Genomic DNA, 55,159 nt, shown 5'->3' with positions numbered 1-55,159 from the left:
GCTGAAGAAGGACGAGGAGGAGGACGAGGCGGCCAGGGCCCCCGCCGACCAGAGCTTCCTGAAGGTGGCGGGGGCGGGCTTCATGCTGATCCTGGTCGCCGAGTTCGGCGACCTCACGCAGATCATGACCGCGAACCTGGCGGCGCGCTACGACGACTGGCTGTCGGTCGGGGTCGGCGCGGTACTGGCGCTGTGGGCGGTGGCGGCGATCGGGATCGTGGGCGGGCGGACGCTGATGCGGTACGTACCGCTGAAGCTGATCACGAAGGTGGCGGCGGGGGTGATGCTGGTGCTGGCGGGGTTCAGCGGCTACGAGGCGATCAGGGGGTGACCCGGGCGTCGGCAGCGGCCGGGCGCGTTCCACGGCGGGCCGGAACGGGTCGGCTCGTAGAAGCCGCCCCGCGGCGCGCCCGCGCGCGCCGGCCCGCGCCCCGCACCGGCCCGCCTCCCCGCCTACGCGAGCGCCAGCCGCAGCGCGCCGCCGCCCAGCGCCCGGACCCGTACCCCCGCCAGCGTCTCCACGTGCACGTCCGTCCCCTCCCCCGCCGCCCGCGGCCCGACGCCCACGACCCGCATCCCGGCCGCGCGGGCCGCGGCGATGCCCGCCGCCGCGTCCTCGAAGACGACGCAGTCGGCGGGCGCGAAGCCGAGGTCGGCGGCACCCTTGAGGAACCCCTCCGGGTCGGGCTTGCTGGCGCTCACGCACTCGGCGGTGATGGAGATCGCCGGCACCGGCAGCCCGGCGGCGGCCATGCGGGCCTGCGACAGCGCGCGGTCGGCGGACGTGACGAGCGCGTGCGGCAGCCCGGCGAGGCCGGCCAGGAACTCCGGCGCGCCGGGCACGGGCACGATGCCGTCCGTGTCGGCGGTCTCCCAGGCGAGCAAGCGGGCGTTGTCCGCGAGGTTCTGCTCGACGGGGCGCTCGGGGAAGAGGTGCGCGATGGTGGCGTACGCCTGCCGCCCGTGGGCGTGGCGCAGGATCTCGTCGGCGTCCTTGCCGTTCTCGGTGGCCCAGCGGCGCCAGACGCGCTCGACGACGGCGTCGGAGTTGAGGAGGGTGCCGTCCATGTCGAGGAGCAGTGCCTTGAAGGCACCTATGTCCGTGGGCCTGCCCATACGTAACCCCCAGGGGTCGAGAAGCGCGCGATTGCCGTTTGTTTCCACACGATACAAAACCGCGCGCGCCACGCCAAGCGCTATTTCCGGAGCCAGAGCCCGGCCAGGTGCGCGTGCAGGACGTCGTGCGCCTCGGCCGGGGCGAGGTGGCCGACGAGGACGTGGGCGGTGAGGCCGTCGGCGAGGGCGAGGAGGGTACGCGCCGCGCGCCGCGGGTCGAGAGGCTCGGGCCGCGGGGCGCCCCCGTCGGGTTCGGCGGATTCGGCGCCCGCGACGGGTGCGGCGCCCGCGGCGCCCCCGCCGGTCTCGGCCACTTCGGCGACGAGGCGGGCGAACACCTCCTCCAGCGCCGCGTAGTTCGCCCGCAGCGTCCCGGCGAGCGCCTCACTGACCGCCGCCTGCGCGACGAAGGCCAGCCAGACCCGCGCCTCCGCGCGGTGCTCCTCCCCGAGCAGCGCCACCTCGGCGGCCGCGTACCCCAGGGCGGTGCCCGCCGACTGGGCCGGGCTGCGGACGAGCCGGGCCCGTACGCGCTCGCCGATCCGCTCGCCCACGTATCCGAGCGCGAACACGAGCATCTCTTCCTTCGTACGGAAGCACCGCTGCACCGCCCCCATGGACACCTCCGCGCGAGCGGCGACGTCACGCAAGGTCACGCCCTCCAGCCCGCGTTCGTCGGCGAGTCGGCAGACGGCCTCGGCGATAGTGCGGCGCCGGCTCACGTGATCCACCTGCCTGGGCATGCCTCCGGTCGACCTCCTTATTCGATGCGCGCGTATCGGTTCCAGGGTACGGTGACCGTTCCGATGCAGGCGCATCGGAACATGCCCGGGGAAGGGAAAGCCATGCGGGACGACGACGCCCTGTGGAAAATGCCGGCCACCGCCCAGGCGGCGGCCGTACGTGCCGGGCACGTCTCGGCCGTCGAACTGGTCGACAGCCACCTCGACCGCATCTCTGAGGTCAACCCGCAGGTGAACGCGGTCACCCAACTCCTGGCGGAACGCGCCCGCGAGGCCGCGGCGCAAACGGACCGCCGGCGCGCCGCCGGTGCGGCGCTGGGCCCGCTCGCGGGCGTGCCGTTCACGGTGAAGGAGAGCACCCCCGTCGAAGGGGTACCGACCACGTTCGGCGTCGAGCGCTTCCGCGAGCTGGTGGCGGCGGCCGACGCGCCGCCGGTGGCGCGGCTGCGCGCGGCCGGTGCGATCCCGCTCGGGCACAGCAACATCCCCACCCTGATCCTGGCCGGGATGCACACCCGCAGCGAACTCTTCGGCGACACCGTCAACCCGTGGGACAGCTCACGCACCCCCGGCGGCTCCAGCGGCGGCGACGCGGTCGCCGTGGCCACGGGCATGGCGGCGCTGGGACTCGGCAACGACTCCGGGGGATCGGTGCGTATCCCCGCCCAGTTCTGCGGGGTGGCCGGGCTGAAGCCGTCCACCGGCCGCTTCCCGGCCGACCACCGCGTCCTCGGCCCCGACGACCCCGGTCCGGCGTCCCAGATGCTCGTCACCGACGGCCCGCTCGCCCGGACCGTGGGCGACCTGCGGCTGGCGTACGAGGCGCTGGCCGGCACCGACCCGCGCGACCCGCGGGCGGTACCGGTGCCCGCGTACGGCGACGCGCTCCCCGGGCCGGTGCCGGTCGCCGTCGTGGCGGACCCGGGCGGGCACGGCGTCCACCCCGCCGTCCGCGCGGCCGTCGCGACCGCGGCCGACGCGCTGCGCGACGCGGGGTACGACGTGCGGGACGTACCGGACGTGCCGCGGCTGGACGAGACACTGGCGGCGTACGGGCGGCTGACCGTGACCGAGTTCGCCCCGACCTGGCCGGCGGTGCGCACGCTGCTCGGCGAGGGAGGGGACCGCTACCTGGCGATGGCGATGGAGAAGACCCCGCCGGCGAGCGCGGACGAGTTGGTGAAGCTGATGGGCACGTGGATGTCGCTGCGCCGCGCGTGGGCCGAATTCCTCGACGCGTACCCGCTGTTGCTCGGCCCGTCGTTCAGCGAACCCCCGGTCGAACCGGGGTTGGAGTCGCGCGACCGCGCGGGCCGGGACCGGGTCGCGTCGGCGATGCGGCTGTGCAGCGCGACCAGCTTCGTGGGGGTGCCCGCCGTGGCCGTACCGACGGGGGTCACGGACGGGCTGCCCGCGGGGGTGCAGGTCGTCGGGCGGGCGTTCCGGGAGGACCTGTGCCTGGACGCGGCGCAGGCGATCGAGGACCGGCTCGGGGTGCTCACGCCCGTCGCCCCGGGGGCGGCCGGCGGAAAACCGCTTCCGGCTCCGCCCCCGGATCGCGTTACGTATACGGATGCCTGAACCACCAAAGGAACGGACACCATGAACACGGCCTCCCCCGAGCACACCGCGGACCCCGCAGACCAACCGCCCTCCTGCCGCGACCTCGTCGGCCTCCTCGCCCAGCCCGACCGGCGCGCCGCCTACGCGGCCCTCGCCCTCGGCGCGATGTCGGTGGCGGAGGTCGCCGAACGGGCGGGCCTCCGGCCCCCGGCCGCCGCCGCGGCGCTGCAGAAGCTGACGGCCGGCCGGATCGCCGCCTTCGACGGCACGACGCGCACGTACACCCTGCGCGACGACACGTTCCGCCGCGCGGTCCAGGCCGAGGTCAGACTCTCCGGCCGGGGCGACGCCGGCGACGGGGCCGGTTCGTACTTCCGCCGCGGCCGGCTGACGTCGATCCCGGGCGACGCGGCGGTACGGGGCCGGGTGCTGGCGGTGGTGACGGATTCGTTCGAGCGGGGTGTGACGTACCCGGAGGCCAAGGTCAACGCGATCTGCGGGGAATGGCTCGACGACTGGGTGAGCCTGCGCCGCGCCCTGGTGGACGAGGGCCTGCTGCGCAGGAACGGGTCCGGCACCGCGTACCAGCGCGCGTGACGGCGACGTGGCCCGGCACGAGGGGCCCCGGTGCCGCGCCCGCCCTACCCCCGAGGTAATCGCCCCGGCCCGGCCGCATGGGCGAGGATGCTGATCCCGCCGCGTCGGCGTGACGCGGACCAGAACGGAAGGGGCGGCGGTCGTGAGCACGCGCGCTGTGGTGGAGGAACTGCTGCACAGGATCGGGGCCGGAGACCCCGAGCACATCGCCGAACTCTATGCCGAACAGGGCGATTGGAAGCTGGACTGGCCGGAGGCCGAACACGGCCGCCCCGCCACTCCGTGGATCCGGCACCGGTCCACCCGGGCCGACGCCGCCGCCCACTACCGCGAGATCGCCGAGCACCATGTGCCGGAAGAGGTGGCGACCGAGGTGGAGCGCATCCTCGTCGACGGGAACGACGCGGTCGTGCTCGGGGAGATCCGCCAGACCGCCCGGTCCACCGGACGCGCGTACCGCGCCCGGTTCGCTCTCCACCTCACCGTCGAAGACGGCCTCGTCACCCGGCACCATGTCTACGAGGACAGTCTCGCCGTGGCCCAGGCTTTCGAGCCGGCGCACCGGTGACGTCCCGGCGGGGTCAGTCCTCGTCGGAGCGGTCCAGCGGGGTGAGCAGGACGAGCGGGATCTGGCGGTCGGTCTTCCGCGCGTACTCCTCGTAGAGCGGGAAGATGCCCACCATCTGGTCCCAGAGGGGCGCGCGTTCGGCCGCGGACGCGACCCGCGCGCGTGCGGTGAACCGCCGGGTGCCGGCCTGCACCCCGACGGCGGGCTCCGCGACGAGGTTCGTGAACCACGACGGGTCCACGTCGGCGCCGCCCTTGGAGGCGACGACGACGTACGCGTCGCCCGAGGTCCCGTAGATCAGGCAGGTGCGGCGAGGCGTACCGGTCCGGCGCCCGGTGGTGGCGAGGACGAGGGTCCGTACGCCGTCGCGCTCGTGCCCTTCGGTGCCGCCCGAGGCGAGGTACGTACGGGCGTGCTCGGCGACCCAGTCCCACTGCGAGTCGGTGGCGCGGTCGAGGTCTGCGGCGGTGGCCATGGCGGCGGTCCTTCCGGTACGTGAGGCGGCCCCGTTGACCGCATCCGCCCCGGGGACGGAGCCGCCGCGCCGTCCTCGACATCCGGGCCCGGACTTTTTCCCACGAGCCGCCGGCCCGGGCCCCGCCCCGGGCGGCCCTCAGCCTGCGGGCGGGATCAGCACCACCGCCGCCGCGCCGAGGTCGAGCGTCTGCTCGCCGTTGACAATCCGCAGCCAGTGTCCCAGCAGCGGGTCCGCGACCAGCCACACCGGGACCGGCGCCTGGGCCGCGAGGCCGGTGACCGCCAAGCGCCGTCTGTGCTCACGTGGCGCCGTCCGCGAGCGCGCCGTGCAGGAGGATCTCCACAAGCTCCCGGGTGGTCAGCTCCGGCTCGTCCTTCAGGAACGAGCCGGAGCTGACCAGGAACCCGAAGAAGAGGCTCGCGATCTGCTCCGGCGGCCGGCGCAGGGCGGCCCTGTCGGGCTCCAGCAGGTCCACGACGGCCGCGAGGGTGCGGTCCGTCGACCCGTCGCGGCCTGCGCCGCTCACCGTGCCGGGTTGGTACCCGGCGGCGAGCAGGGGGCCGGCGATCGCGACCATCCGGGCCTGGTTCGACTGGAGCACCTCGACCGCCTCCGCGAGCCGGTCGGCCAGCGGCAGGGAGGTGTCGATCGCACCGAATCCGCGATTCACGTGCTCGGGCGAGAGCGTCTCGGCCAGGCAGCCTTGCAGCAGTTCGTCCTTGTCGGCGAAGACCTGGAAGATCGTGTCCTCGCCGATGCCCGCGGCGCGGGCGATCTTCGCGGTGGTCACCGCGGCGCCGTCCTCGGCGATCAGCGGGATCGCGGCCTGGATGATCACCGCGCGCCGCTCCTCCGGCGACATGCCGGGGGCGCGGTGGGGGTCGGTCTGGTTCTCCCTGGGTGCCGTCATGACCCCGAGCGTACGGAGTGAGGACTCACTCCGTACCCCGGTTCCCGTACGCGGCTATGCCCCGGCCCCCTCCCGTACGCGCGCGGCACGCGCACGGTCGGCGAGGATGAACGGGACCGCGCACGCCGCCAGCACGGCTCCGATCAGGCAGACCGCGGTGAAGCTCGCTTCCCGGGTCAGCGCGCGAACGCATCCACCTGCGCACCATCGGCCGGCGGTAAGCCGGACCGCTCCCCGTCACGGGCCGACGAAGGTCACCGTCTCCGCCAGGTCCGCCCGGCCCGTATGCAGCGGTGGCACGCCCGCCCTCTCGTATCCGACCGACACACCGCAGAACAGAACGCGCCCGTCACCGGCCCCGACCGCCTCGGCGACGGTCTTGCGGTACGTCGTCCACATCACCTGCGGGCAGCTGTGCAGCCCTTCCGCGCGTAGCAGCAGCATGACCGTCTGCAGGTACATCCCCGCGTCCCCCCACTGTCCCGGTCCCATCACGCGGTCGAGGTAGCAGAAGAGGACGACCGGTGCCCCGAACGCCTCCGCGTTCAGCGTGGATATCTTCCTGGGCCGCTCGGGGTCGTCGCGCTCGATTCCCAGCGCCGCGTAGCGCTGGGCCGCCGCGGCGGTGAAGCGGTCGAGATACGGCGGGGCCATGTCGGCCGGGTACATCGGGTACTCCCGCTCGTCGCCCGGGTCTCCGGCGCGTGCCCTGGCCGTCGCGCGCTTCTTCAGCTCGGCCAGGGGGGCGCCGGTAACGACGTACAGATGCCACGGCTGGAGGTTCCCGCTCGACGGGGCGCGCGTGGCCGCGGACAGCACTCGTTCGAGAGTCCGCACGGGTACGGGCTTGTCACTGAATGCCCGTACGGCCCGGCGGCTCTCCACGGCCTCGTACACGTCCATGTCTTCCTCGACCTCTCGCCCGCCGGCCGGCCTCAGGGTTCCTTCGTCATCGACTCCAGCTTGCGGCGCGTCGCCGGCCCGTAGACCGCCCGTTCGTCGCTCGTGATGTCGTTGTCCCACTGGAAGCGGGCGACCTCTTCGCCGAGGAAGAAGTCGTACTCCCCATCGGTGTCTTTCAGGCCGTTGTAGTCGGCCTGGATGAGCCGCTTCTGCAGCTCGACGACCTCGCGGCCGGTGTCGCCGTCGCGCAGGGTGGGCGGCCGGGCGGGCTCGTCCCGCCCGCCGGGGGTGGTGCCGGAGGTGGGGTCGTCCTCTTCGGTGGGGTCGGCGGCGGGTGGGGCGGCGGTGACCTGACCGGCTTCGCTGCGCCGGGTGGACTCCGCCCCCGGGTCGCCGGCCCCGGTGCGGGGGCGGTCGGAAGAGTTCGCGCTCGGCTCCGCGTCGTCCTCGCCGGAGGCGGAGGCGGACGGGGCGTCGCTGCGTGTGTCCTCGGGGCCCGGCTCCTTGTCACCGCCGGTGGGTACGGCGGAGATGATGTCCGGCTTCGGTACGGCGCGGTCGCCGCCCCCGTCGTCCGAGAACAGCCCGGAGCCGAGGAGCCCGACGCTCAGCGCGGCCACGACGCCGCCGACCGTGAGCACGAGGGTCACCCGGCGGCGCCGGCGCGCGGCGCGGCGCCCGCGGGGGTGGTGCGGGCGGTTCGGGCGGTTCGGGTCACGGAGGTCTTCCGCGTCGTACGGGCCGCCCGGGGCGGCGCGGTCGTCGGCGAAGAGGCCCAGGTCGGCGTCCGCGGGCCCCTCGGGTGCCGCGCCGACGGGCAGCGTGCCCATGGGCCGCGTGTCCGTGGCCAGCGTGTCCGTGCCGCCGGGGGGCACCGGCGGGCCCTGGCCCTCGGTCCGCGGCGGCGGTGCGCTCCCGTACGGCACCGGCAGCCCGTACCCCGCCTCGTCACGCGGCTCCCCCGGCCCCGCCCCCGCCCCCGGCGCCTTCATGACGTACGGCCGCACCAGCCGCCTCTCCCGCCCCGGCGCCCCACCCCCACCCGCACCCGCCGCCGCACCGCCTTCCGCGTCGCAGGCACAGCCCTGCCCGCCCTGCTCCTGGAGCGGCTCACCGCACGTGCGGCATGCGCGAGGTATCACCGTGCTCCCCCTCCTGTGGGATGCAGGCGATTATGCAGACCCCGCGGAACCCTGCACACCGCACCCCGGCCACATTCCGGCCCGAGCGGACCGCCCCGGCGGGCTGTATCGGCGTATCCGGGCGACTATGAGGCAAACGAGCACCGCCAGCATCACCAGAATCATCAGCACCACGAGCATCACCGGCGGCCCACAGCCATCCGAGGGGAGCCGCGCATGTCCCAGGGCGCCAGCGCCCCGCCCGCGGCCGAGGTGCCCGGCGAGGGCCTCCCCCGCCGCACCGTGCTGCTGTCCATGGCGGCGCTGCTCTCCGGCATGCTCCTCGCCGCCCTCGACCAGACCATCGTCGCCACCGCCCTGCCCACCATCGTCAGCGACCTCGGCGGCATGGAGCACCTGTCCTGGGTGGTCACGGCGTACCTCCTCGCCGCCACCGCCGGCACCCCGCTGTGGGGCAAGCTGGGCGACCAGTACGGCCGGAAGAAGCTCTTCCAGACCGCGATCGTCATCTTCCTCGCCGGCTCCGCGCTCTGCGGCCTCGCGCAGGACATGGGCCAGCTCATCGGCTTCCGCGCCCTGCAGGGCGTGGGCGGCGGCGGGCTCATGTCGCTGGCCATGGCGATCGTCGGCGACATCGTCCCGCCGCGTGAACGCGGCCGCTACCAGGGCCTGTTCGGCGCGGTCTTCGGCGCCACCAGCGTCCTCGGCCCGCTCCTCGGCGGCATCTTCACCGAGCACCTCAGCTGGCGCTGGGTGTTCTACATCAACCTCCCCATCGGCCTCGCCGCGCTCGTCGTCATCGCCGTCGTGCTGCACCTCCCGCGCCGCGCCACCAGACACCGCATCGACTACCTCGGCACCGCCCTCATCGCCTCCGTCGCCATCTGCCTCGTCGGCGTCACCTCCCTCGGCGGCACGACCTGGGCGTGGGACTCCTGGCAGGTCACCGCCACCGGGCTGCTCGCGGTCGCGCTGCTCGCCGCGTTCGTGCGGGTGGAGCGGCGCGCGACGGAGCCCGTCATCCCGCTGAAGCTCTTCGGCATCCGCACGTTCACGCTCTGCTCGGTGATCGGGTTCGTCGTCGGCTTCGCGATGTTCGGCGCGATGACGTACCTGCCGACCTTCCTCCAGGTCGTACGCGGCGTGTCCCCGACCACCTCCGGCCTGCACATGCTGCCGATGGTCGCCGGCATGCTCATCGCCTCCACCGGCTCCGGCCAGCTCATCAGCCGCACCGGCCGCTGGAAGGTCTTCCCGGTACTGGGCACCGCCGTCACCACCGTCGGCCTGCTCCTCCTGCACCAGCTGCACGCGGACACGGGCAACTGGGAGCTGAGCGCCTACTTCTTCGTCTTCGGCTTCGGCCTCGGCCTGGTCATGCAGGTGCTCGTGCTCGCCGTGCAGAACGCCGTCTCGTACCGCGACCTGGGCGTCGCCACCTCCGGCGCCACCTTCTTCCGCTCCATCGGCGCCTCGTTCGGCGTCGCCCTCTTCGGCACGGTCTTCACCGGCCGGCTGCGCCACAAGCTGGAGTCCGCGCTGAGCGGCGTGTCGCTGCCGCCGGGCCTGAGCCTCGACACGCTGGAGTCCGACCCGCGCTCGATCGCCCGCCTGCCGGCCTCGCTGCGGCCGGAGGTGGTGGACGCGTACGCGACGTCGATCACGGACGTCTTCCGCTACGCCGCGCCCGTCGCGCTGCTCGCGTTCGTCGTCGCGCTGTTCCTGCGCGAGGACCCGCTGCGCGGGACCGTCACCGTGCCGGACGGCAGCGAGACGGTGGCCACCCACCCGGTGGAGCGCTCGCCCCGCGACGAGGTGTGCCGCGCGCTGAGCGCGCTCAGCACCCGGGAGGGGCGGCGGGAGTTGTACGCGGACATCACCCGGCGGGCCGGCCTCGACCTGCGGCCGGCGTCGAGCTGGCTGCTGCTGCGCATCGACCGCTACGGGTCGGTGGAGCCGGTGGAGCCGGTGGATCTGGCGGAGCGCACGGGGCTGCCGCTGCGGGTGGTCTCGGCGGCGGCGCGGGAGCTGGAGGAGCGGCGGCTCGCGCGGCGGGAGGGGATACCGCTGGTCTGTACGGAGGAGGGGGCGCGGCTCGCGGCGCGGCTGGGGGCGGCGCGGCGGGCGGCGCTGGCGGAGCTGCTGGGCGACTGGTGGACGGCGGACCGGCCGACGGACCTGACGGAGCTGGTGGAGCAGCTGTCGGCGGAGCTGTGCGGGTCGGACGCCGAGGCGCCGGACGGCGGGGCGGTGGAGAAGGGCCCGCCCGGCTACGGACCCGGGCCGGCGTCCGGTCCCGGGCCGCCGTCCGGTCCCGGGCCGGGGCGCGCGTAACCGTTCCCGTGTGACGGCAGGTGAGCGGTTGCTCAGGAGTGATGCAGGTTACATCTGGTCCCCTGTGCGATTTCCCCGATGCGCCGGGCGTACGCTGTGATCCGCCCGGCGCTCTCGTCCGTGGCAGAAGACCACCGGACGACCACCGGACGCCGGATGACCACCGGATGCCTGCCGGGAGACGACGGGGAACAGGGGAACAGTGGAGTTTGTGGGGTCGCTGAGCGGTACCCCGTGGATGTACGCGATCGTTGCCACCTCGGTCCTCCTCGACGTCTTCCTGCCGCTGCTGCCCAGCGGCGCGCTGGTGATAATGGCCGCCACCGCCGCGGCCGGCACCACCACCGCGGCAGACGCCGTACGCAACGGCGCCGCGCTGCCCGCCGCCGACCACCTCGCCGAGCTGCTGGCCCTGATGCTCTGCGCCGCGACCGCCTCCGTACTCGGCGACATGCTCGCGTTCCGGCTGGCCAGCAGAGGCCGCGACAAGTTCGCCAACTCCCGCTACCTGGCCCGCGCGCAGGAGCGCCTCGGCCACCACCTCAGCGGCCGGCGCGGCGGCGGGATCGTCGTCCTGGCCCGGTTCGCGCCCGCGGGGCGCAGCCTGGTGAGCCTGGGCGCGGGCGCGATGCACCGGCGGGTACGGGAGTTCCTGCCGTGGTCCGCGCTCGCCGGGCTGCTGTGGGCCGCGTACGGCGTGACGCTGGGGTACTTCGGCAGCCGCTGGCTGGGCGCGGGGTGGCTGGCGACGGGCGTCTCGGTGCTGGCGCTCTTCGCCGCCGGGCTCGGCGCCGCGTTCCTGGTCCGCAGGCCGCGCCCGCAACCGACGTCCTCCGACTGACCGCCTCCCGGCCCGCATCCGTGTCGTGGGCCCGGGGTCAGGGGTAAGGCGTCAGGAGGTCACGAGGTCAGCCGCGCAGGTACTCCTCCACCTCGTCCGCGACCGCCCGGCTGTAGCGCTCCAGCCCCGGCGACTTGGCCGGGCACGGCCGCCCACCCTCCGGGGTGGGCGCGAGGCAGAAGTGCAACGGGTCGTCGTCGAGGTGCAGTCGGGCGGTGTCCCCGGGGCCGGTGCAGAGTCCGGCGGTGCGCCGCTCGTGGTCGTTGCACGGCAGGTACTGCGTCCACCGCCCGTCGCCGTCGCGCAACTCGCGCCCGCCGTCGGCCAGCAGGTCCCCGGAGGCCGCGGCCTGCCGCTCGTACAGCTCGTTGACCCGGTCGATCCGCTCCGGGTGCAGCGCGTCGGGCGGCTGCTGCACCCACACGATCCGGGGCCGCGGCACGTCCGCCTCCCGCGCGGCGTCGGCGATCTGCCGGGTGAGGGCACGGAGGTCCGCGGCGTAGCGCTCGTAGTACGCGGACGTCCCCCACTCGACGCCCTCCATGCAGGGCGTGTAGCCCCAGGTGTTGCCCCAGAACTGCAGCACGACCACGCCCGGTTCGCGCTCCCTGACCAGGGCCGCGGCCTTGTTCTCGGCCTTCACGAGCGAGCGCCCGGGGCGGCCCTGGAGGTAGTCGCAGACGGTCACGCCGGCGACCGGCTCGCTCGTGTACGCGTCGACGCGGGCGGAGCGCTCCAGCCGGCCGCCGAGGACGTCCTGCGCCTCCATGGCGAGGGAGTCGCCGAGGTAGAGCACCTCCTGCGGCTCCGGCGGGGCGGAGTCGGACGAGGCGGGCCCGGAGCGGCCCGGGGCCTGGTTCCGTACGGCGTCGTCCACGGAGCCGCCGCCGCCGTCGTCGGACCGCGACACCGCGCCCCAGCCGACGGCCACGGCCACCAGCAGCACGGCGAGCACGGGCGCCGCCCAGCGCTTCGTGTCCATCGGGTCCTCCGGTCCTCCGGTGGTAACTGGCCAGTAGGGTAGGGAGTCGACCGCCCCCGGGTCGAGTCCCCGCGGCACCTTCCTCCAGCCCGTTGCCCGGGCTACACCGAACCGTTTCCGGGGCTCCAGATGTCGCCGTAGCGCCCGGCCACCTCGTCGTACGCCGCCTCCTTCCCCGCCGCTCCGGCCCTCGGCCGGGCCGGGCAGTCCAGTGGGGTGCGAGTGGCCCCGGACCCAGGTGGCGGCGGGGTCGTAGCGTACGCGTCCCGTCGTACGTTACGGAGGCCCCCGTGCACCCTGTCCTCGCCGCCGACCTCGACCGCTTCGACCAGCTCCTCGACGCCGCCCGCGCCCGCGCCGCCGCCGCCCTCCGCGGGCTCGCCGAGCGCCCGGTCGCCGCCCCCGTGCCGCGCGCCCGCGGCCCGTACGAACCGCTGCCCGAGCGCGGTGCCGGCGGTGCCGCCGCGCTCGCGCGCTTCGGCGAGCGCTGGGAGCCGGGCCTCTCGGGCAGCGCGGGACCGCGCTACCTCGGGTTCGTGACCGGCGGCGCGACGCCCGCGGCGGTGGCGGGCGACTGGCTGGTCGGCGCGTACGACCAGAACGTGGTCTCCGCCGCCGACTCCGCGGCCACCGGCCTGGAGCGGGAGACGGTCGGCTGGCTGCGCGAGCTGTTCGGGCTGGGGCCGGAGCACGCGGGCGCGTTCGTGTCCGGGGCCACCATGTCGAACGTCGTGGGCCTCGCCGTGGCCCGGGAGTGGCTGGGCGAACAGCTCGGCGTCTCCGTCGCGGACGCCGGGGCCGGGGTGCTGGGCGAGGTCACGGTGCTGTCGGGCGCGGCGCACTCCAGCGTCGCCAAGGCGCTGTCGCTCCTCGGGCTCGGCCGCGGCGCGCTGCGCGAAGTGCCGCTGCTCCCCGGGCGGGAGGCCGTGGACGTCGACGGGCTGGCCGCCGCGCTGGCGGCGCTGGGCGGCCGGCCGGCGATCGTCGTGGCGAACAGCGGGACGGTCAACTCCGTCGACTTCGACGACCTGCGCGCCATCGCCGCGCTGCGCGAGCGGTTCCCGTTCTGGCTGCACGTGGACGCCGCGTTCGGCGCCTTCGCGGCGCTGTCGCCCTCGTACGCGCACCTGGTGGCCGGGCTGGACGCGGCCGACTCGGTCTGCGTGGACCTGCACAAGTGGCTCAACGTCCCGTACGACGCGGCGGTGCAGTTCACCCGGCGGCGCGACCTTCAGGTACGGGTCTTCCGCAACGCCGCCGCCTACCTGACGCCGCCGGGCGGCGCCGACCCCGACTTCGTCCACCTGACGCCGGAGAACTCGCGCCGGCTGCGCGCCCTGCCCGCGTGGCTGACGCTGGCGGCGTACGGGCGGGAGGGGCACCGGGAGGTGGTGGAGCGCAACGCCGCGCTGGCGCGGCGGTTCGGGGAGCGGGTGGAGAGCGCGGCGGCGGAGGGGCTGCGGCTGCTGGCGCCGGTGCGGCTGAACGTCGTGTGCTTCACGCTGGCGGAGCCGCCGACGGAGTCGCTGACGGAGTCGCCGACGGAGGAGCGGGTGGCGGCGGTGGCGGAGGCAGCCGCCGCGGGCGGGGAGGTGGTCGTCACGCCGACGGTGTACGGGGGGACGCACGGGCTGCGGGCGGCGTTCAGCAACTGGCGGACGGGGCCGGGGGATGTGGACCGGGCGGTGGACGCGCTGGTGGCGGCGGCGCGGGGGGCGGGGGCGTAGGGGCCGGCGGCGGGGCCCGGTGGTGGGGGCGTCCGCCCGGCAGGCCGTCTCGCCGGCGCCGTCCGCCCGGCTCGTCCCCCGGCCGGGGGCCCGGCCCGCGAGTCCGCCCGGCAGGTCCGCCCGGCAGGTCCGTCCGGCAGGTCCGTCCGGCAGGTCCGTCCGGCAGGTCCGTCCCGCGGGCCCGGCAGGTCCGTCCCGCGGGCCCGGCGGGTCCGTCCCGCGGGTCCACCCGGCGGGCCCGACCCGCGAGTCCGTCCCGATCGCCTCAGCCCGCCGCCAGGTCCACCGTCGTCCCCGGCCGCGCCACCCCCACCGCCCCGCCGTACCCGCGGCGGGCGGCGGCGAGCGCCGCGGCCGGGTCGGCGTCGGGCCACACGTGGGTGAGCAGCAGCCGCCCCGCCCCCGCGCGGGCCGCGTGCTCGCCGGCCTGGCGGGCGCTGGACAGGTACGGCGCGTCCTCGGCGGGCACCTCCTCCGGGTACGTGGCCTCGGCCAGGAACAGGTCGGCGGCCCCGGCGAGTTCGGCGAGGGCGGAGCTGGGGCCGGTGTCGCCGGTGTACGCGAGGACGCGGCCGGCCGCGGTCAGCCGCAGGCCGGCGTTGGGGACGTGGTGCGGCAGCTCCCGGGTGCCGATGCGGAACGGGCCGGAGGCGAACTCCGGCTCCGTCGCCGGGTCGAACGCGCGCAGCTCGTACGCGCCCTTGAGCATCCCCGGGCGGTCCAGCGCCAGCACCGCGTCCAGCGCACCCGCCGGGGCGTACAGCGGGAGCGGCGGCGCCGGTGCGTCGGCGAGCGCGCGGGCGCGCAGCAGCGGGTTGAGGTCGGCGCAGTGGTCGGGGTGCCCGTGGGTGACGACGACGGCGTCGACGTCACCGGGGCGCAGGTGCCGGAGCAGCTGCGGCAGCACCGCGTACCCGGGGTCGAGCAGCAGCCGGTGGCCGGCGTGCTCGACGAGGTAGCCGCTGCAGGCGGCGTCCGCGGTGGGCCAGGCGCCGCGCCCGCCGAGCACGGTGAGCTTCATGTGGTTTCCTCCCATACGCCACCGTACCGCCCGGGCGGCGGCTGCCTCACCAGGCGATGTGCACGAGGAACCAGCCGGCGAAGCCGACCCACGCCGCGACGAAGACCGCCTTGCCCAGGGGCGTACGCACCCGGAACCAGTCCCGGGTGCGCTCCGAGAGGGTGTCGCCCTTCCGCGGGGTCCGCAGGGCGACGATCTCCACCACGGCACCGAGGGCGAGCAGCCCGCCCCAGATCCAGTCGGCCCCGCTCACGCCGGCCGCCCCTCGGCGGCGTCGGGCCCCGCAGCCGCGGCCGACGCGGACTCCGACGCGGGCGCGGACTCCGACGCCGACTCCGACTCCGACGCGGTCGCGGTCGCCGCGTCGGACCGTGCCGGGTACTCCGGCGGCCGGGCCCAGCCCAGCAGCACGCCCGCGACGAGCCGCAGCGGCTTCCACTCCTGCTTCGTCGCCCACTCCTCCAGCGCCCGGAACACCGCGTAGTAGACGGCGGTGACGAGCGCGGCGACCCCGGCGGTCACGGTCGTGGAGTCGGCGTCCACGCCGAAGGCGCCGGCCGCGGTCACGACCCAGCCGACGAACAGCGGAACCAGGGTACGTAACACAGAGATGTAGAGATTCATGGTCAGATCCCCCGATCTGCGGCCACCCGGGTAAAGCGGCCTTCTCGCCCGTGAGATGCCCGCCCAGCGGCCCCCTGAACCACATCCCGAACCCCCTGGTCCGGGATCGAACTCCCCCGGCGTGTACGGGCCTTGGGGGCGCACTCCGGGACTGCAGGATTCCACCGCGGTGCTTGCGCGGCGCCTGTAACGGGGATGAGGGGAGAGACACAAGGGAGAGCACGAGGGATTCGGCCACCATCCCGTCCCGAGACCCCCACTCGAAAGGGACGAATGATGACCATCAAGGGCATCGACGTCAGTTCACACCAGTCCAGCAACTACTCCACGCGAGGCATGAACTTCGTCTTCGTCAAGGCGTCGGAAGGCCGCAGCTACGTCAACCCCAAGCAGGGCGCCCAGGCCACGCACGGCCGCGAAGCGGGCCTGGTGCTGGGGTTCTACCACTTCCTGTGGCCGGGCAACATCAAGGCGCAGGCCGCGTACTTCGTCGAGAAGGCGAAGGAGAAGCCGGGCGACATGCTCGCCTGCGACTGGGAGCACACGAGCGAGGGCACCGCCGCGAGCAACAAGGAGAAGGACGCCTTCATCCGCGAGGTGAAGCGGCTCAGGCCGCGCCACAAGGTGCTGCTCTACTGCAACCGCGACTTCTGGCTCAACCGCGACACCACCAGCTACGCCGGCGACGGCCTGTGGATCGCCCAGTACAACGGCAACCCGGGCCACCCGGACATCCAGGCGTCGTGGCGCTTCCACCAGTACACGTCGTCGCCGATCGACACGAACATCGGCAAGTTCAGCTCACGGTCGGCGCTGCGGTCGTGGGCACGGGAGCGCTTCGACGCGAAGCTCACGACGGAGGAGGCGGAGGAGGCGGAGCAGACGGAGGCCGAACAGCCAGCCGGGCCCGAGGGCGGGGCGGAAGACCCGATATCCACCTGACCGCGGTACGCGGGGCAGGGGCGGCGGCGCCAGAGCGCGGGTGTACGTGCCGGGCTCAACCCCGGCCCCGGCCCCGGCCCGCTCAGGTACCTGGCCTGGAACGTCACCCACCGCGCGCACGGAACGGCCCCGGGAGCGGATGCACACGCCCCCGGGGCCGTCCTCCGTCTGCGGTCAGGGCCGCTCGCGCAGCTCCCCCAGCCGACGGCGGTACAGCGGGCCCGCCACGTGCGCTGCCCGCGCTTCGCTGGGGGCGGACGTCTCGATGACGTGGTGCGCCCGCGCCTTCAACTCGGCGGCCCACGCGAGCACGTGCTGCTGCGCGCTCCGGCCGCACTCGTCGGGCTCCCCGGGCAGGCACAACGGCAGGTCGGGGCCCAGCTTGTTCACCGAGTGGCGGACGTAGCCGGCGATGAGGGCCCACTCCCCGTCCGTCCGGACCGGCGCGTCGGCGTCCGGTTCCGTCGGCCCGTCGAAGTCATCCCCGTGGTCAGTCATCGCGTGCTCCTGCCACTGCGTCGTCATCCCGGCGAGCCGATGCTATCCGTGACCTTCGGGTCGCAGTGCCCGACGGACGGAACACACGGACCGCACGGGCCGCACATGGGAAGGAACTGCGGCGGCGTACACGACGCTGCGCCGGCCCCGTGGACGCCCCTGATCTCGCGGCGGATCGCAGCCGTCCGCGGGCCGTTCCAGATGTCGCCCAGCGAGGTGCGCCTCACGTTGCCCGCGACGAGGAAGCGGCCCAGGACGCACGGCCACACGTCGCCGTCGGGGCCTATCGCGGCCTTCTCGTGTGCGCAGTGTCCGCACAGGTCGGAGACCGTCGGCGCCGCGCCGTTGCTGCCCCTGCCGAACGCGCGTGTACGGTCGCCGCCGACCGTGCCGACACCGAGGCCCGTAAGGTCGGCTGCCGCCTGATGTACGCGCTGTTCCTGGCGCACGGCGACGATGCCACCGCGGACGGGGATGTTCAGGCGCAGCGCCTTCTCGATGTTCGCCCGGGTGCGCCGGTGCGACCCGGGCAGCTTGGTCACCCGGTCGTGTTCGGCCGCCTGGTCGGAGTAGTACGAGGTCGCGAGCTTGACGCCGCAGTCGCCGATCGTGCCCCACAACTCGTCGCGGACGGCGACGAGGTTCGAGAACACCTCGACGGCCAATCCCTGCGCATGCGCGTAGGTGATGAGCCGGCCGAGGTACGGGTAGAGCGTGGGTTCGCCGCCGATGAACTGGACGTCGCGCGCGCCCAGCTCCGCGAGCTGCAGGATGGTGCGCTCCCAGTCCGGCACGGTCATGGAGCCGTGTGTGCCCTGCGGGCTGCTGTCCGCGTAGCAGTGGCCGCACATCTCGTTGCAGCGGCCGGTGACCTCTAACCAGGCGAACCTGAGGGGGGTGCTCATGGCGGTCTCCTTAGATGTGGCCGGTCTCGGCGGGGTTGATCGTCACAGGGGTCTGGAGGTGCATGGTCGGTCCTCCTCTCACGCACACCCCGGGCTGCCCGGGGCGGTGGTGCGCCGCCCTGCCTGCCGGGGATGAACCGCGCAGCAGGCAGGGCGCCCCGTGCCCGGCCCTGCGGCCATGTCCCCGGCCCGGGCACAGGCCCGCCCCGGACCGGGCCATCCGTTGCTGCGGCCCGGGGCGGAAGTTAGGGTTTGAGGCGGCCGGCGACCATCTCGGGCTCGACGACCGTGCAGCCGCGCAGCACGCGCGTCATCTGGGCCGCCAACACCCACGCCACCGCCGGGTCGTCGTACGCCACCGTGGCCTGGCCGTCCGGCACGGCGAGCGCGACGTTGGGTCGGTAGCGCAGGCCGTACACCCCGTCGATGTCCGCATGCCGCACCCGGACCGCCGCTGCACCGGTCTCTCGCAGGTGGGGACACCATCGCGGGGACTTCGCGGCACAGTTGGTGCACACAGGGGGATGGACGGTCACCTCGTTCTCGGGCCAGCCGGCCACGTCCGCGCGGTTCTCCAGCAGCCACAGCGTCCCGCGTTCGTCCTCGTCGGCCGGGTCACCGCAGACCTGGCACAACAGCCGCTGCATCGCGCGGCGCTGCCGTTGGGGGTGGATGTAGCCGAAGCGGGGTCGGCCGGCGCCGCGGTGCAGCGGCCGGCGCGCCCACAGCACGCCCATGGTGTCGCGATCCAGGACATGCTCGTGCCGGTACGCGATACCTCCTGGACCAGGGATCACCACCGGATCGACGAAACGGTCCTCACCGGTCCACGCGGTCACATACGGCACCGGCGGCCGGAGCGTCAGCGGCAGAGCTTCTGGCGACGGCGGCAGCGAGGCGTCGCCCCTCGCCGTCACCCGTTCCCCCTGATCGCTGCGGCGACCTTCACCGCCACGTCGGCGCGCACAGTGCCAAGCTGGACGAGCCGGAGGGAGGGGGCGGCCGTGTCCACGCCGAGGGACGGCAGGACGATGTCCGCCTGCGTGAGCGCCTCGCGGAGCTGCTCCACGGCCGCGGACGGGTCCGCGGCCGGGACCTTGGTCTTCGCCATGTCCCGCACCGTAGGAAGCAGGGGCTCCAGCAGGCCATCGAAGTTGCGCGAAGTTGCTTGACCCATCCCGCTGGTTGCGAGAAGTTGTGACGAAAGTCCTCGCGGACCGACATCAGGTGCCGCTGACTCCGGGAAGGCTGCTGCCAACCTCCGCAGAAGGGAAAGGGATATGGCGCGTCGACTGCGATTCAACGGCACGGGCAGCGGTGTCAACGGGTGCCCGTCGTTGCATGAGGATCTGGACAGCGGCGAGGTGATCGTCCACGGGCCGCCCCTCGCCGATCCTGAGGACGTCGCCCAGCTCCGGCACTTCAACGAAGGGGAGATCCCCATCGTCGTGCCGCGCGAACTCCTCGTGGACTTCGGACCCAAGGAGGTCAACCGCGTGCCGCACCTCATCGGACTCGACGAGTTCGACCGGCTGTTCACCCAGTTCGAGCACACGGCATGGCGTCTGGAGACGAGGCGGCGATACGCCTCGGACGAAGCCACCGAGACCTACGCCCAGTTCGTTCGAGGTGAAGCGTTGAACTGGGAGGGGGTGGACGCCGAGTGGTGCGCGGAGCGCCGCCAGCAGACTGCACTGGGCAAGAGGTTCGAGCGTGTCCGCATCGTCGACACACCGGCCACTCAGGGACAGCTGTACCTGCTGGACAACGCGCGCCGTAACACCGCGGTCGGGGAGGCGATCTGCAACCTGACCCGCGCCGAGGCGGACCGGCTGCGCCTGCCCGCAGAGGACTTCTGGCTGTTCGACTCCCGCCTGGTCGCTCTCCTCAACTTCGACGAGTACGACAACCTCCTCAACGTCGAACTCATCACCGAGCCGGCTGCAGTTCTGCGATACGCCCAGGCGCGCGATGCGGCGATGCACTTCGCCGTCCCGCACGAGGAGTTCGCCGCGCAGCTATCGGCGGAGTAGGGCCAGGAGCAACAAGCCGGTGAGCACGGACTACCAGAAGGCCCGCGAAGCGCTCGGGGCGAGGCTTCGGGAGCTGAGGCTGTCGACCCCTGGGGGCCGGCTCACCGGCACGCAGCTTGCTGACCGGCACGGATGGAACAAGTCCAAGGTGAGCAGGCTGGAGAACGGCCGGCAGACGCCCACCGCCGACGATCTGCGCCGATGGGCGGAGGCAACCGGTCAGCCCGAGGCGTACGACGAACTCCTGGCCCGGTTGCGGGGCTTCGAGTCCCACATCCGATCGTGGAGGCGTCTTCTTGCCGCGGGGCACAAGGCCGTACAGGGCACACACCTCAACGCCCACACAGCCGCCACGGTGTTCCGAGGCTGGGAATCCTCCATGATCTTCGGGATCCTCCAGACGCCGGACTACGCCCGGTCCATCTTCACCAGGTACGCGGAACTCCAGCGCTCCCCGCGCGACGCCGAAGAAGCCGTTCGCTCCCGCATGAAGCGGCAAGAGGCCCTCTACGACTCCTCGAAGACCTTTCACCTCCTGCTGTGGGAGCCCGCCCTCCACGCTCTGGTGTGCCCGCCCGCGGTCCTGGCCGCCCAGCTCGACCGCCTGGCCGGCACGGTGGGCCTCGATACCGTCGAGCTGGGCATCATCCCGCTTTCCGCGTCCCTGAAGATCCCTACCGCGACGGCCTTCTGGCTGTACGACGACCGGGAGGTGATCGTGGAGAACTGGCACGCGGAGCTGTGGATCGACGATTCCGCCAGCGTCGATACATACCTGCGGACATGGAAGACGCTCCGCGAGTCCGCGGTGTACGGCGCGGAGGCGCACCGGGCCATCGCCCGCGCCCGCCACGCCCTCAACGCCCCGTGACCGGGACCGCGTACCGCAGCACCCGGCGCCTCATCCGAGGGACACACAGGGATTCGTCAGACCCCACCCTCATGCGCGGTCTACGGTACGGGCACACAGCGCTACCACAGCGTCACCCGAGGAGGAGTCCTGTGTCATCGCCCTGCGACCCCAAGCACGCTCCCGCCGGAGATGTGGGCGCCGCACTCATGATGATCGACTCTCGGCTGAAGAGCATCTACGACGGCACCACTGCGACGGACGCCGAGCAACAGGCGCTGACCGACCAGTTCATCGCCTCCCTGGACGCCAAGGGCGCCGATGACGTGCTGGACGGCACCTGCACGCTGATCTACATGTTCATGAGGTGGCTGCGGTTGGCCCACGAGGACCACGACAAGGACGTCATCGAGTACGTGGTGCCCACCTTCGTGGCCACGATGCGCCAGATGCCCCGGAGCGTCCGCCCCGAGACCATCCCCACCATGGCCGGCCTGGTCATCGCCGCGGGCACCGGCCTGAGCCCCAGCCTGTGGCGCAAACAGTACGGACCCTGGACCGGGGACGAGATGAACCCCCTGGAGGCCACCGCCTTCCTGCTCGCGGAGCACATCAACCGCATCACCGACGACCGTGACTTCGCCACCCGCATGATCAGCGAAGCTCTCGCCGACGCGCACATGGACGAGGCCGAACCCGGCGAAGACTGACATCTGGAAGCCGACGAACAGTGTCAGCCGGACGGTGAACTCCTCATCGCGCAGGCCGCGGGCTGACGGGCGGGCGTGGCTTGCAGATCGACGCCGAACGGTTCACCAGATGTCCGGGGTCGGTATCGCCTGAGTGAAGTCGCCGACGCGCAGTGCGTGGGTGGGAATCGACCAGTGCATCCAGCCGTCGTCGCCGTCGATGTGCCACTCGTGCTTGTCGGAGAGCTGGAGCAGGTGATGGTGGCCCTCCAAGTCCTCACCGTCGGGCAGCACGGGTCCGCCTCCCGTGGGGTAAAACGGCCGGCCGAAGGCCATGTCCTCACTGAGCAGGCTGCCCGGGACCCAAAACTCGGTCAACATCTCGTACTTGAACGTCTCCACGTCGTCGTAGTCGGGCCCGAATTCGGGGTCGATGGCATCCCATGCGCTGTCGAATTGGTCGGGAAAAGCGAAGCCGGGCTCGGCCGCCCAGGCAACGGGCGCGAAGACGCTGGCTGAGGTGGGTGGCTCGGTCTCAACGGCGAAGCCGGAACGGGCCGCGACGACCTGCCCCAACTCCGGGGCGCAATGGCCGGCGCGACGCGTCACGTCCCAGGCGGCAGGGTCGGCCTGATCCGATTCGATGTCGAGGTGGAAGAAGTTGAGCAGGCCGGTACCGGGCGGGAGGAGGTCGTCAAGCCAAGGGGGCAGCGCGTCGGTGTCGAGGATGGCGAGCAGACTCAGCGGGAGGCCCTCACACCTCGGCCAGGGCACACCGGGCTCCAGCATGGCGTTGCCGCCGAAGCGGCTGTGACCGGCGGCCTCGCCCGGCGCGGCGGGCACGAGTGTGAAACCCGGCCGGACCAGGCCCGCAACTCGCTCGGCGAGGTCCGCGCGCAGGCGCTCCGCGCAAAAGTCGCGCAGCTCAGCCAGGGATGTCTGGGGATCCATACCTGGCAGTCAAGCATCCGCCTCCGACAGGGACCGCTCCGGCAGGTCAAGCACGGGCGCCCGGGCGGCACAGAACAGCACCCACCGTCTTGGGTGATCGCCCCACTGCCCGCCGGGCCTGCCAGCTCCCGTTTCGCTCCCGCTTGATGTGGAAAGAGCCCCGCACCTGTGTCGGTTGCGGGGCTCCATGGCTGGTCAGCCGGGTGGGCGCGGACGGGGTCGAACCGCCGACATCTGCCTTGTAAGGGCAGCGCTCTACCGCTGAGCTACGCGCCCGGACGCGGGGACAGCGTACCGTGCCCCGCGGATGGCGATCGACATGCGGGGGCCGCGGGGATCGTCGTGGGCCGTGTGTTCGTTCAGCCCTGATGGGAGAATGAACCTCCAGGGGAGCGCAGGGCACGGAAAGGGGTCTCGTGGCATTCGGCGGAGGCGCAGGCGGCACCCGGCGGTGGGGCTGGGGAGACCGGGGTGACGGGGCGCGGGCCGAGGCGCAGGCGGCCAAGGACGCCGCCGCGAGCGCGTTCTACGAGCTGGACACCGCGCAGCGCGACCTGCGCATCTCCGTGGAGACGATCGCCGCCGTCGACGACTCGCCCGCCGCCCGCAAGGCGACGTCCGACTTCGCCGCCCTGGGGCAGCGGATCGACGAGGTCAGCCACAAGTACATCACCGCCGTCGACTCCTACGACCTCGACCGCGACGACCTCGACCACGGCACCGCCGCCCGGGCCCGCCACGAGCTGCAGCAGGCCACCAACGGCCTCGAAAAGGTCCGCTCCGACCTCAACCACTTCGCCCACGGCCTCGGCCCCCTCCTCGACCAGGCCGAGAACCAGCTCGCCCGCCTCGCGCCCGCCGTGGAGCGGGCCCGGCAGGCGCTGCTGGCGGCGACGACAGCGCTGGACGAGGTGCGGGGCAAGGGCTTCCAGGCCGACGACCTCGCCGCCCGGCTCGCCCGGCTCGGACCGGAGCTGACCAAGCTCAACGAGGGCGCCGGGCGGCACGGCGTGCAGGAGACCATCCGCCGCGCCGTCGACGTCCAGCGCGGCGCCGAGGCGCTGCGCAGCGAGGCGGAGCAGCTGCCGCGGCGGGCCGAGGAGATCGACCGGCGCCTCGTCAGCCTGCGCACCCGCGCGCAGGCCCTCGCCACCCGCGCCGAGGGTGTCAAGCCCGTGCTCAGCGAGCTGCGCCGGCGCTTCGCGCTGGCCTGCTGGCGCGATCTGCAGGAGGTGCCGAACCGCGCCGCGCAGGCCGTCGTCGAGGCGGAGGAGAAGATCGCCGACGCCGGCCTGGCCCGCCGCGAGCAGCGCTGGCCCGACGCGACGGCGCTGCTGACGAGCGTACGGGCGCTGCTGAACCAGACCGACGAGGCCGTGGACGCCGCCCGCGACCGGCTCCGCCGCCTCGACGAGGTGGAGAAGGACCGCACCTCGGAGGTGGACCGCACCCGCTTCGCCATCCGCGACGCGCAGCGGCTCGCGATGGCCGGCCGCGACCGCCCCGACCCCCGGCACGCGGGGCCGCTGGACGCCGCCGTCGAGCGCGTGGACCAGGCGGTCGCGGGGCTCACGGGGCGGCACCCGGACTACTGGAGCTTCCTGGAGGAGCTGGAGGCGGTCCGCGAGAAGGTCGCCGAGGTGGTTCAGGCGATACGGGCCGACCGCGGGAGCGGCACCGGGCGGTGAGCGGAGCGGCACGGGCGGTGCCGCTCCCGCACGCCCGGCCCGACATCACACCCGGCCCGACATCACACCCGAGCCGCCGTCACGCCCAGCCCGCCGTCACGCCCGAGCCGCCGTCACGCCCAGCCGCCGTCCCCGGCGGCGGCGATATGCTGTGCGCCATGCCGCGATACGAGTACCGCTGCCGGTCCTGCGGGACGACCTTCGAGGTCAGCCGGCCCATGGCCGAGTCCTCCGCCCCTGCGGACTGCCCGCGGGGCCACGACGACACCGTCAAGCTGCTCTCCACCGTGGCCGTCGGCGGCTCCGCCGCCGGTGCGCCCGCGCCGCAGGCCGGCGGGGGCGGGGGCGGCGGTGGGGGCGGGTGCTGCGGCGGCGGGTGCTGTGCGTAGCCGCGGGGCGCTGTAGCGTACGGGACCCGGCCGGACGACTTGCCCCGGTATGCCGGCTGGGGGGACCCTGGATTACGGCACCGCCGTAAGGAGGTCGCGCCATGACAGAACCGCACGTCATGGAGTCCCTACCGCATCCCCTGGCCGAACCGCCCAAGGGCGAGGTGGTCGGCAGCCGCGAAGCCCTCAGGGAGCGCGTGCATGTCGGGCGGCCCGCCCACCAGCACACCAGGATCGACGAGCATCTGCCCGTCGACCACCACCTCAGCAACGTCTACCGCGCGGGCGCCGGCCTCGTCGGTCTCTTCCTGCTGGTGTTCGGCGCCCTCGGCCTCTTCAACCGCGTCTGGTTCTTCGACACCGGAGGCGACAAGACCCTCGGCCTGAACACCAACGGCGCGCTGAGCACCCTGTCCATCGCCGTCGGGCTGCTGCTGTTCTACGGCATGGTCCGCGGAGGCAACTTCGCCTCCACGCTCAACATGGTTCTCGGCGGCCTCTTCGTCCTCAGCGGCTTCGTCAACCTGGCCCTGCTGGAGACGAGTGGGAACTTCCTCGCCTTCAAGATGGAGAACGTGCTGTTCAGCTTCATCGTGGGCCTGGTCCTGGCCACGTTCGGCATGTACGGGCGCATCAGCAGCCGGCTGCCGCACGACAACCCGTACTGGCGCACCCGCAACGTGCCGGCGGCGGACGACCGGGAGGCTACCGGCGCCGCGCCACGGTGAGCCCGTCCGCGACCGTCAGCAGCACCGAGTCCATCCGGGCGTCCCCGACCACGTGGTCGTTGAACGCCCGGATCGCCGCGGCCCCGCCCACCGCGCCCGGGTCGACGACCCGGCCGCCGTACAGGACGTTGTCGACGACGATCAGCCCGCCCGGCCGCATGCGCGGCACCAGTTCCTCCCAGTACGCGATGTAGCCCTCCTTGTCTGCGTCCAGGTACGCCAGGTCGATGTGCGGCTCCGCGGGCATGGCCCGCAGCGACTCCCGGGCCGGGCCGAGGCGCAGCTCCACCCGGTCCGCGACGCCGCCCTTCTCCCACGCCTCGCGTGCGTACGCCGTCCACTCCTCGGAGACGTCCAGCGCCACCAGCGTTCCGTCCGGCGGCAGCGCCCGGGCCATCGACAGCGACGAGAAGCCGGTGAAGGTGCCCACCTCCACGACGTGCCGGGCGCCGACCAGCCGCACCAGGAAGGCCAGCAGCGGGCCCTGCTCCTGCGCGGACTGCATGTTCGCCGAGTCGGGGAAGCGTGCGTGCGTCAGCTCGACCAGGTCGCGCTGCACGGCGTCCAGCGGCGGGTTGTGGTCCAGCACGTACTGGTACAGCTCCGGTGTCTGCTCGGGGCGCTTGTCCCGGCCCGCGGGAGAGGAGGTGGTCATGAAAGGCATCCTGCCATCTGGCGAAGTATCTGCTCACCGGCGGCCACGCCCTCCTCGGCGAGCGCGGTGACGTGCGGCGCCGTCCAGCCCCGCGCGGCCAGTTCGCCGTGGCCGGGCCGCCAGCCGCGGTCGGCGGCGAGGAGGAGGTCGGTGTCGAGGAGGGAGTCACCGGCGGCGAGGACGGGGTTCGTCCCGCCGACCCGCCGTACGACCTCCGCCACCGCCGCGCTCTTCGTCAGCGGGCGCGGCACGGCGTAGACCTTGCGCCCCTGCGCCGACACGGACCACCCCCGCCCTGCCGCCCACTCCCCCAGCTCCTTCAGCCACTCCTCCGGCACCGCCGCCCGGTCCACCACCAGGTACGCGAACAGGTCCTCGGCCGTACGGAGCTTCCGCAGCCACGCCGGGTCCGCCGCGCGCTCCAGGTGCGCGCGGACCTCCGCCAGCGGCGCGCTGCCGGTCGCCAGCTCCCGCCCCACCCGGGCCCGCCAGCCGGCGTCGGCCTCGCCGTCGACCAGCAGGTGGCCGCCGTTGGCGCAGATCGCGTACCGCGGCGGCGGGCCGGGCAGGCGGACGCGGGCGTACTGCTCGCGGGTGCGGGTCGTCACCGGTACGAAGCGCGCCCGGCCGGCCAGGCCGGCGAGCAGCCCGGCGGCGGTCTCGGTCATGAAGGACAGCGGCTTGCCCTCGTACACCTCCACGCACAGCAGCCGGGGCGCCGCGGCGTCCGGCATGCCGAGGGCGAGGGCGGCCGGGGAGTAGATGAGGGTGCGGTCGAGGTCGCTGGCGATGATCGTCATCGGGCGGGCTTTCCGGGGGTGTCGGGAGCGTCGGCGGTGTCGGGGGTGGTCATATCGGCGGTGGCGGTGGAGAGGTCCGGTGCCGTCGTCGCCGACGTGCCGTCCGCGCCCGTCGCGCCGCGCGTGTACCGCGGGTGGATCAACCCCACGCACGTGTACGGCAGGTCGTCCGTCTCCTCCACCGGCACCCCCCGCTGGCCGGCGAGCAGCCGTACGTGGTCCAGGTCCGCGCCCGCGCCGCGGCGGGCCAGCACGCGCCACGGCACCCGGCGCAGCAGCACGCGCGTCGTCTCGCCGACGCCGGGCTTGACGAGGTTCACGTCCCCGATCCCGTACGCCGCGCTGATCCGCTCCACCGCGGCCCACCCCGCCCACGTCGGCTCGCGCTCCGCCGCGGCCGGCATCGGGCGGACGCCGGCGGGGTCGGGGAAGCGGGCGGTGACGGCGTCGAGGAAGTGGCCGGAGAGGTCGTCGCCGGCCAGCTCGCGGTAGAACTTCGCGCCGTGGTAGTCGGCGGGGCCGACGAGGTCGGCGCGGAGCACGGTACGGGATATGAGGCCCGAGACCGTGGAGTTGAGGCAGGCGGAGGGGACGAGGAAGTCCTCGCGGGTGCCGTACGTGTCCACGCAGCGGCCCGGGTCGGCGAGGACGGCGAGCCGGGGGTCGAAGCCGGGGAAGTCGCGCAGCGCGGCGGCCAGTTCGCGGGCGATGGCGCCCTTGCCGGTCCAGCCGTCGACGAAGACGACGCCGGCGGGGTCGTGGTGCGCGGCGAGCCAGCGCAGTGCGGTGGTGTCGATGCCGCGGCCGCGGACGATGGAGACGGCGTAGTGGCGGACGTCGAGGCCGTGGGCGCGCCGGGCCCAGCGGCGCATCAGGATGCCGACGGGGGTGCCGGCGCGGGCGAGCGAGACGAGGACGGGGGTGGGCGACCGCTCGGCGAGCACGGTCTCGGTGACCGTGGCGACGGCGTGGGCGATGCGCTCGGCGGTGGCGTCGAGTGCGCTGTGGAAGAGGCGTACGTAGTCGGGGCTCGGCTGGTATTCGACGGGCAGCGACTCGGCGTAGTGGGCGCCGCCGCGCTGGATGGCCTCCTCGCGCTCCTCGGTGGGGGCTTCGAGGGCGACCGTCGAGAGGTCCTGGAGGAGCCAGCCGACGTCGTCGGGGGCGTAGGAGGAGAAGTCCGGCCCGCGGAGCGGCTCGGCGAGGGTCGCCGGGGCGGGTACGTACGAGGGGATCACGGCGAGGAGCACCTGGGGGGTGTGCGGGGCGAGTGCGTCGAGCAGCCCGCCGGGGGCGTGCAGGGCGGGGGTGTCGGCGACGGAGTCGGTGACGGCGACGACGGCGTCGTAGGCGGCGGCGGTCACGTTGTACGCGTAGCGGGTGCCGTCGGAGGTGTCGTGTGCCGGGAAGGTGAGGCGGCTGCGGATGGCGTAGCCGGGGTGGTCGACGGGGAGCACGGGCGAGCGGGTGGTGGAGGAGAAGCGGATGTCGGCGCCGGGGAGGAGGTCTTCGAGGGCGGTGGCGAGGCGGAGGGGTGCGTACATCAGCTCTTCGGTACCGAGAACGAGTACGCGGGGCCGCTGCGCGGTGCCGACGGAGAGGTCGAGGGAGTCGGCGACACGGGCGGCCATGCCGGGCAGGGCGGCGTCGAGCCGCTCCCGGTGCCCGGCGGTGAACCCGTGCCGCCCCCCGTCGGGCAGCCCGGCAGGCCACCGAAGCGCAACGCGGCGCAGGGTGGAGGGTGTTGTTCCCCGACCCCGCCCCTTCCCGGAACTCAGGGGCTCCGCCCCCGAGACCTCTGAGGCACCGGCGCGGCCGGCACCACCGGAGGCGGAGGCCGAACCAGCCGCCCGCGCCGAGGCGCCGGCCTCCGGCGTACCCCGCGAGGCATCCCCGGCAGATCCCGCCCCACCGGCCCCGTCCTGCTCGCCCGGCGAAGCCACCCCCGCCGCGCCCGCCGCAGGCGGTTCGTACTCCGCCACCAGCTCCGCGCCCCGCCTCAGCACGTCCGCCGGCAGCCGCACCCGCCCCGACGTCAGCGACACCACATCCACCCGCGTGCCCAGCTCCGCCGCCGCCTTCTCCAGCGCCCTGCGGTCGTCCCCCGACCGCATGTCCGTCAGCGCCGCGACCACGTACCGCGCCCGCGGACGGGCCCCGTGCAGCGCCGCGATCGTGTTGCGCAGCGTGCGGCCCGTCGACAGCTCGTCGTCCACCAGCACCAGCGGACCGTCCCCCGTCAGCAGCTCCGGGTCCGAGGGCAGCAGCAGGTGCTCCGTCGCGTGGCTGTGCTCCTCCTCGAAGCCCGCCGCCCGCCGCACCCCCGCCACCGGCCGGCGCGTGGAGTGCAGGTACGCCGCCGCCCCGAGGCCGTCCGCGACGCAGTGGCCCAGGCCCGTCGCCGTCTCGGCGTAGCCGAGGACCACCGCCCGCGCCGCGGCCCGGTGGCCCAGCAGATCGCGGGCCAGCCCGCCCAGCCGCAGCCCCGCGCCGTGGATGCGGGACGGGCGCTGCGGGATGTGCTTGCCCAGCACCGTGGAGACCAGCAGGTGCGCGCGGCGCGGGTTGCGGCGCAGCGCCAGGCCCACCAGCTCCCGCAGCTCCGCCGGCCCCGACAGCTCCACCCCGAGCCGGCTCTCCACCCACTCCCCGGACCAGGGCGTCTCGCCGGCGCCCATCAGCCTTCTCCCCGGCCCGCTGCCGCCGCCAGCAACTCCACGAACGTCATGTCCTCCCGCGCCACCCCGAACACCCGCGCCCGCTGCAGCGTCCGCTCCGCCCACGCCCGGTGCGGCTTCGCCTCGTTCATCTTGTTCGTGTACGCCGACCGCATCACGCCGCCCCCCGCACCGTCCTTGCGCAGGATGTCCGTCGCGTCCACGTACTCCTCGTGGCTCACCACCGACAGCGCGTGCACCGGCGCCACATGGCTCGGGTGGATGCACGTCTTGCCCTGCAGCCCGTTGGCGCGGTCGAGCGAGATCTCCCGCAGCAGGCCGTCCATGTCGTGCTCGATGAGCGCCGCCCGCAGCTCCTCCGCCCGCCCCGCGGCGAACGGGCTGCTGCGCAGCTGAGGCTTGAACAATCGTTCCTGCTGACGGAAGTACTCCCACACCGGCCCCGTGACCGTGAAGCCGCTGCCGTCCGCCCGCCCGAAGACGTTGACCACGTCCCCGATCGCCGCCGCCACCAGCTGCACGTCGTACGCCGTCATGTCCGGCGAGCGCCGCAGCCCGTACGCCGCGCAGAGGTCGGTGACCCCGAGACGTACCGCCAGCACCCGCTCGCGGTACTGGTCCAGCACCCGCGCGATCCCCCGCAGCGCCGTCTGCCGTGACTCCAGGTGCAGCACCTCCGGCGACTCCACCACCGGCATCGCGTACAGCCGCCGGCCGGCCGGCCCGGCCAGCTGCTCCGCCTTGATGACCGCCTCCAGGAAGGCCGTCCCGTGCATCGCCGTGAACTTCGGCAGCACGAACCCGGACAGCAGCCGGGCCGCCGGGCCGAGGCGGGCGACGAGGTCGGGTATCTGCCCGGCCTCGCGGGTGCGCACGAACAGCATCGGCAGGACACCGCCGGTGTCCTGCCGATGCAGCTCGCGGAGCTGCCGGACGATGTTGACCTCCGCCTCCGGCACCTCGTCGTCCGCTATGGAGTCCTCCAGGCACAGCACCATCGAGACCACCCCGCGCGCCGCCTGCGCGCGGATGTCGCGGGCCAGGTGCGGGCGGGTGGCGGGGCTGTAGAGGGTCGCGCCGAGGGCCGTGGCCAGTTCGGCGGGCGGGGCGCCGGCGGTGAACTCGGACGGCTCGCGGTGGAACAGCGCGGCACGCACGTCCGGCGAGACGTGCCCGAAGTGGCGCATACGGTGCTCCGTGGGGTTGTCACGGCCGGGGCGGGGCCGGCGTGGGCAGGTGTGTGGCAGGTGTGTGGCAGGTGTGGGTAAAGGAGGGTCGGGAATCGTCGATGATTCGGTAAAAGGGACGTCCGGGGGCCCTTCACCGTTCCCCGATCGCCCCGCATTGTGGCCGCCGCGGGCGAGAGGGCAGGATAGCTTGCATGACGCACGCCATGGCGCAGGGATCCGACATGTCCGTATCTGTCGCTGCGGTACGGGCGGTGCTGCGCTGGACTCCGGGGGCCGGGGTGCCGGACGTCGACGCCTGCGTCATCCTCCTCGACGACAAGGGACGGGTGCGCTCCGACGCCGACTTCGTCTTCTACAACCAGCCCCGGCACCCCTCCGGGCTCGCCCGCAAGCTGCCGAAGAAGCGGCAGGGCGAGGGGCTGACGGACTCCGTCGAGGCGCAGCTGACCCGTCAGGACCCGTCGGTGGACCGGATGGTGCTGGTGGCCGCGGCGGACGGCGGGACGTTCGCGCGGGTACGGAACCTGCGGGTGGAGCTGCACGACGCGGCGCCGGCCGGCGGGGGCGACGCGGCGGTCGGGGAGCCGTTCGCGTACGTGGACATGCAGCCGGACGGCGGCGCGTCGGCGGCGCTGATCTGCGGCGAGCTGCGCCGGGCCGGCGGCGGCTGGCAGTTCCGGGCGGTCTCGAAGGGGTACGCCACGGGGCTGGTCGGCGTGGCCGGCGAGTTCGGCATCTCGGTGGACGAGACGGACACCGGGCACCACCCGACGCCCGAGCCCTCGACCGACCCGGCCTCCGGCGGGCAACCGGCACCCGGCGGACAGCAGGTCCAGAGCAGCCAGAGCGCCCCGAGCGGACGCGGCGCCCCCGGCGGGCAGAACGTCCAGAGCGCCCCGAGCAGCGGGCAGCCCGCGCCCCCCATCGCGTACGGCTACCCCCCGGCGTTCTCCCTCCCGCCGCAAGGCCCCCAGTTCATCGGCCGCTGACCGGCGCCCGGGCCCCGGGCGGCCTCAAGTCTTCGTCTTGAACCCCCGGCCCCACACCAGCCCCCAGCCGTACAGCCGGTCCAGCTCCGACTGGAACCCGTACACGTACCGCACCTCGCGGCGCACCGTCAGCTCGCCCTTCTTGTTCTCGATCAGCATTACCGCGCAGGACCGCGCCTCCGGCGCCCGCTCGTCCAGCGCGATCTCCACCCGCGGCCCGCTGGAGGGGTAGAGCGTGACGACGGCCTCGGTGCGGTCGAACGCGGGCGTGCCGTCGTAGATGTAGACGAAGACCAGCAGCCGCCGGAAGGCGTCCTTGTGGTCGAGGTTGATGTAGACCGTCTCGCCGGAGCCCGAGCCGAAGCGGTCGTCGCCGCTGAGCTTGATGTACGGCGCGTCGTTGATGTCGCCGAAGAACTTGCCGAGCGGCTGCACCACGCCCTTGGTGCCGTCGGCCAGCTCGTACATGCACGCCAGGTCGAGGTCGACGTTGACGACCGCCGGCCCCTGGGCCTGCACCACCTCGGGCCGGAAGAGCTTGGCGGGGTGCAGCAGCGTCCCGCCGCCCCTGCGGGTGCGGCCGCCGAGGTCGGAGGTGCGCATCCGCCAGGACAGGTTGATGCGCAGGTTGCCGGTGTCGGATCCCTGCCTGCTCAGGGAGAGCAGCGGCTTGCGCCTGGTCAGCTGCACCGAGTACGACGCGCCCGCGCTGTTGTCGAACTGCGGCACCCCCTCCCGCCGCCAGTTGCCCCAGAACGACACCTCGCACCCCCAGCTGGACGTGGGAAACCCCTCGGGCCCGGTCGGGACGACCGGCCCCCGAGGGGAATCCTTCCGCATCGGATCCCGCGCGGAACCTACACGCGGGAGGGAAGCTCCTTTTCGGCCTCTTCATCGTCCCCGTCCCCGTCTCCGCCCTCCGCGGCGATGCGCCGGTTGCGGCGGACGGAGGAGTAGAAGGAGAGGGCGATGAGGGCGACGCCGATGCTACCGGTGATGACCTCGTGGATGTGCCACTTGATGGTGACGAGCAGGATGGTGGCCAGGGCGCCGATCGCGTAGTGCGCGCCGTGCTCCAGGTACACGTATTCGTCGAGGGTGCCCTGCCGGACCAGGTAGACCGTCAGCGACCGGACGTACATCGCGCCGATGCCGAGGCCCAGCGCCATCCAGAAGATGTGGTTGGTGATGGCGAAGGCGCCGATGACGCCGTCGAAGGAGAACGAGGCGTCCAGCACCTCCAGGTAGAGGAACATGAAGAACGCGGCCCTGCCCGCGAGCCCCACGGCGGACGGCTGCTGGCCGGAGCGCTTGGCCGCCTCCTCCGCCTCGTGTTCCCGTTCCTCCTCCTCTTCGAGCTTGTTCTCGAAGTGACCGGACAGGCCCCCGACGACGAGGTAGGTGATGAGGCCGGCGATGCCGGCGGACATGACCGTCCCTGATTTGTCCGCATGGCCTCCGCCATGCTGGATCGCGCTGGTGGCGATCGTCATCGCGGTGGTCAGCAGCACGATCAGGGCGATGCACACGGAGATCGCGTCGATCCGGCCGACCTTGGAGAGCGGCTTCTCAAGGAACGGGATCCACTTGTGCTCCCGCTCGGCGAAGAGGAACTCCAGGAAGATCATCAGCAGGAACATCCCGCCGAACGCGGCGATCGAGGGGTGCGCGTCGGTGACGAGCTGCTCGTAGTGGTCGGGGTCGTCCAGGGCCAGTTCGATCGCTTCGATCGGCCCGACCTTGGCGGTGATCGCGACGATCGCCACGGGGAAGACCAGGCGCATGCCGAAGACGGCGATGAGGATGCCGACGGTGAGGAAGATCTTCTGCCAGAAGGCGTTCATCTTCTTCAGCACGCCGGCGTTGACGACCGCGTTGTCGAAGGAGAGCGAGATCTCCAGGATGGAGAGCATCGCCACCAGGACGAACGCCTCCCACCCCCAGAAGATCGCGGCACAGGCGAGGCCCGCGGCGGTCACCGCGAAAGACCAGCCGAAGGTTTTCAGCACCACTGGCAGTCGTCCATTCTCATCGTGTGTCGGTCCGTCTCCGCGGCGCGGGCACGGCACGGCTCCCGTCACCGTACCCGCACGGTCCCCCGGACCCGGCACGTACGCCGTTCCCCCATCTTCACGGCGGTGTCAAGCCCCCACACTTCCAGGGTGCGGAAGCGTCGAGGGCCGCGCCGCTGCCGGGTAGTGCAGGATTCCGGCCACGCGGTCCACCCGCCCGGCGCCCGCCCGGGGCCCGTCAGGCGGGCGCGAGGGCCTTCAGCGCCGTCACGTACTCGTCGAGGTCGCGGGCGTCCGACAGGTCGTTGACGACGGTCCAGCGCACCGTGCCGCCGCTGTCGATGACGAACGTGCCGCGGACCGCGCAGCCCTTCTCCTCGTCGAAGACGCCGTAGGCCCGCGCGGTGGTGCCGTGTGGCCAGAAGTCGCTGAGCAGCGGGTAGCCGAAGCCCTCCCGGTCGGCGAAGACGCGCAGGGCGAACGGCGGGTCGCAGGAGACGGCGAGCAGCTGGACCTCGTCGTTGACGAAGTCGGGCAGCCGGTCGCGCAGCGCGCACAGCTCGCCCGTGCAGACGCCGGTGAAGGCGAACGGGAAGAAGAGCAGGACGACCGCCTTCTCGCCGCGGTAGTCCGAGAGCCGCACGGTCTCGCCGTGCTCGTTGCGCAGCGCGAAGTCCGGGGCCTCGGCGCCGGGCGCCAGCCCCTCGATCCCGTCCAGTGCCATGTGCGTGACCTCCGGTCGTGCGAACCAGTCCTGGTCACGAGCCTAGGGGTGGGGCACGGGCGGTCCGCTGCCGGGATCCCGTCGCGTCGGCCGGGACCCCGGCGCCATGTCAGCGCTTGGTCGTGCGGGCCCCCTTCGGGGTTACCAGCCGGCTGCCGCTCCAGTCCTTGCCCGCGTTGATGCTCTTGGTCTGGGCCAGACCGGCGGTCTGCGCCGCCTCGCCGATGTCGCTGGGCTCGACGTAGCCGTCACGGCCGGTCTTGGGCGTCATGAGCCAGACCGGGGCGCCTTCGTCGATCATGGTGGTGGCGTCCACCAGCGCATCCGTCAGATCGCCGTCCTCCTCGCGGAACCAGAGCACGACGGCGTCCGCGACGTCGTCGTAGTCCTCGTCGACGAGGTTCTGCCCGGTGATCGATTCGATGGCCTCGCGAAGCTCCTGATCGGTGTCGTCGTCGTAACCGATCTCCTGGACCACCTCTCCGGCCTGGAAACCCAGCCTGGTGGCGGGGTTGGTCCGCTCCTCCGCGTGGTCCGCGGTCGCGCTCACGGATTGCCTCCTGCTCGTGTGCTTGTGTCTTCCGATGTCGTCCGAAATCAGCATCACACCCGCGCGCACGCGAGGCGATGGGCGTAGTCCACACGTGCCGGGCGAATCGCGCAAGTACCCGGCGGCCGATCCCGCCCTATGGAGGGCACCCCTGGACCAGGGGGCGCAGTCGCCCGGTTCGCCTGCCGGTACGCTGGCGATCAGTCCGTACGGCCTCTCAGAGGCCGTCCCCGTTGAACGAATGCAGGGTTACCGCACAGTAGAGATGACGTGGCCGCAACCGCGGTAGACGATGGGAATCAGCGCGACGTCTCATCAGCGAGCAGTCCGATTACCGATACGTACAGCGAAGGAACAGCGTGGCTTCCGGATCCGATCGCAACCCGATCATCATTGGCGGCCTTCCCAGCCAGGTCCCGGACTTCGATCCCGAGGAGACCCAGGAGTGGCTCGACTCGCTCGACGCGGCCGTCGACGAGCGCGGCCGGGAACGGGCCCGCTATCTCATGCTCCGCCTCATCGAACGGGCCCGCGAGAAGCGGGTGGCCGTGCCCGAGATGCGCAGCACGGACTACGTCAACACCATCGCGACCAGGGACGAGCCGTTCTTCCCCGGCAACGAGGAGATCGAGCGGAAGATTCTGAACGCGACCCGCTGGAACGCGGCCGTGATGGTCTCCCGCGCCCAGCGGCCCGGCATCGGCGTCGGCGGGCACATCGCCACCTTCGCCTCGTCCGCGTCGCTCTACGACGTGGGCTTCAACCACTTCTTCCGCGGCAAGGACCGCGGCGACGGCGGTGATCAGGTCTTCTTCCAGGGCCACGCCTCGCCCGGCATCTACGCCCGCGCCTTCCTGCTCGACCGGCTGAGCGAGGCGCAGCTCGACGGCTTCCGGCAGGAGCACTCCAAGGCGCCGCACGGCCTGTCGAGCTACCCGCACCCGCGGAACATGCCGGACTTCTGGGAGTTCCCGACGGTCTCCATGGGCCTCGGCCCGCTGGGCGCCATCCACCAGGCCCGGATCAACCGGTACATGCAGGCCCGCGGCATCGCCGACACCTCGAACTCGCACGTGTGGGCGTTCCTCGGCGACGGCGAGATGGACGAGCCGGAGTCGCTGGGCCAGCTGTCCCTGCCCGCCCGTGAGGGGCTGGACAACCTCACCTTCGTCGTGAACTGCAACCTGCAGCGGCTCGACGGCCCGGTGCGCGGCAACGGCAAGATCATCCAGGAGCTGGAGTCGTACTTCCGCGGCGCCGGCTGGAACGTGATCAAGCTCGTCTGGGACCGCTCCTGGGACCCGCTGCTGGCCCAGGACCGGGACGGCGCGCTGGTCAACAAGCTGAACACGACACCGGACGGCCAGTTCCAGACGTACGCCACCGAGTCCGGCGCGTACATCCGCGAGCACTTCTTCGGCGACGACCTCCGGCTGCGCAAGATGGTCGAGGACATGACCGACGACCAGCTGCTCCACCTCGGCCGCGGCGGCCACGACCACCGCAAGGTCTACGCCGCGTTCAAGGCCGCCGTGGAGCACACCGGCCAGCCGACGGTCATCCTCGCCCAGACGATCAAGGGCTGGACGCTCGGCCCGAACTTCGAGGGCCGCAACGCCACGCACCAGATGAAGAAGCTCACGGTCGAGGACCTCAAACGATTCCGCGACCGGCTGCACCTCCCCATCCCGGACAAGGACCTGGAAGACGGCCTCCCGCCGTACTACCACCCGGGCCGGGAGTCGGAAGAGATCCAGTACATGCACGACAAGCGCCAGGGGCTCGGCGGGTACGTACCCACGCGGGTGGTGCGCGCCGAGCCGCTGAAGCTGCCGGAGGACAAGACCTACGCGGCGGTGAAGAAGGGCTCCGGCACCCAGGAGATCGCCACCACGATGGCGTTCGTCCGGCTGCTGAAGGACCTCATGCGGGACAAGGAGATCGGCAAGCGCTTCGTGCCGATCGCGCCCGACGAGTACCGCACGTTCGGCATGGACTCCTTCTTCCCGAGCGCCAAGATCTACAACCCGCTGGGCCAGACGTACGAGTCCGTGGACCGCGAGCTGCTCCTCGCCTACAAGGAGTCGCCCACCGGCCAGCTGCTGCACGACGGCATCACCGAGGCCGGCTGTACGGCCGCGCTGACCGCCGCCGGCACGGCCTACGCCACCCACGGCGAGCCGCTGATCCCGGTCTACGTCTTCTACTCGATGTTCGGCTTCCAGCGCACCGGCGACCAGTTCTGGGCCATGGCCGACCAGCTCGGCCGCGGCTTCGTCATCGGCGCCACCGCCGGCCGCACCACGCTGACCGGCGAGGGCCTGCAGCACGCCGACGGCCACTCCCAGCTGCTGGCCTCGGCGAACCCGGCGGCCGTGGCGTACGACCCGGCGTTCGGCTTCGAGATCGCCCACATCGTGCAGGACGGCCTGCGGCGGATGTACGGCTCGTCGCCGGAGCACCCGCACGGCGAGGACGTCTTCTACTACCTGACGGTCTACAACGAGCCGATCGTCCACCCGGCCGAGCCGGAGAACGTCGACGCCGAGGGCATCGTCAGGGGCATCCACAAGCTGTCGCCCGCGACCGCCGGCCAGATCCCGGCGCAGGTCATGGCCTCCGGTGTGGCCGTGCCGTGGGCGCTGGAAGCCCAGCGGATCCTGGCCGAGGAGTGGGACGTACGCGCCGACGTCTGGTCCGCCACCTCCTGGAACGAGCTGCGCCGCGAGGCCGTCGAGACCGAGCGGCACAACCTGCTGCACCCGGAGGAGGAGCAGCGGGTGCCGTGGGTGACGCAGAAGCTCTCCGGCTCCGAAGGGCCGTTCGTGGCCGTGTCGGACTGGATGCGGTCCGTACCCGACCAGATCGCGCGGTGGGTGCCGGGCACGTACCAGTCGCTGGGCGCGGACGGCTTCGGCTTCGCCGACACCCGCGGCGGCGCGCGGCGCTTCTTCCACATCGACGCGCAGTCGATCGTGGTGGGGGTGCTGACGGAGCTGGCGAAGGAGGGCAAGGTGGATCGCTCGGTGCTGAAGCAGGCCATCGACCGTTATCAGTTGCTGGACGTCGCCGCGGCCGACCCGGGCGCGGCGGGCGGCGACGCCTGACGCCTGACGCCTCCCGCTGAGGGGCGGCGGGGCGGTGCGGCGGGACCCAGCGCGGAGCGGCGCCACCGCCGGGGCAGCGGGACGCAGCACTTCGACGGGACGGCGAGACTCGGCGGGGACGGCGGGGCGAAGCGGCTCCGCCATGCCGCAGGCCGCGACCACCACCCCGCACCTCCGCCGCCTGGCGCCTCCCGCCGGAGGTGCGGGGTGGCGGGGGCGGCGGGTCTCCGGCGCGGTGGCGGGGCCGGGCACGCCTGAGCCGCGCCGCCGGCCGCAGGGCCGGGCAGACTTGAGCCGCGCCCTCCGCGCGGCCGGCCGCGGGCCTCCGTAGCATCGGGCCATGCCCATGACGCCGGACAGCATCCCCGAGCACACGGACGCCGGGCCCGCCGCCGTGGCCGCGCCGCCCGCGCCGCCTGAACCATCAAGGGCCACCGCCCCCGCGACGCAGTCGCGGCTGGCGCGGTGGGAGCGCCGGACGCGGCGTCCGCTGCTCGGGCTCGCGCTGCTCTTCGCCGCCGCGTACGCCGTGCCGGTCCTGGACCCCGGGCTGCCGGACGCCCTGCACCGGGCGTGCCGAACAGCGACGTGGGCGGTGTGGGCCGTCTTCGCCGCGGACTACGCCGTACGGCTGCGGCTGGCCGACGACCGCTGGCGGTTCGTGCGCACGCACCTGCTCGACCTCTGCGCGGTGCTGCTGCCGCTCATCCGGCCACTGCGGCTGCTCCAGCTGGTCTCGGCGCTCCTCCTCACCGGCCGGCTCGCGACGGCCGCCGCCCAGGTCCGGCTGACGACGTACGTGGCGGGCTCGGTCCTGGTGCTGTGGCTGTTCGGCGCGCTCGCGGTGCTGGAGGTGGAGCGGGGAAAACCCGGCGCGAACATCCACACCCTCGGCGACGCCGTCTGGTGGGCGTTCACGACGATGACCACGGTCGGGTACGGGGACCTCGCCCCGACGACGGGCCTGGGACGGTTGCTCGCGATCGGGCTGATGATCTCGGGGATCGCGCTGCTGGGCCTGGTCACGGCGAACATCGCCGCGTGGTTCATCTCGCAGGTGGAGCGGGAGAGCGAGCACGAGGAGCAGCAGACGGCGGCGCTGCGGGAGCTGACGCGGGAGGTGGCGTCGCTACGGGCGGAGGTCACGGCCCTGCGGCAGGCGGGAGCGGAAGCGTCCCCGGCGGGAGTGCACCCGGCGGGCGGGGCCGCGCTGGGGTCGGCAGGCGAGGCCGTCCCGCGGCCGGCGGCTCCCTGGGAGTGACGGGGGCGAGCGCGTGTCCCGTGCACACGGTCCGCGGCCATCCGCGGTCCGCGCAGCACACAGCGCGCCTCGCGGCGTCAGCGGCCACCTCCCACTCACCTGGCCCGCCTTGGACTCCCTGCACAGAAAGCTTACACACAGTGACCGATACCGTCCCTCCTCACTACGTACAGTTGGACACGTACACAGTTCAATCCACGCACACCCCGCGATACGTGGCCCACGCCTCCAATGCCGCAGCCAGTACCCCTCGGGTTTGCCGGCCGCGAACGCACGGTCCAACCACATAGTGGCGGTGGCGAAAGTGTCGACGGCCTTCGGGTCGGCCTTCGCCAAGCCGCGCGGTGGGAGGCCCAGGAGTCGGCCGACTCGGCGCTGGGCCCGGCTGACACGAGTTGCACGGCGAGCATGGCCGGGTCCATGAACACCGCCGCGCGGGTGGGGCCGCGCCCAGTCGACCATCCAGATCCGGTCGGCGCCGAGGTGCAGGCACTGGGGTCGATATCGCTGTGCAGCAACGCGTCCCCCGGAGCAGGTCCGCCTCGGCCGGATCGGCGGCGAACCGGTCCAGCGGGTCTCAACGACCTCGAAGCCGAGGAAGATCCGCTCCTCGTCTTCTGCCCGCCAACGCACAGCCGGGGGGACGGTGAGGACAGAGCCTTCGGACGAACGAAACCCCTACGAAACTCGCAGCAACATACCCTAACAATTCCGGCAAACCAGGCCCACATTCGCGCCCAACCCCACGACGCAATCCCCACCAGGCCGTCCGCGGCACCCGGCACCACCCAGGCGGAGAAATCCGGCCGCGACTCGTGGCAACGCCCGGCGATCCAGCCCGAAGGCCGTTTCGCGTGCGGCACCCAAGGAGAGGTCACCGCGAGCCAGACACCGGAGGGCGAAGCTCGTGATCGCTTACACCACCTCGCGGGGCCGCGGAACCCAGCGTCGGTCAAGAGCAATCATCCAACGCTGCACACGTCGCCCCGGTCGAGACCGTCGGCGCGGACAGGGCTCGCCACACCGGCCGGGCCGGCTCCGAGAGGTGGCGGAGCGTTACCCGCCATCCAGCCCGGTATCCCGTGGAATGCCACGGTGCGGCGGCCCGGCCGACCACTCTCCGCGCCAGCCCGTACAAGCCGGGAACGTCAGCTCGTGGGGTGGGGTACGGGCCGCGGTGAACCGGACGGTGGTGCGACACGTTGTGGCGGTGCGGTAGGAGATCCACAAGAGCGAGAGGACACAGGCCACCATGCCACCGAATAATGCGTGGGAGACCTCGGAGGGTGGGATTTCGGCTACGGCCGGGGCTGGTGAGGCGTTGGAGCTGTATGCCCTTTATCGCGTAAAGCTGGAGGCGCCGTATTGGCCGGCGGTACCACCGGAGGGGACGTTGGTGGCACTGGGTCCCGGAGGACCGGGTCTGCAAGTGTGGCGGTCGACCGGGATAAGCCTGGGGCGTGGCCCGTCGGATTGGGCGGTGCCGACGTTCCTGGCTCATCCTGATCTTAATTTGGCCTCTGACGATGTGTACCACCAGGCGCTCGCCGCAGGGGTGCAGCGCAATGACTACGCCGTGGCGACGTCGGCGCAGCAAGAACTGCGGGAGTGCCTTGCGGAGGACGAGTCGCCGGAAACATCCCAGACGGGAACGTACGACAACGAGTGGTCGCACGACCGGTCCGGGTATCACCACACCGCGAATCTGGGGGCCCGGCAGTCCGGGGAGGATCCACTGCCGCAGGCGATGCAGGGGCTGACGCTCGACCAAGCCCATGTGTACAGCCGGCATGGCAATGTCCAGCACGCCCATGGCGATGTCCCGTACACCCAGCAGGGCAGTGCCACGCACACGCAGCCTGCCCCCGCGCACCCCCGCCCCGGCGCGCCGGCTGCGGGCGTCAATGCATTGCTGCCCGCGTCGTTCGACAGCCGAGCCACCGACTCTCGCCAGCAAGGCGAGCAGCGGGCCGGGTCCGATGCCGGGCCGCCCCGGACACAATCCCCCCAGGGTGGGCCCCGCCGGAGTGCCGCCCGGTAGCCGGGCCAGTACATCGACCGCGAGGGCCCGTCGCCGAGCGGTGCGAGCAGGCGCGGTGCGGGCGACTGGAGGACCGCTGCGACTCGCTCGACGTCGGCCGACGAAGACGTGAGAGGCCGGGGCACCCCCGCCCTGGTTCATGCCCGGTCAGTGTCTGTACCGCGGCGGGAAGGCAATGGGGCTGGACGGCAAGCCGGCGTCCGACCCGGGCCGCCGCCCTGCCGCTCTGGCCCCCGGTACTCGCGGACCGCGGACGCACCCTGCCGCTCCCGGCCCGGCTACTCCCGGGCCGCGGACGTGAAGCTGACGTCCGCGTACCGCGGTCCCGCGACCTGCCCGGCCAGCGGCTCCAACAGCGCCCACTCCGCCTCCGTCAGCTCGATCGCCGCCGCCGCGGTGTTCTCCTCCACCCGGGAGGGCTTCCGCGTGCCCGGGATCGGCACGACCGTCATCCCCCGCCGCTTCGCCTGCCCGTGCACCCAGGCGAGCGCGATCTGCGCCGGCGTGGCGCCGTGCGCCTCCGCGATCTGCCGCAGCGGCGCGAGCAGTTCGGCGTTCTTCTCGGCGTTGCCGCCACTGAAGCGGGGCATCGTCCGGCGGAAGTCGTCGGCGGTGAGGTCGGTCTCGGCGTTGACGAAGGAGCCGGTGAGGAAGCCGCGGCCGAGCGGCGAGTACGGCACGAAGGCGACGCCCAGCTCCCCGGCCGCCGGCACCGCCGTCCGTTCCACGTCGCGGCTGAAGACCGACCACTCCGACTGCAGCGCGGCGATCGGGTGCACGGCGTGCGCGGCGCGCAGCTCCGCGCCGGTCACCTCGCTCAGCCCGAGCCGCCGCACCTTGCCCTCCTGGACCAGCTCGGCCATGTAGCCGACCGCGTCCTCGATCGGCACGCGCAGGTCGCGGCGGTGCATGTAGTACAGGTCGATGGTCTCCACGCCGAGCCGGCGCAGGCTGCCCTCGATGCAGGAGCGCAGATACGGCCGGTCGTTGCGGATCACGCGCTTCTGCGGGTTCTCGGGGTCGGTGGAGATCGAGAACTTGGACGCGAGGACGACCGCGTCGCGGTTGGCCCGGATGAAGGGGGCGATGAACTTCTCGTTCTCGCCGTCGCCGTACATGTCGGCGGTGTCGTACAGGGTGACGCCGAGGTCGAGTGCGCGGTCCAGGGTGGCGCGGGCGGCGTCGGCGTCGGTGGGCCCGTACGCGAAGCTCATGCCCATGCAGCCGAGGCCCTGGACGCCGACCTGAGGGCCGCCGGCGCCGAGGGGGACGGTGGCGAGGGGGGTGTTCACGGAGTGCATCGGGAGGCTGCTCCCTCGTAGAAGTCGATCTTGAAGTCGAGGACGGCGAGCGTCGTCTGCAGGTCGGCGATCTGCTGCCGGACCACCTCGCGGTGCTCGCGGAAGAGCTGGATCCGCGCGGTGAAGGTCTCCTCCCCGGCCCGTACCAGCTCGGCATAGCGGACCATGTCCGCCACCGGCATCCCGGTGAGCCGCAGCTTGCCGATGAGGTCGAGCCAGTCGAGGTCGTCGTCGGTGTAGAGGCGCTGCCCGGTGTGTGAGCGGTGCACGTCGTTGAGCAGCCCGATGCGCTCGTACCAGCGCAGGGTGTGCGCGCTCAGCCCGGTGTACGAGGCGACCTCGCTGATGGAGTAATGATCTTGGCCCGCGGGGCGTACCCGGGCCGCTGTGGTCAGGCTCATTACCGGCTCCCCATTCTCGACGCGTCCGACGCTACTGACTTGGAGTGCACTCCAAGCAACAACATAAGCCCGGGTTAGGCTCAGCGCATGGACAGCCTGCATGTGATCGAGTCCTGGCCCGTCGACACGGCGGCGGCAGCGGTGGTACGTACCGACGGCTCGCTCGCCGGGGCCCACGGCCCGACGGACCACCGCTTCCACCTGGCCTCGGTCACCAAGCCGCTGGTCGCGTACGCCGCACTGGTGGCCGTCGAGGAGGGCGCGATCGAGCTGGACGAGCCGGCCGGGCCCGCGGGCTCGACCGTACGCCACCTGCTGGCCCACACCTCCGGCCTCGGCTTCGACGAGCACCGCGTGATGGCCCCGCCCGGCACCCGCAGGCTGTACTCGAACGCGGGCTTCGAGGTCCTCGGCGACCATCTCACGAAGGCCACCGACATACCGCTGTCCGAGTACGTACGGGACGCGGTCTTCGCGCCGCTGGGGATGGGCGCGACGACGCTGGACGGCTCCCCGGCGTACGCGGGGATGTCGACGGCGGCGGACCTGGCGCGGTTCGCGGCGGAGCTGCTGTCGCCGCGGCTGGTGGCGGCGGAGACGCACGCGGAGGCGACGTCGGTGCAGTGGGCCGGGCTGAAGGGCGTACTGCCGGGATACGGGCACATGAACCCGAACGACTGGGGCCTGGGCCTGGAGATCCGCGACGGCAAGTCGCCGCACTGGACGGGGGCCTCTTCCTCCCCGCGCACCTTCGGGCACTTCGGCCAGTCGGGCACGTTCCTGTGGGTGGACCCGGAGGCGGCGACGCCGGCGGGGCGGGGGGCGGCATGCGTGGCGCTGACGGACAAGAAGTTCGGCGACTGGGCGGCGCGGGTGTGGCCGCCGTTCACGGACGGGGTGCTGGCGGAGCTGGCCGCGGGCTAGGCTGGCGGACCATTGCTCGATGGTGAGGGGGAGAGTGACGTGCTTTTCGGATTCGGCAACGTATTAGAGAAGTTGGTCACGGTCGCGGGGGTGGTCGTCGCGGCGGTCGCGGTGGTGAAGCTGGCGGAGGAGACCGAACCGGCGGAGGCAGAGGCGGCTGCGGGCGCGGCAGGGGACGGCGCGCCCGAGGACGCCCGGCCCGCGGAGGGCTGAGCGGTCCCGCCTACGTCCCGGGCGGCTGCCCGGGACCGGCGTCGTGCAGCTCGAACCAGACGGTCTTGCCGATCCCGTACGGCCGCGGATAGGCCCCCCACCGCGACGCCAACGCCGCAACGAGCGCCAGCCCCCGCCCCGACTCGTCGTCGGGCCCGGCATTCCGCGGGGTGGGCAGCTCGCTGTCTCCGGCGTCGGAAACCTCCACGCGCAGCCCTTGGTCGCCGAGCACGCAGCGGGCGGCGATGTGCCGGTCGCGCGGAGCGCGGGCATGCAGGCATGCGTTGGTCAGCAGCTCGCTGACGAGGAGCACGGCGGTGTCGGTGGTGTCGGGCGGCAGGCTCCACGCGCGCGCCTGCTCGGCGAGGAGGGCACGGACGCGGGCGGGGCTACGGCGGCTGGCGGGGAGCCGCCAGACGATGTCCGGGGGGATGGTGGTGGTGGGTTGTTTGGAGTTCACCCATCACAGAGTGGCTGGGACTCGCTACTGTGAGTAGGGACAAGGGGGGTTCCTAGACCTCCGTGCCCCTCAAAGGCGAGGTGAATGCGGTGACGACGCTCGAAGACTCCCAGCCGCCGGTGCAGTGGCGGTACTGCGGCAACCAGACGAAGCGGTGGCGGACGCGGGCCGGGGTGAGCCGCGAGGAGCTGGCGAACGAGGCGGGGTACGGCCTCGATTACGTGAAGAAGATGGAGCAGGGCAGCCGACGCCCGACGCCGCGGTTGTTGCAGGTGGCGGATGACATGTGCGATGCGCAGGGGATGTTGGTGGCGGCGGTGGCGTATCTGCAGCCGGAGAAGTTCGCGTCGTACTCGCAGGAGTTCATGTCGTACGAGGCGGAGGCCGTGTCGCTGATCTCGTACGATCCGAGGTACATCCCGGGCCTGTTGCAGACGGAGGAGTACGTCAGGGCGGTGCTGGCCTCGCGCCAACCGCTGCTGGACGAGGAGACGCTGGAGAAGCGGGTCGCGGCAAGGCTGGAGCGACAGAAGCTCCTGGCGATCCAAAGTCGCTCGTTCGGCTACGTCATCGAGGAGGCGGCGCTGCGTTGCCGCTTCGGCGACGAAGAAGCGTACAAGCGGCAGCTGCGCCACCTCCTGAAGGTCGCCGAGCAGCGCAACGTCACCCTGCAGGTGATGCCCTCCGATTGCGGCCTCCACCCGGGATTCCGGGGCCCGTTCGTCATCGTGGAGACTCCCGAGCACGAACATCTCGTCTACGAAGAGGGCCAGACGACCGGAGTCCTCTACGCTGATCCTGAGAAGGTCAGCACCGTGATGCGTCGCCATGACACGATCATCCGCGAGGCCCTGAGCCCGCGGGACTCCGTACGGTTCATCACGAAGCTCCTGGAGGAGCGATGACGGACAAGCTCGACTGGTTCAAGTCCAGCTACAGCGACGACGAAGGCGGCAACTGCATCGAAGTCGCCGTCGCCTGGCGCAAATCCACCCATAGCAACAGCGAAGGCGGAGACTGCGTCGAGGTCGCCCCCGTCCCCGGCGCCGTCCACGTCCGCGACTCCAAGGACCCCCACGGCCCCCACCTCTGCTTCACCCCCGAAGCCTGGTCCGCCTTCCTCACCCACACCACCACCTCCCCCACCTGACCACCACCGGAGCCGCGGAGCGCACGCCCCCACGTCGCGCTCCGCGCGGTGCGTCGTCGGGGTCGAGCAGCCCGAGCAGGACGCTGGAGTCGGCGCGCCCGCGCGGCCCGACGTCGCGCTCCTCAATCCGGGCGCGCGTTCTTGGCGGCCAACTCCTTCACGGCAACGCTTGAGGAGGGGCAGCGCTCTTCGAGCACCAGCTCCGCAAGCCCGCTCGCCGGATTGTTCTGCAACGACTCGGTGCAGTCGATGAGTCCCGTGGTGTTGGACTCGCTCTTCCAGGTGGTGACCTTCCCCCTGATCGCCTGCTCCCGCTCCGCGCAATGGGCGACGTAATCCGCATCCACCCTGCGAACCCCCCGATAGTAGACAGCCTGTGCCTGGCCGCCCCCGTTGAACTCCACGTTCATCTTCCGGGCCAGCTTCGCGGTGTTCTCTCCGGCGTGCTCCAGTGGGCCGTCGACCTCCTTGCTCAGCGATCGGAGGACCTCCGCGTCGGTCAGGCTTCCCTCGCCTCCCGTCACTCGTGCGGGCCACGGACGATACGGAGCCCCCTCGAAATCGAGCTCTTCTCCGGAGTCGACCGTGACCGGCCCGTCCAGCACGACGATGTCCCACTCCTCGGAGACCCGCCAGCGAAATGTTCCGTCGCACGCACCCGGCACGCCCTTCCCGCTGCCGGGATCCGCTTGCGGCGTGCCCCCGGAATCTGCGCAGCCCGCAACGGAAAGCAAGGTGAAAGCCCCGACCGCGGCCAGTCGACCGACACGCATTCCCACTCCTCGGTATACCTGTCTAAGGTGAACATGCCTGACGGGCGCTCCCAAAATGGAAGCGCCCGCCAGGCAGGTGTCAGGTCTTCCTAGGTCCGTCCGCCCTTGTACACGCAGTGATCGTTCTGCCCTGCACTCGTGCTCACTTCGGTTTGGAACTCCTGACCTTCAGGGAGGTCCAGATTGTCGTGGACGTTGTCGACCTCACTCAGGTGCCAGCGCCAGTTCCATTTGTTGTCGACCTGCCACAGGTCGGCACGCACGGTGAACCCGTCGCCGCCGACTCCGGTGTAGTTGTTGAAGTAGACGTGTTCGCCCTTGGCGACGAACTTCACCTCGGCGTAGCCGTAGTTCTCATTCGAATCCAGCTTTGCCCTGACGTCTCGGCCGCCCGGGTCGTCTGGGCTCTTTGAGGAGCCCCCCTTGCAGCCCCACGTGGGTGTCGGGTCATCTGCATGCGCAGTTCCGAGGAGGCCCGTAAAACACAGGGCGACTACCCCGGTGCCGGTCGCGACTGTCTTGAATATTGTGCTCACGCACAACGCCCTTTCGAGGGTGCGGATGGAGGAGTTGCTGAAGCCGCTATGCGGTGGTCAGGCTGTAGGTGGGGCTCGTGCCGGCCCGGGATCCGGTGTCGACGGTCTTCGACTCGCCGTCGCACACCGTCCAGTCGTCGCTGTAGCGGCCGATCCGTACCGTAAGGCGCGTGCACTCGCCGTCGTCCGCGGTGCTTTCCAGGCGGCCCGTCACCCGGATCGTGCCGTCGCCCGTGCACTCGGTGAGGGTGGCCCGGGCGCCGGAGCCGGCGACGGTTTCGGTGGTGCAGGCCGCCGCCTTGGTGAAGGGAATGCTGTCGGCGAGAGCCGGAGCGGCGGCACCGGCGATGATGCCGCCGCTGATAGCAATGACACCCAGGGTCTTCGAAATGATACGCATCGCTCTCCTCGTACCTGCGTGCTATCGACGCCAGGAAGGTAACGGCACCCGCTGGTACGAAACCTTGACGAAATCCGACACCCACGTCCTGCCCGCCTCCGTGCCGGTGGGCGCGTACGAGGCACCCGCTCAGCACCCGGGCGGGGATGGCGAGTTCGTGTCCGTGCCGGGCGGGCTCAGGCCCGCCACGGCCAGGCGGAACAGCCGGTCGGCCTGGGCGGCGGGGTCGGGGTGGTGCTCCGTGGCCAGGGTGATGCCGACGATCAGGGTGATCAGATCCGCGACGGTGACGTCCGGGGTCACGCCGCCGTCCCGTACGGCCCGGTGCAGCAGCGGGGCTGCCGCCTCTTCCAGGATCGCCGCGCAGGTGTTCCCGCGTACGGGGTCGGCCCCGGCGGCGTCGTAGGACAGTGCCGCGGCCAGGCCGCGGGCGGCGACGCAGTAGGCGACCACGTCGTCCAGCCACTCCAGCAGCGCGCCGCGGCTGTCGCCCGTGCCGGTCAGGTCGTGGGCGCGGAGGCGCAAGGCCTCGATCCGTTCGCGGGAGACCGCCTCCAGCAGCGCGCGGCGGGTGGGGAAGTGCCGCCGTACGGTCGCCGAGCCGACGCCCGCGGTGCGGGCGATCTGTTCCAGGGAGGCGCCGGCGCCCTGGGCGGCGACCTCGTCCGCGGCCACGGCGAGGATGCGCGCGTAGTTGCGCCGGGCATCGGCGCGTCGGCTCGCGGGCACGGCGGTCACCTCCGGGTTTACGAAGTGGCGGGGCCCGCCGTATCGTACCCGAGCATAAGCGGCGGGCCCCGCCGTTTTGCCCCGGCACGCACCCGAGGAGCGCGCAACATGACCGCAGATTCCGCACCCGTCCTGGTCACCGGTGCCACCGGCAAACAGGGCGGCGCCACCGCCCGCGCCCTGCGCGCGGCGGGCCTTCCCGTGCGCGCCCTGGTGCGCGACCCGGGCAGTGACCGGGCCGAAGCCGTCGAGGCGCTCGGCGCCGAACTGGTCACCGGCGATCTCCACGACCGCGACTCCGTGATCCGCGCCGCCACGGGCGCACGGGCCGTGTTCTCCGTACAGATGCCGGCCCTGACCGCGGACGGCTTCGACTTCGAGGGAGAGGTGGCCCAGGGCGTCAACCTCATCGAGGGCGCGCGGGCCGCCGGGGTCCCGCAGTTCGTGCACACGTCCGTGACCGGCGCCGGGCGGCACACCGAGGTTCCCGGCTGGGCCGAAGGACGCTGGGCGATAGAAGCCGCCCTGACCGCCAAGACCGCGATCCAGGACCGCGTCCGCACGGCCGGCTTCCCCCGCTGGACGCTGCTCAAGCCCGGCACCTTCATGGAGAACTTCCTCCCGTCCGCGGGATTCCTCTTCCCGCGCGGCGTCGAGGGCGGCCTGGTGAGCGTCCTGAACCCCGGGACCCGGCTGTCCCTGGTGGCCGCGGCCGACATCGGCCGCGCGGCTGCGGCTGCCGTCGCCGCACCGGAGCGGTTCGACCGGGTCGAGCTGGAGCTGGCGAGCGACTACCTGTCGATGACGGAGATCGCGGAGGTGCTCTCCCGCGTCCTGGGCACGCGGCTGTCCGCGCCGGACATGACCGCCGAGCAGGCCCTCGCCGCCGGAATGCCCCCCATGGGCGTCTCGCACGAGTGGCTGAACGTGGCCGGCCAGCCCGGCCGCCCTCAGTACGCCAGGGACCTCGGCATCCCACTCACCGGCTTCGAGGAGTGGGCGCTGGCACACCTGCGGGCCGGGGCGCGGTGACGGGGCACAGCCGGAATCAGCGCTGGAGGGTGGCGGACGGCAGCTCGCCGAAGCGGTGTCGGTAGTACGCCGCAAACCGGCCGTGGTTCGAGAACCCCCACCGCTCCGCGACCTGGCTGACCGTCGTTCCGGCCGCCGTCGCGGCCAGGAGGTCCTCCCTGGCCCGGCGCAGCCGGACCTCGCGCAGGCGGGCCGAGGGCGTGGTGCGTAACTCGCGCTGGAAGCCGAGTTGCAGCGCCCGCAGCTTGAGGGAGACCGCGCACGCGAGGGCCTCCACGGTGAACTCCCTGTCGTCGGCGCGCTCTTCGATGAGGTCGGCGGCACGCCGCACGGTCGCGGAGGACGCCGGGGCACTCTGCTCGTGCAGCCGGGCGGAGTAGTTGTTCGGCTGGCCGTCGAGCAGCTGGCCGAGCAGCGCCTGCTCCAGCGGCCGCATCACCGACGGGTTCCGTACGCAGACTCCGCCGCGGTCGGCGTCCTCGCGGAGCAGGGACACGATCCGCCACCACGCCTCGATGTCCGGTGCCGTCTGGTCCATCCGCAGGTCGAACCGGACGGGTTCGGTGGCCGGGCGGCCCAGCATGGCGCGCAGTTGCTGCTCCAGCGCGTTCCGTGGGATCCGGAGCACCAGGTGCGGGCTGCGGGCCTGTACCTCGATCCGGTAGGGGCGGTCGACCGGGGGCACCGCCGCGCCGCGGCGGTCGTACCGGGCCTCCTGGCGCCCGTGTGCCAGGGCCGCCCGGCCGGCCAGCGGCGCCAGCACCAGGTAGAAGCTCTCCTGCGGCTCGACGGCGATGTCCACCCGGCCGCCGTAGTCCAGATAGCAGAGACTCACCCCGCCGGCCTGCGCGGCATGGAATCTGGTTTCGAACTCCGGCTCCCGCTGCGGCACGGTGAGGCGGTGCGGGCAGAACGCCTCGGCCACGGTGTGGCGTGCCTCGTCCACGTCCCGGGTGTGCAGTCGGCGATAGCGGTCCAGCGGCAGACGTATACCGGCGGGATACTCATTTCCGAACGACTGTTCGCCAGGGAGTTTCTGGCTCTGCAAGGCATTCTCCGTCACGCCGCGCCCCCTCGACCGCCGTCTGCGCTCAGCGTACAGACGGCGTGCGCCCAGCGGATAGCCGTTGACCCGCCGCGAGTTGACACTGGCCTCGCGTCGCCGCCGGAGTCCGCGGCAAGGGGCGTCACAGCATGGGACACCATTCGATCGGAGAGCGAGATCCATGGAAGCCTTCATCGCCGTCGTGCTGGCGGCCACGATTGTCGGCTTACTCGTCGGCGTGTGGCAACGGGCCGCGGCACGCCCGCAACCGGAAGCCCCGCGCGAGGCCGTGTCCCCGCGACGGACAGCGGCGGCCCCGCGAGCGACGGCGCAAGCGGAGCGCGAGGTGGTGTCGCCGCCGCAGTTCAACCTCGTCGCCGTGGGACTCCCCGGCGCCGGAAAGACGCTGATGCTCGCGAGCGTCTACCACCTCTTTCAGGCGCCCGCCAACGGCAGGAGTTACTACCTTGAGGCGCCACGGCGGGAGGCCACCGAGCTGAACGCCCTGTTCCACACGATCAGCAACTCCTCGGCCTCGTGGCCGAACGGGACCGCCCGCGGGGATTTCCGCAGGTTCCATTTCACCGCCGCCGCTCCGGTACGCGGTGGGGAGTTCCACCGGGCGTTCACCATCCGGTACACGGAATACGCCGGGGAGTTGCTCGTGGCGAACAGCGACGACGGCAGCGAGAACGAGGAGTTGCTCCACCGGGACATCGCCGAGGCCCACGCGGTCATGGCCCTCCTCGACGGATACGACGTCTCCCGGGCGCTCGAAGGGGACACCGATGCGGGCACCCGGATCTCGCTCGCGGTCAGCACGTTCGTGGAATCACTGCGGTACGTCAGGTGTTCCGTCAATTTCGCCGTGACGAAATGGGACCTGCTCCAGCTGACGGGGCAGACCGACGCAGAACTCGTCGGCCGGGTCCGCCGTCTCCTCGACTCCAGCGAGCAGTTCCAATGGCTGGTGGGACGCAAGGACGCCGCCTTCACCGTCCGGCTGTTCCCGATCAGTGCGGTCGGCCCGGGGTTCGCCACGCCCGACGCCTCCGGGCACATGGTCAAGAGATCGGCCGGAACCGTCAACCCGACGGGCGTGACGCTGCCGTTCTCCTCCGTGATCCCCGACATCTTCGAACGCGCGGAGGCCCTGGCGCGGGCGGAGGCCGGCGGCCACGACCGGGCGGCGGAGGCGTCCCAGGGCCGCGCGCACCGCTCCGAGCTGCGGTTCGGCGTGCTCACCTCGGTGCTGGACCAGCTGTCCCTGGTACCGGGAGGTGCGCTGCCCCTGCACATCCTGCGCTGGATGACGGGCGTCGATCCGCGCCTCGCACGGAGTGCCGGCCTGTCGCCGGACGCGGCCTGGCTGCGGAACGACGACGTCGAGGGCGGCGCGGGCATGGAGGCCGCACGGCTCATCCTCAAGGAGATGCGCCGCGAGACGGACGCCGCCGAGGGCGCACTGCCCGAGGGTGTGCTCCGGAGGGTGGGCTGACATGACGGCGCACCACGGCGGGGTGCCCGCGGGCACGTTCGCCGTCGCCCGCGGCCGGAACGAGGGCTACCGGGTGCTGAGCGCCCCCGCGTTCCTGACGACGGGCGCCGGCGTGCTCACCGACCTGGTGTCCGCGGACCGGTCCGGCGGAGGGTTCGTACACGGGCGGTCCGCCGCGCGCGAGGGGGAGTCCGTCCACGTCACTTACACCAGCCGTCCCGTCGTGGCAGACGACCTCGACGAGGCCGCCCTCGCCCTGCTGGGCACCCCTCCGCTGGACAGGTTCGGCCGGCCGCTCCACATCGTCTACGGCATCGCCTACCGGTCCCCCGCGCCGGGCCCGGTGCCGCCGCCCTGGATCGGCCGCGCCGAGCACGACGCGCTGGCGGCGTTCCGGGCCTTCGCCGCGGACGAGACCGGATTCCGCGTACGCACCTCACCACCGATCGACGACCCGGCCGGGCACGCACTCCTGGCCGCGGCGGCGCAGAGCGACCGCCGGCCGGCACCCGCCGGACCCCGGCCGCCCCGGGGCCGGCCGCCGTTGCGGCAGTTGACCGCCGGTACGTGGACCGCGGTGGTCCTGACGTTCGCGGGTGCGGGATTCGGCGGCTGGGCGATCCTGGACGCCCACCGGGCCGACGAGCAGCCCGGCAGCGCCGGCAGATCCGACCGGCGCGGCGCCGGCTCCGCCGTCATCACGAACCCGCGGGTCGCCTCCGACGAGTGCCTCCCCGTCCGCCGGGAGAGTCCGCTGACCCTCTCGGGCACGGCCGCACTGGCGAAGGGCACGACGCTGCGGGAGATCACCCGGCGGGTGGACGACGGTTCCCTGTGGCCCGGCCCGCGAGCGAGAACCCGGGCGGCGAGCAGCAGTTGGTCGATGCGGATTCCCTCGGTGGGAGCGGCGGGGGATGTCGGTCACGAGTACACGATCCTGCTGGTCGGAGCCGACCCCGCGGCGTCCCGGGAACTGGAGGCCGCGACCGCCGCGAAGCCGTACAAGCCGCTGACGAAACTGCCGGACGGAGTGGAGATCCTCGCCGAGATGTGCGTGAGACGCACCGACTGAGCGAGAATCCTGCTCCCACCCGAGCCGTGATCCGTCAGGCGGGCCCTTCGCCCGGGGTGACCGTCATGCCGACCGACCCGTAGTCCGGGCCGACCTGGTTGTCGCTGTAGAACTTCACTCCGGTCGAGGCCGAGGTGACTTCCATCACCCGGGTCGAGGAGCCCACGAAATCGTTGCGGGTGATCGACACGTTGTCCGGCCCGTCCAGCTTGATGGCCTGGTTCCAGCTGTCGCCCATCTCGTTGTCCGCGACGATCCAGTTCCTCATACCGTCGGTGTTGCCGCCGGAGTTCCCGCCGCGGCCGTAGTCCTCGGCCATCAGCCACTGGTGGATGCTGGGGATGCTGTCCTCGCGGTCCGGGTTCGCCGGGCCGACGGCCTTGTTGCCGCGGATCTGCACGTCGTCACTCGCGATGGGGTGCGAGTCGGACACCCACGTCTGGATGAAGTCGGTGTGGCTGTCACCCGGGTCGCCGGTGACGAAGTTGACGGCGGTGTTGTAGAGGATCTTGTGACGGTCGCCGAAGAACGTGATGGCGTTCAGATCGCCGGGGCCCTCGACGCCCTTGATGTCGTTGTTCTGGATGGTGACGTTCGTGTTGTCGTCCGAGTAGATGCCGTACTGCTGCTCGGCGTCCACCCGGCAGTTCTGTATCACCACGTGGTCGGCTTCGATCAGTACGCCGCCGTGGATGGTGTTGCCCTGGCAGTCGTAGACCTCCGCCGCGGCCTCGGTGCCGCCGGAGTCGATCTCGTACCGGGAATCCTGCTCCGGAACCAGAACGGCGTCGGGCGGAGTCGCCACACCGCCGACGCCGAGGGACTGCCCGGGCGGAGTCGGATCATCGCCGGGCACCCCGGACACGGTCGCCGTGGTGATGGGCAGCGACGCCGATGCCGTCGGGCCGAGCAGCGCCACCGAGCCGAACGCGGTGCACGCGCACAGCGCGGCGATCAGAGTGCCTTTCACCGATGCACTTTTCCTCATCGTCGTACCCGTCCTGTCGCGGCGTTCGAATCGTTCACGTGCGTCTCCTTGCGTGACCATCGCGAGAGCACACGACCGGTGGCGGCCGAACCGCCACCGGTCGTGTGGCGCGTCCTACGAAGAGCCCGGGCCGTCGTCGTGCGTGACGCTCAGCCCGTAGATCTCCACCTGGCCGTAGTTGTCGTCGCTGCACGGCGATGAGCGTTCGCAGTTGGCCTGCGTGTACGCGCCCGCCTTGAAGTAGGCGCCGGAGAAGTCCTCCGAGAGCGTGGTCTGCAGCTCGCCGTTGTAGTACGCCTTGATTTCGCCGTCGCTGACCACGAACTTCGCCTCGAACCTCGTGCCCAGCTCGTAGTTCTCGTCCACCAGCTTGTGATTGCTGTCATCGGGAGAGGTGACGTAGAGCTTGGTGTCCTCCAGGCGGAAGACCGAGACGTCGTCGTCGGAGTCGTGGATCTGACCGGCGACGACATGCGGCTTGTCCTCGGGAAGATCCGTGATGGCCTGGTCGATCACCATCGTGTGCGTGCCGGAGGTCGAGGACCAACTCGCCTTGGTCTGCCCCGAGTCCGTCATTTCGCGCAGCTCCGAGCGGGGGTAGTCGGAGCCGCTGGTGGTGACCCCGTTGACGGGGGCGCGGAACTGGACGGCGTCGCAGTCCGCGGTCGTGGTGAACCACGGGTCGATCGCGTACGTGTCGAGTTCCGGCTGTTCGACGTTGGTCGGCGATTCCTCCTCGCCGATCGGCAGCCCGATGTACCAGTTCGTCAGGTCCAGTACGTCGGCCGGGTAGTCGCAGGTGCCGCCGCCTCCGCCGTCGGCGCCGTAGACGTCCGTCTCGGTGATGCTGGTCCAGTCGTTGGAGGTGTTGCCGTGGCCGACGATGCGCAGATAGCGGGCGGAGGTGTCGGCGAAGTCGTAGTTCTGCGGCTGGAGCGTCGTCCCGCTGCTGGCTTTCCCCGCCATGACCGTCGTCCACGATGATCCGTCGTCGGACACCTGGACGTCGAAGGTGTTCTTCCTGGTGTCTCCCTGGTGCCAGGCGATCGACGCCGAGCCGACGGTCTGCGCCGAGCCGAGGTCGTAGCGGATCCACACCCCGTCGCCCTCGGCGGACCACCGGGTGCTCAGATCGTCGTCGAGGGTGTTGGCGGCCACGTTGCCGTCATCGGCGCTGGCCGTCACTCCCGTGACCTGCAATGGCGCACCTTCATCGGCTGCCTCGGCCGACGCGACCGGCTGGTACACGCTGGGGACGACGAGGGCCAAGACCCCCACCAGAAGCGCACGATACGTTCGTCTCACAGGGCCTCACTGTGGTCGAAGCACCGGGTCGACCGGGGCGGTCGGCCCGGTGCCGAACGGTTGTGGTGGAACGCACGCTGTCAGGCGCGTGTGGGGACCGGTC

Annotated in this window: 59 protein-coding genes and 1 tRNA gene (1 of these 60 only partly in view); 25 read left to right on the top strand and 35 right to left on the bottom strand. The window is 72.3% G+C overall.

What is annotated here, in order from left to right; translation table 11 throughout:
• A protein-coding gene (locus T328_RS24735) for a TMEM165/GDT1 family protein (protein WP_496498356.1) crosses the window boundary here: on the top strand, positions 1 to 331 show its 3' portion. 254 nt of this gene lie to the left of the window's left edge; only the last 331 of its 585 coding nucleotides appear in the window; its start codon lies beyond the left edge, outside the window; its stop codon occupies positions 329 to 331.
• Between the two features lie 122 nt (positions 332 to 453).
• On the opposite strand, the gene T328_RS24730 is transcribed toward T328_RS24735, so the two are convergent.
• Together T328_RS24730 and T328_RS24725 are read right to left on the bottom strand one after the other, a co-directional pair.
• A complete protein-coding gene (locus tag T328_RS24730; protein WP_496498355.1) occupies positions 454 to 1,116 on the bottom strand; it encodes an HAD-IA family hydrolase in 663 nt (220 codons plus the stop codon).
• Positions 1,117 to 1,196: 80 nt separating this feature from the next.
• Complete coding sequence (locus T328_RS24725; protein WP_496498354.1) at positions 1,197 to 1,859, bottom strand: TetR/AcrR family transcriptional regulator; 663 nt, start codon at positions 1,857 to 1,859, stop codon at positions 1,197 to 1,199.
• A 102-nt stretch (positions 1,860 to 1,961) separates the two neighbouring features.
• Between T328_RS24725 and T328_RS24720 the strand changes: the two genes are divergently transcribed.
• The 3 genes from T328_RS24720 to T328_RS24710 all read left to right on the top strand — a co-directional run bounded on the left by T328_RS24720 (position 1,962) and on the right by T328_RS24710 (position 4,587).
• Positions 1,962 to 3,440, top strand: coding sequence for an amidase (locus T328_RS24720; protein ID WP_496498353.1), 1,479 nt, complete (start codon positions 1,962 to 1,964; stop codon positions 3,438 to 3,440).
• 21 nt (positions 3,441 to 3,461) lie between these two features.
• The gene (locus T328_RS24715; RefSeq protein WP_496498352.1) at positions 3,462 to 4,019 is read left to right on the top strand and encodes a DUF2087 domain-containing protein; all 558 of its coding nucleotides are present in this window, start codon (positions 3,462 to 3,464) and stop codon (positions 4,017 to 4,019) included.
• 142 nt (positions 4,020 to 4,161) lie between these two features.
• Complete coding sequence (locus T328_RS24710) at positions 4,162 to 4,587, top strand: nuclear transport factor 2 family protein (protein WP_496498351.1); 426 nt, start codon at positions 4,162 to 4,164, stop codon at positions 4,585 to 4,587.
• A 13-nt stretch (positions 4,588 to 4,600) separates the two neighbouring features.
• On the opposite strand, the gene T328_RS24705 is transcribed toward T328_RS24710, so the two are convergent.
• The 5 genes from T328_RS24705 to T328_RS24685 all read right to left on the bottom strand — a co-directional run bounded on the left by T328_RS24705 (position 4,601) and on the right by T328_RS24685 (position 8,020).
• Positions 4,601 to 5,062, bottom strand: coding sequence for a nitroreductase family deazaflavin-dependent oxidoreductase (locus T328_RS24705; protein ID WP_496498350.1), 462 nt, complete (start codon positions 5,060 to 5,062; stop codon positions 4,601 to 4,603).
• 138 nt (positions 5,063 to 5,200) lie between these two features.
• The gene (locus T328_RS24700; RefSeq protein WP_496498349.1) at positions 5,201 to 5,350 is read right to left on the bottom strand and encodes a hypothetical protein; all 150 of its coding nucleotides are present in this window, start codon (positions 5,348 to 5,350) and stop codon (positions 5,201 to 5,203) included.
• 13 nt (positions 5,351 to 5,363) lie between these two features.
• Positions 5,364 to 5,975: a TetR/AcrR family transcriptional regulator gene (locus tag T328_RS24695; RefSeq protein WP_496498348.1), complete on the bottom strand. Its 612-nt coding sequence runs from the start codon at positions 5,973 to 5,975 to the stop codon at positions 5,364 to 5,366.
• A 237-nt stretch (positions 5,976 to 6,212) separates the two neighbouring features.
• A complete protein-coding gene (locus T328_RS24690) occupies positions 6,213 to 6,878 on the bottom strand; it encodes a nitroreductase (protein ID WP_496498347.1) in 666 nt (221 codons plus the stop codon).
• Between the two features lie 32 nt (positions 6,879 to 6,910).
• Complete coding sequence (locus T328_RS24685; RefSeq protein ID WP_496498346.1) at positions 6,911 to 8,020, bottom strand: peptidoglycan-binding domain-containing protein; 1,110 nt, start codon at positions 8,018 to 8,020, stop codon at positions 6,911 to 6,913.
• Positions 8,021 to 8,236: 216 nt separating this feature from the next.
• On the opposite strand from T328_RS24685, the gene T328_RS24680 reads away from it, so the two are divergent.
• Positions 8,237 to 10,354 (top strand): MDR family MFS transporter, encoded by a 2,118-nt coding sequence (locus tag T328_RS24680; protein ID WP_496498345.1) that lies wholly within the window; start codon positions 8,237 to 8,239, stop codon positions 10,352 to 10,354.
• Positions 10,355 to 10,592: 238 nt separating this feature from the next.
• Entirely contained in the window at positions 10,593 to 11,195 is a 603-nt protein-coding gene (locus T328_RS24675; RefSeq protein WP_496498344.1) for a DedA family protein, read from the top strand.
• A 67-nt stretch (positions 11,196 to 11,262) separates the two neighbouring features.
• Here the strand turns inward: T328_RS24675 and T328_RS24670 are convergent, their stop codons facing one another.
• Positions 11,263 to 12,177 carry an SGNH/GDSL hydrolase family protein gene (locus tag T328_RS24670; protein WP_496498343.1) on the bottom strand — a complete coding sequence of 305 codons (915 nt, stop codon included), beginning with the start codon at positions 12,175 to 12,177 and terminating at the stop codon, positions 11,263 to 11,265.
• A 290-nt stretch (positions 12,178 to 12,467) separates the two neighbouring features.
• On the opposite strand from T328_RS24670, the gene T328_RS24665 reads away from it, so the two are divergent.
• Complete coding sequence (locus T328_RS24665; protein WP_496498342.1) at positions 12,468 to 13,904, top strand: pyridoxal phosphate-dependent decarboxylase family protein; 1,437 nt, start codon at positions 12,468 to 12,470, stop codon at positions 13,902 to 13,904.
• A 265-nt stretch (positions 13,905 to 14,169) separates the two neighbouring features.
• Here T328_RS24665 and T328_RS24660 read toward each other — a convergent pair whose 3' ends face one another.
• From T328_RS24660 to T328_RS24650, 3 genes are read right to left on the bottom strand one after another with little or no spacing between them, the layout of a single operon-like run.
• Positions 14,170 to 14,925, bottom strand: a complete 756-nt coding sequence (locus T328_RS24660) for an MBL fold metallo-hydrolase (protein WP_496498341.1) — start codon at positions 14,923 to 14,925, stop codon at positions 14,170 to 14,172.
• Between the two features lie 46 nt (positions 14,926 to 14,971).
• Positions 14,972 to 15,178 (bottom strand): hypothetical protein, encoded by a 207-nt coding sequence (locus T328_RS24655; RefSeq protein WP_496498340.1) that lies wholly within the window; start codon positions 15,176 to 15,178, stop codon positions 14,972 to 14,974.
• Complete coding sequence (locus T328_RS24650) at positions 15,175 to 15,549, bottom strand: hypothetical protein (protein WP_496498339.1); 375 nt, start codon at positions 15,547 to 15,549, stop codon at positions 15,175 to 15,177. The genes T328_RS24655 and T328_RS24650 overlap by 4 nt, the downstream gene beginning before the upstream one ends.
• A 276-nt stretch (positions 15,550 to 15,825) precedes the next feature.
• Between T328_RS24650 and T328_RS24645 the strand changes: the two genes are divergently transcribed.
• On the top strand, positions 15,826 to 16,491 hold the full coding sequence (locus T328_RS24645) for a GH25 family lysozyme (RefSeq protein WP_496498338.1): 666 nt from the start codon (positions 15,826 to 15,828) through the stop codon (positions 16,489 to 16,491).
• 174 nt (positions 16,492 to 16,665) lie between these two features.
• Here T328_RS24645 and T328_RS24640 read toward each other — a convergent pair whose 3' ends face one another.
• The 4 genes from T328_RS24640 to T328_RS24625 all read right to left on the bottom strand — a co-directional run bounded on the left by T328_RS24640 (position 16,666) and on the right by T328_RS24625 (position 19,005).
• Positions 16,666 to 16,989: a hypothetical protein gene (locus T328_RS24640; RefSeq protein ID WP_496498337.1), complete on the bottom strand. Its 324-nt coding sequence runs from the start codon at positions 16,987 to 16,989 to the stop codon at positions 16,666 to 16,668.
• A gap of 23 nt (positions 16,990 to 17,012) precedes the next feature.
• Positions 17,013 to 17,894 carry a radical SAM/SPASM domain-containing protein gene (locus T328_RS24635; protein ID WP_496498336.1) on the bottom strand — a complete coding sequence of 294 codons (882 nt, stop codon included), beginning with the start codon at positions 17,892 to 17,894 and terminating at the stop codon, positions 17,013 to 17,015.
• 245 nt (positions 17,895 to 18,139) lie between these two features.
• A complete protein-coding gene (locus tag T328_RS24630) occupies positions 18,140 to 18,811 on the bottom strand; it encodes a hypothetical protein (protein ID WP_496498335.1) in 672 nt (223 codons plus the stop codon).
• On the bottom strand, positions 18,808 to 19,005 hold the full coding sequence (locus T328_RS24625) for a hypothetical protein (protein ID WP_496498334.1): 198 nt from the start codon (positions 19,003 to 19,005) through the stop codon (positions 18,808 to 18,810). Before T328_RS24625 ends, T328_RS24630 begins: the two co-directional genes overlap by 4 nt.
• 169 nt (positions 19,006 to 19,174) lie before the next feature.
• On the opposite strand from T328_RS24625, the gene T328_RS24620 reads away from it, so the two are divergent.
• The 3 genes from T328_RS24620 to T328_RS24610 all read left to right on the top strand — a co-directional run bounded on the left by T328_RS24620 (position 19,175) and on the right by T328_RS24610 (position 21,487).
• Entirely contained in the window at positions 19,175 to 19,927 is a 753-nt protein-coding gene (locus T328_RS24620) for a DUF6879 family protein (RefSeq protein WP_496498333.1), read from the top strand.
• 19 nt (positions 19,928 to 19,946) lie between these two features.
• Positions 19,947 to 20,798 (top strand): helix-turn-helix domain-containing protein, encoded by an 852-nt coding sequence (locus T328_RS24615; protein ID WP_496498332.1) that lies wholly within the window; start codon positions 19,947 to 19,949, stop codon positions 20,796 to 20,798.
• A 131-nt stretch (positions 20,799 to 20,929) separates the two neighbouring features.
• Entirely contained in the window at positions 20,930 to 21,487 is a 558-nt protein-coding gene (locus T328_RS24610) for a hypothetical protein (RefSeq protein WP_496498331.1), read from the top strand.
• Between the two features lie 102 nt (positions 21,488 to 21,589).
• Here T328_RS24610 and T328_RS24605 read toward each other — a convergent pair whose 3' ends face one another.
• Both T328_RS24605 and T328_RS24600 read right to left on the bottom strand, forming a co-directional pair.
• Positions 21,590 to 22,417 (bottom strand): DUF1963 domain-containing protein, encoded by an 828-nt coding sequence (locus tag T328_RS24605; RefSeq protein WP_496498330.1) that lies wholly within the window; start codon positions 22,415 to 22,417, stop codon positions 21,590 to 21,592.
• A gap of 204 nt (positions 22,418 to 22,621) precedes the next feature.
• Positions 22,622 to 22,693: transfer RNA gene (locus T328_RS24600), tRNA-Val, on the bottom strand.
• A 140-nt stretch (positions 22,694 to 22,833) separates the two neighbouring features.
• On the opposite strand from T328_RS24600, the gene T328_RS24595 reads away from it, so the two are divergent.
• The 3 genes from T328_RS24595 (at position 22,834) to T328_RS24585 (ending at position 25,222) form a co-directional block, all read left to right on the top strand.
• Entirely contained in the window at positions 22,834 to 24,105 is a 1,272-nt protein-coding gene (locus T328_RS24595; RefSeq protein WP_496498329.1) for a hypothetical protein, read from the top strand.
• 158 nt (positions 24,106 to 24,263) lie between these two features.
• Positions 24,264 to 24,494, top strand: coding sequence for an FmdB family zinc ribbon protein (locus T328_RS24590; protein ID WP_496498328.1), 231 nt, complete (start codon positions 24,264 to 24,266; stop codon positions 24,492 to 24,494).
• 101 nt (positions 24,495 to 24,595) lie between these two features.
• Positions 24,596 to 25,222, top strand: a complete 627-nt coding sequence (locus T328_RS24585) for a DUF4383 domain-containing protein (RefSeq protein ID WP_496498327.1) — start codon at positions 24,596 to 24,598, stop codon at positions 25,220 to 25,222.
• Here T328_RS24585 and T328_RS24580 read toward each other — a convergent pair.
• The 4 genes from T328_RS24580 to T328_RS24565 are packed head-to-tail and all read right to left on the bottom strand — an operon-like array spanning position 25,200 to position 30,542.
• Entirely contained in the window at positions 25,200 to 25,877 is a 678-nt protein-coding gene (locus T328_RS24580) for an O-methyltransferase (RefSeq protein ID WP_496498326.1), read from the bottom strand. The genes T328_RS24585 and T328_RS24580 overlap by 23 nt on opposite strands.
• Complete coding sequence (locus T328_RS24575) at positions 25,874 to 26,677, bottom strand: HAD family hydrolase (protein ID WP_496498325.1); 804 nt, start codon at positions 26,675 to 26,677, stop codon at positions 25,874 to 25,876. The genes T328_RS24580 and T328_RS24575 overlap by 4 nt, the downstream gene beginning before the upstream one ends.
• Entirely contained in the window at positions 26,674 to 29,355 is a 2,682-nt protein-coding gene (locus T328_RS24570; protein WP_496498324.1) for a phosphoribosyltransferase, read from the bottom strand. The genes T328_RS24575 and T328_RS24570 overlap by 4 nt, the downstream gene beginning before the upstream one ends.
• Complete coding sequence (locus T328_RS24565; protein WP_496498323.1) at positions 29,355 to 30,542, bottom strand: HpcH/HpaI aldolase/citrate lyase family protein; 1,188 nt, start codon at positions 30,540 to 30,542, stop codon at positions 29,355 to 29,357. The genes T328_RS24570 and T328_RS24565 overlap by 1 nt, the downstream gene beginning before the upstream one ends.
• Before the next feature lie 194 nt (positions 30,543 to 30,736).
• On the opposite strand from T328_RS24565, the gene T328_RS24560 reads away from it, so the two are divergent.
• The gene (locus T328_RS24560) at positions 30,737 to 31,534 is read left to right on the top strand and encodes a TerD family protein (protein WP_496498322.1); all 798 of its coding nucleotides are present in this window, start codon (positions 30,737 to 30,739) and stop codon (positions 31,532 to 31,534) included.
• 24 nt (positions 31,535 to 31,558) lie between these two features.
• Here T328_RS24560 and T328_RS24555 read toward each other — a convergent pair whose 3' ends face one another.
• From T328_RS24555 to T328_RS24540, 4 genes are all read right to left on the bottom strand, one after another.
• A complete protein-coding gene (locus T328_RS24555) occupies positions 31,559 to 32,296 on the bottom strand; it encodes a Tellurium resistance (protein WP_496498321.1) in 738 nt (245 codons plus the stop codon).
• 95 nt (positions 32,297 to 32,391) lie between these two features.
• Positions 32,392 to 33,546, bottom strand: a complete 1,155-nt coding sequence (locus T328_RS24550) for a DUF475 domain-containing protein (RefSeq protein ID WP_496498320.1) — start codon at positions 33,544 to 33,546, stop codon at positions 32,392 to 32,394.
• A 238-nt stretch (positions 33,547 to 33,784) separates the two neighbouring features.
• Positions 33,785 to 34,270, bottom strand: coding sequence for a peroxiredoxin (locus T328_RS24545; protein ID WP_496498319.1), 486 nt, complete (start codon positions 34,268 to 34,270; stop codon positions 33,785 to 33,787).
• A 109-nt stretch (positions 34,271 to 34,379) separates the two neighbouring features.
• A complete protein-coding gene (locus T328_RS24540) occupies positions 34,380 to 34,820 on the bottom strand; it encodes a DUF3052 domain-containing protein (RefSeq protein WP_496498318.1) in 441 nt (146 codons plus the stop codon).
• A 359-nt stretch (positions 34,821 to 35,179) separates the two neighbouring features.
• Here T328_RS24540 and aceE point away from each other — a divergent pair, with 359 nt between their 5' ends.
• The 3 genes from aceE to T328_RS24525 all read left to right on the top strand — a co-directional run bounded on the left by aceE (position 35,180) and on the right by T328_RS24525 (position 41,229).
• Complete coding sequence (gene aceE / locus T328_RS24535) at positions 35,180 to 37,927, top strand: pyruvate dehydrogenase (acetyl-transferring), homodimeric type (protein WP_496498317.1); 2,748 nt, start codon at positions 35,180 to 35,182, stop codon at positions 37,925 to 37,927.
• A gap of 346 nt (positions 37,928 to 38,273) precedes the next feature.
• Entirely contained in the window at positions 38,274 to 39,188 is a 915-nt protein-coding gene (locus tag T328_RS24530) for a potassium channel family protein (RefSeq protein WP_496498367.1), read from the top strand.
• Positions 39,189 to 40,668: 1,480 nt separating this feature from the next.
• Positions 40,669 to 41,229, top strand: a complete 561-nt coding sequence (locus tag T328_RS24525; protein ID WP_496498316.1) for a hypothetical protein — start codon at positions 40,669 to 40,671, stop codon at positions 41,227 to 41,229.
• Positions 41,230 to 41,507: 278 nt separating this feature from the next.
• On the opposite strand, the gene T328_RS24520 is transcribed toward T328_RS24525, so the two are convergent.
• On the bottom strand, positions 41,508 to 42,530 hold the full coding sequence (locus T328_RS24520; protein ID WP_496498315.1) for an aldo/keto reductase: 1,023 nt from the start codon (positions 42,528 to 42,530) through the stop codon (positions 41,508 to 41,510).
• Entirely contained in the window at positions 42,518 to 42,931 is a 414-nt protein-coding gene (locus T328_RS24515) for a MerR family transcriptional regulator (protein ID WP_496498314.1), read from the bottom strand. The genes T328_RS24520 and T328_RS24515 overlap by 13 nt, the downstream gene beginning before the upstream one ends.
• Before the next feature lie 87 nt (positions 42,932 to 43,018).
• Between T328_RS24515 and T328_RS24510 the strand changes: the two genes are divergently transcribed.
• The gene (locus tag T328_RS24510; protein ID WP_496498313.1) at positions 43,019 to 43,855 is read left to right on the top strand and encodes a serine hydrolase domain-containing protein; all 837 of its coding nucleotides are present in this window, start codon (positions 43,019 to 43,021) and stop codon (positions 43,853 to 43,855) included.
• A gap of 72 nt (positions 43,856 to 43,927) precedes the next feature.
• Entirely contained in the window at positions 43,928 to 44,068 is a 141-nt protein-coding gene (locus tag T328_RS24505) for a hypothetical protein (protein WP_496498312.1), read from the top strand.
• A gap of 10 nt (positions 44,069 to 44,078) precedes the next feature.
• Here the strand turns inward: T328_RS24505 and T328_RS24500 are convergent, their stop codons facing one another.
• Complete coding sequence (locus tag T328_RS24500) at positions 44,079 to 44,528, bottom strand: ATP-binding protein (protein WP_496498311.1); 450 nt, start codon at positions 44,526 to 44,528, stop codon at positions 44,079 to 44,081.
• An 89-nt stretch (positions 44,529 to 44,617) separates the two neighbouring features.
• Here T328_RS24500 and T328_RS24495 point away from each other — a divergent pair, with 89 nt between their 5' ends.
• Complete coding sequence (locus tag T328_RS24495) at positions 44,618 to 45,433, top strand: helix-turn-helix domain-containing protein (RefSeq protein WP_496498310.1); 816 nt, start codon at positions 44,618 to 44,620, stop codon at positions 45,431 to 45,433.
• The gene (locus T328_RS24490) at positions 45,430 to 45,678 is read left to right on the top strand and encodes a DUF397 domain-containing protein (protein WP_496498309.1); all 249 of its coding nucleotides are present in this window, start codon (positions 45,430 to 45,432) and stop codon (positions 45,676 to 45,678) included. Before T328_RS24495 ends, T328_RS24490 begins: the two co-directional genes overlap by 4 nt.
• A 122-nt stretch (positions 45,679 to 45,800) precedes the next feature.
• On the opposite strand, the gene T328_RS24485 is transcribed toward T328_RS24490, so the two are convergent.
• From T328_RS24485 to T328_RS24470, 4 genes are all read right to left on the bottom strand, one after another.
• On the bottom strand, positions 45,801 to 46,451 hold the full coding sequence (locus T328_RS24485) for a hypothetical protein (RefSeq protein ID WP_496498308.1): 651 nt from the start codon (positions 46,449 to 46,451) through the stop codon (positions 45,801 to 45,803).
• An 89-nt stretch (positions 46,452 to 46,540) separates the two neighbouring features.
• Positions 46,541 to 46,987, bottom strand: coding sequence for a hypothetical protein (locus T328_RS24480; RefSeq protein WP_496498307.1), 447 nt, complete (start codon positions 46,985 to 46,987; stop codon positions 46,541 to 46,543).
• 46 nt (positions 46,988 to 47,033) lie between these two features.
• Entirely contained in the window at positions 47,034 to 47,387 is a 354-nt protein-coding gene (locus tag T328_RS24475) for a hypothetical protein (protein WP_496498306.1), read from the bottom strand.
• A 129-nt stretch (positions 47,388 to 47,516) separates the two neighbouring features.
• Positions 47,517 to 48,116, bottom strand: coding sequence for a TetR/AcrR family transcriptional regulator (locus T328_RS24470; RefSeq protein WP_496498305.1), 600 nt, complete (start codon positions 48,114 to 48,116; stop codon positions 47,517 to 47,519).
• Between the two features lie 108 nt (positions 48,117 to 48,224).
• Here T328_RS24470 and T328_RS24465 point away from each other — a divergent pair, with 108 nt between their 5' ends.
• Complete coding sequence (locus T328_RS24465) at positions 48,225 to 49,148, top strand: NmrA family NAD(P)-binding protein (protein WP_496498304.1); 924 nt, start codon at positions 48,225 to 48,227, stop codon at positions 49,146 to 49,148.
• A 16-nt stretch (positions 49,149 to 49,164) separates the two neighbouring features.
• On the opposite strand, the gene T328_RS24460 is transcribed toward T328_RS24465, so the two are convergent.
• Complete coding sequence (locus T328_RS24460; RefSeq protein WP_496498303.1) at positions 49,165 to 50,094, bottom strand: AraC family transcriptional regulator; 930 nt, start codon at positions 50,092 to 50,094, stop codon at positions 49,165 to 49,167.
• A 280-nt stretch (positions 50,095 to 50,374) separates the two neighbouring features.
• Here T328_RS24460 and T328_RS24455 point away from each other — a divergent pair, with 280 nt between their 5' ends.
• A complete protein-coding gene (locus T328_RS24455) occupies positions 50,375 to 51,691 on the top strand; it encodes a TRAFAC clade GTPase domain-containing protein (protein ID WP_496498302.1) in 1,317 nt (438 codons plus the stop codon).
• Between the two features lies 1 nt (position 51,692).
• Positions 51,693 to 52,763 carry a hypothetical protein gene (locus tag T328_RS24450; RefSeq protein ID WP_496498301.1) on the top strand — a complete coding sequence of 357 codons (1,071 nt, stop codon included), beginning with the start codon at positions 51,693 to 51,695 and terminating at the stop codon, positions 52,761 to 52,763.
• Between the two features lie 34 nt (positions 52,764 to 52,797).
• Here T328_RS24450 and T328_RS24445 read toward each other — a convergent pair whose 3' ends face one another.
• Together T328_RS24445 and T328_RS24440 are read right to left on the bottom strand one after the other, a co-directional pair.
• Positions 52,798 to 53,733, bottom strand: a complete 936-nt coding sequence (locus T328_RS24445; RefSeq protein ID WP_496498300.1) for a right-handed parallel beta-helix repeat-containing protein — start codon at positions 53,731 to 53,733, stop codon at positions 52,798 to 52,800.
• Positions 53,734 to 53,865: 132 nt separating this feature from the next.
• Positions 53,866 to 54,951, bottom strand: coding sequence for a polysaccharide lyase family 7 protein (locus tag T328_RS24440; protein ID WP_496498299.1), 1,086 nt, complete (start codon positions 54,949 to 54,951; stop codon positions 53,866 to 53,868).
• Between the last annotated feature and the right edge of the window lie 208 nt (positions 54,952 to 55,159).

The sequence above is a fragment of the Streptomyces sp. CNX435 genome, from assembly GCF_059570575.1.
Note: the sequence above shows the minus strand (reverse complement) of the source record. Positions and strands in the feature narration are given on the sequence as shown.

Excerpts from the sequence above, each read along its gene's own strand:
- T328_RS24730 (WP_496498355.1), bottom strand. The coding sequence starts at position 1,116 with ATGGGCAGGCCCACGGACATAGGTGCCTTCAAGGCACTGCTCCTCGAC.
- T328_RS24725 (WP_496498354.1), bottom strand. The coding sequence starts at position 1,859 with ATGCCCAGGCAGGTGGATCACGTGAGCCGGCGCCGCACTATCGCCGAG.
- T328_RS24720 (WP_496498353.1), top strand. The coding sequence starts at position 1,962 with ATGCGGGACGACGACGCCCTGTGGAAAATGCCGGCCACCGCCCAGGCG.
- T328_RS24715 (WP_496498352.1), top strand. The coding sequence starts at position 3,462 with ATGAACACGGCCTCCCCCGAGCACACCGCGGACCCCGCAGACCAACCG.
- T328_RS24705 (WP_496498350.1), bottom strand. The coding sequence starts at position 5,062 with ATGGCCACCGCCGCAGACCTCGACCGCGCCACCGACTCGCAGTGGGAC.
- T328_RS24695 (WP_496498348.1), bottom strand. The coding sequence starts at position 5,975 with ATGACGGCACCCAGGGAGAACCAGACCGACCCCCACCGCGCCCCCGGC.
- T328_RS24690 (WP_496498347.1), bottom strand. The coding sequence starts at position 6,878 with ATGGACGTGTACGAGGCCGTGGAGAGCCGCCGGGCCGTACGGGCATTC.
- T328_RS24680 (WP_496498345.1), top strand. The coding sequence starts at position 8,237 with ATGTCCCAGGGCGCCAGCGCCCCGCCCGCGGCCGAGGTGCCCGGCGAG.
- T328_RS24675 (WP_496498344.1), top strand. The coding sequence starts at position 10,593 with ATGTACGCGATCGTTGCCACCTCGGTCCTCCTCGACGTCTTCCTGCCG.
- T328_RS24670 (WP_496498343.1), bottom strand. The coding sequence starts at position 12,177 with ATGGACACGAAGCGCTGGGCGGCGCCCGTGCTCGCCGTGCTGCTGGTG.
- T328_RS24660 (WP_496498341.1), bottom strand. The coding sequence starts at position 14,925 with ATGAAGCTCACCGTGCTCGGCGGGCGCGGCGCCTGGCCCACCGCGGAC.
- T328_RS24650 (WP_496498339.1), bottom strand. The coding sequence starts at position 15,549 with ATGAATCTCTACATCTCTGTGTTACGTACCCTGGTTCCGCTGTTCGTC.
- T328_RS24645 (WP_496498338.1), top strand. The coding sequence starts at position 15,826 with ATGACCATCAAGGGCATCGACGTCAGTTCACACCAGTCCAGCAACTAC.
- T328_RS24640 (WP_496498337.1), bottom strand. The coding sequence starts at position 16,989 with ATGACTGACCACGGGGATGACTTCGACGGGCCGACGGAACCGGACGCC.
- T328_RS24635 (WP_496498336.1), bottom strand. The coding sequence starts at position 17,894 with ATGAGCACCCCCCTCAGGTTCGCCTGGTTAGAGGTCACCGGCCGCTGC.
- T328_RS24625 (WP_496498334.1), bottom strand. The coding sequence starts at position 19,005 with ATGGCGAAGACCAAGGTCCCGGCCGCGGACCCGTCCGCGGCCGTGGAG.
- T328_RS24620 (WP_496498333.1), top strand. The coding sequence starts at position 19,175 with ATGGCGCGTCGACTGCGATTCAACGGCACGGGCAGCGGTGTCAACGGG.
- T328_RS24605 (WP_496498330.1), bottom strand. The coding sequence starts at position 22,417 with ATGGATCCCCAGACATCCCTGGCTGAGCTGCGCGACTTTTGCGCGGAG.
- T328_RS24590 (WP_496498328.1), top strand. The coding sequence starts at position 24,264 with ATGCCGCGATACGAGTACCGCTGCCGGTCCTGCGGGACGACCTTCGAG.
- T328_RS24585 (WP_496498327.1), top strand. The coding sequence starts at position 24,596 with ATGACAGAACCGCACGTCATGGAGTCCCTACCGCATCCCCTGGCCGAA.
- T328_RS24580 (WP_496498326.1), bottom strand. The coding sequence starts at position 25,877 with ATGACCACCTCCTCTCCCGCGGGCCGGGACAAGCGCCCCGAGCAGACA.
- T328_RS24575 (WP_496498325.1), bottom strand. The coding sequence starts at position 26,677 with ATGACGATCATCGCCAGCGACCTCGACCGCACCCTCATCTACTCCCCG.
- T328_RS24570 (WP_496498324.1), bottom strand. The coding sequence starts at position 29,355 with ATGGGCGCCGGCGAGACGCCCTGGTCCGGGGAGTGGGTGGAGAGCCGG.
- T328_RS24565 (WP_496498323.1), bottom strand. The coding sequence starts at position 30,542 with ATGCGCCACTTCGGGCACGTCTCGCCGGACGTGCGTGCCGCGCTGTTC.
- T328_RS24560 (WP_496498322.1), top strand. The coding sequence starts at position 30,737 with ATGACGCACGCCATGGCGCAGGGATCCGACATGTCCGTATCTGTCGCT.
- T328_RS24545 (WP_496498319.1), bottom strand. The coding sequence starts at position 34,270 with ATGGCACTGGACGGGATCGAGGGGCTGGCGCCCGGCGCCGAGGCCCCG.
- T328_RS24530 (WP_496498367.1), top strand. The coding sequence starts at position 38,274 with ATGACGCCGGACAGCATCCCCGAGCACACGGACGCCGGGCCCGCCGCC.
- T328_RS24520 (WP_496498315.1), bottom strand. The coding sequence starts at position 42,530 with ATGCACTCCGTGAACACCCCCCTCGCCACCGTCCCCCTCGGCGCCGGC.
- T328_RS24515 (WP_496498314.1), bottom strand. The coding sequence starts at position 42,931 with ATGAGCCTGACCACAGCGGCCCGGGTACGCCCCGCGGGCCAAGATCAT.
- T328_RS24510 (WP_496498313.1), top strand. The coding sequence starts at position 43,019 with ATGGACAGCCTGCATGTGATCGAGTCCTGGCCCGTCGACACGGCGGCG.
- T328_RS24490 (WP_496498309.1), top strand. The coding sequence starts at position 45,430 with ATGACGGACAAGCTCGACTGGTTCAAGTCCAGCTACAGCGACGACGAA.
- T328_RS24485 (WP_496498308.1), bottom strand. The coding sequence starts at position 46,451 with ATGCGTGTCGGTCGACTGGCCGCGGTCGGGGCTTTCACCTTGCTTTCC.
- T328_RS24475 (WP_496498306.1), bottom strand. The coding sequence starts at position 47,387 with ATGCGTATCATTTCGAAGACCCTGGGTGTCATTGCTATCAGCGGCGGC.
- T328_RS24465 (WP_496498304.1), top strand. The coding sequence starts at position 48,225 with ATGACCGCAGATTCCGCACCCGTCCTGGTCACCGGTGCCACCGGCAAA.
- T328_RS24455 (WP_496498302.1), top strand. The coding sequence starts at position 50,375 with ATGGAAGCCTTCATCGCCGTCGTGCTGGCGGCCACGATTGTCGGCTTA.
- T328_RS24450 (WP_496498301.1), top strand. The coding sequence starts at position 51,693 with ATGACGGCGCACCACGGCGGGGTGCCCGCGGGCACGTTCGCCGTCGCC.